Source organism: Helcococcus massiliensis (assembly GCF_900258485.1).
GTDB classification, from domain to species: domain Bacteria; phylum Bacillota; class Clostridia; order Tissierellales; family Peptoniphilaceae; genus Helcococcus; species Helcococcus massiliensis.
Genome location: NZ_OGVE01000004.1, coordinates 115,344 through 173,014, shown reverse-complemented (window position 1 = coordinate 173,014; position 57,671 = coordinate 115,344). Strand labels below are relative to the sequence as shown.

Annotated in this window: 49 protein-coding genes (1 of these 49 only partly in view); 6 read left to right on the top strand and 43 right to left on the bottom strand. The window is 32.2% G+C overall.

Translation table 11 applies throughout. The features are described from left to right. The 5 genes from C4Q29_RS05555 to deoC form a co-directional block, all read right to left on the bottom strand. The coding region annotated (locus C4Q29_RS05555; protein ID WP_159459225.1) for a SpaA isopeptide-forming pilin-related protein crosses the window boundary (this coding region is incomplete at its 3' end): on the bottom strand, window positions 1-1,572 show 1,572 of its 1,831 nt. 259 nt of the annotated region lie to the left of the window's left edge. A gap of 8 nt (window positions 1,573-1,580) precedes the next feature. Then, entirely contained in the window at window positions 1,581-8,363 is a 6,783-nt protein-coding gene (locus C4Q29_RS05550; protein WP_103981825.1) for a leucine-rich repeat protein, read from the bottom strand. Between the two features lie 126 nt (window positions 8,364-8,489). Beyond that, window positions 8,490-9,815 carry a pyrimidine-nucleoside phosphorylase gene (locus C4Q29_RS05545; RefSeq protein ID WP_103981824.1) on the bottom strand — a complete coding sequence of 442 codons (1,326 nt, stop codon included), beginning with the start codon at window positions 9,813-9,815 and terminating at the stop codon, window positions 8,490-8,492. A gap of 3 nt (window positions 9,816-9,818) precedes the next feature. Further along, a complete protein-coding gene (locus tag C4Q29_RS05540; RefSeq protein ID WP_103981823.1) occupies window positions 9,819-10,229 on the bottom strand; it encodes a cytidine deaminase family protein in 411 nt (136 codons plus the stop codon). 12 nt (window positions 10,230-10,241) lie between these two features. Beyond that, a complete protein-coding gene (gene deoC / locus C4Q29_RS05535; RefSeq protein WP_103981822.1) occupies window positions 10,242-10,898 on the bottom strand; it encodes a deoxyribose-phosphate aldolase in 657 nt (218 codons plus the stop codon). A gap of 331 nt (window positions 10,899-11,229) precedes the next feature. On the opposite strand from deoC, the gene C4Q29_RS05530 reads away from it, so the two are divergent. Beyond that, entirely contained in the window at window positions 11,230-11,628 is a 399-nt protein-coding gene (locus tag C4Q29_RS05530) for a hypothetical protein (RefSeq protein ID WP_103981821.1), read from the top strand. A 53-nt stretch (window positions 11,629-11,681) separates the two neighbouring features. Here the strand turns inward: C4Q29_RS05530 and rbsK are convergent, their stop codons facing one another. The 11 genes from rbsK to C4Q29_RS05475 all read right to left on the bottom strand — a co-directional run bounded on the left by rbsK (window position 11,682) and on the right by C4Q29_RS05475 (window position 22,877). After that, the gene (gene rbsK, locus C4Q29_RS05525) at window positions 11,682-12,593 is read right to left on the bottom strand and encodes a ribokinase (protein WP_159459224.1); all 912 of its coding nucleotides are present in this window, start codon (window positions 12,591-12,593) and stop codon (window positions 11,682-11,684) included. 10 nt (window positions 12,594-12,603) lie between these two features. Beyond that, window positions 12,604-13,611, bottom strand: coding sequence for a BMP family ABC transporter substrate-binding protein (locus tag C4Q29_RS05520; protein ID WP_103981819.1), 1,008 nt, complete (start codon window positions 13,609-13,611; stop codon window positions 12,604-12,606). Continuing rightward, complete coding sequence (gene abc-f / locus C4Q29_RS05515) at window positions 13,601-15,538, bottom strand: ribosomal protection-like ABC-F family protein (protein ID WP_103981818.1); 1,938 nt, start codon at window positions 15,536-15,538, stop codon at window positions 13,601-13,603. The genes C4Q29_RS05520 and abc-f overlap by 11 nt, the downstream gene beginning before the upstream one ends. Before the next feature lie 70 nt (window positions 15,539-15,608). Next, window positions 15,609-16,235 (bottom strand): redox-sensing transcriptional repressor Rex, encoded by a 627-nt coding sequence (locus C4Q29_RS05510; RefSeq protein WP_103981817.1) that lies wholly within the window; start codon window positions 16,233-16,235, stop codon window positions 15,609-15,611. Window positions 16,236-16,367: 132 nt separating this feature from the next. Then, a complete protein-coding gene (locus tag C4Q29_RS05505) occupies window positions 16,368-17,423 on the bottom strand; it encodes a sensor histidine kinase (RefSeq protein WP_103981816.1) in 1,056 nt (351 codons plus the stop codon). Between the two features lies 1 nt (window position 17,424). After that, window positions 17,425-18,102 (bottom strand): response regulator transcription factor, encoded by a 678-nt coding sequence (locus tag C4Q29_RS05500; protein WP_103981815.1) that lies wholly within the window; start codon window positions 18,100-18,102, stop codon window positions 17,425-17,427. 8 nt (window positions 18,103-18,110) lie between these two features. Further along, window positions 18,111-18,761, bottom strand: coding sequence for a phosphate signaling complex protein PhoU (gene phoU, locus C4Q29_RS05495; RefSeq protein ID WP_159459223.1), 651 nt, complete (start codon window positions 18,759-18,761; stop codon window positions 18,111-18,113). Between the two features lie 10 nt (window positions 18,762-18,771). After that, window positions 18,772-19,551: a phosphate ABC transporter ATP-binding protein PstB gene (gene pstB, locus C4Q29_RS05490; protein WP_103981813.1), complete on the bottom strand. Its 780-nt coding sequence runs from the start codon at window positions 19,549-19,551 to the stop codon at window positions 18,772-18,774. Window positions 19,552-19,553: 2 nt separating this feature from the next. Further along, entirely contained in the window at window positions 19,554-20,828 is a 1,275-nt protein-coding gene (gene pstA / locus C4Q29_RS05485; protein ID WP_234994052.1) for a phosphate ABC transporter permease PstA, read from the bottom strand. Continuing rightward, a complete protein-coding gene (pstC, locus tag C4Q29_RS05480) occupies window positions 20,821-21,807 on the bottom strand; it encodes a phosphate ABC transporter permease subunit PstC (protein WP_103981812.1) in 987 nt (328 codons plus the stop codon). The genes pstA and pstC overlap by 8 nt, the downstream gene beginning before the upstream one ends. 89 nt (window positions 21,808-21,896) lie before the next feature. Continuing rightward, window positions 21,897-22,877: a substrate-binding domain-containing protein gene (locus C4Q29_RS05475; protein ID WP_103981811.1), complete on the bottom strand. Its 981-nt coding sequence runs from the start codon at window positions 22,875-22,877 to the stop codon at window positions 21,897-21,899. 189 nt (window positions 22,878-23,066) lie between these two features. On the opposite strand from C4Q29_RS05475, the gene C4Q29_RS05470 reads away from it, so the two are divergent. Next, window positions 23,067-24,545 carry an LTA synthase family protein gene (locus tag C4Q29_RS05470; protein WP_103981810.1) on the top strand — a complete coding sequence of 493 codons (1,479 nt, stop codon included), beginning with the start codon at window positions 23,067-23,069 and terminating at the stop codon, window positions 24,543-24,545. A 46-nt stretch (window positions 24,546-24,591) separates the two neighbouring features. On the opposite strand, the gene typA is transcribed toward C4Q29_RS05470, so the two are convergent. After that, window positions 24,592-26,409, bottom strand: coding sequence for a translational GTPase TypA (gene typA, locus C4Q29_RS05465; RefSeq protein WP_103981809.1), 1,818 nt, complete (start codon window positions 26,407-26,409; stop codon window positions 24,592-24,594). A 66-nt stretch (window positions 26,410-26,475) separates the two neighbouring features. Next, window positions 26,476-26,946: an ATP-binding protein gene (locus C4Q29_RS05460; protein WP_103981808.1), complete on the bottom strand. Its 471-nt coding sequence runs from the start codon at window positions 26,944-26,946 to the stop codon at window positions 26,476-26,478. 51 nt (window positions 26,947-26,997) lie between these two features. Between C4Q29_RS05460 and C4Q29_RS05455 the strand changes: the two genes are divergently transcribed. Further along, window positions 26,998-27,882, top strand: a complete 885-nt coding sequence (locus tag C4Q29_RS05455; protein WP_103981807.1) for a GerMN domain-containing protein — start codon at window positions 26,998-27,000, stop codon at window positions 27,880-27,882. 49 nt (window positions 27,883-27,931) lie between these two features. On the opposite strand, the gene yihA is transcribed toward C4Q29_RS05455, so the two are convergent. The 12 genes from yihA to C4Q29_RS05395 form a co-directional block, all read right to left on the bottom strand. After that, window positions 27,932-28,516 carry a ribosome biogenesis GTP-binding protein YihA/YsxC gene (gene yihA / locus C4Q29_RS05450; protein ID WP_103981806.1) on the bottom strand — a complete coding sequence of 195 codons (585 nt, stop codon included), beginning with the start codon at window positions 28,514-28,516 and terminating at the stop codon, window positions 27,932-27,934. Beyond that, the gene (lon, locus tag C4Q29_RS05445) at window positions 28,506-30,851 is read right to left on the bottom strand and encodes an endopeptidase La (protein ID WP_103981805.1); all 2,346 of its coding nucleotides are present in this window, start codon (window positions 30,849-30,851) and stop codon (window positions 28,506-28,508) included. Before lon ends, yihA begins: the two co-directional genes overlap by 11 nt. 43 nt (window positions 30,852-30,894) lie before the next feature. Further along, window positions 30,895-32,112, bottom strand: a complete 1,218-nt coding sequence (gene clpX / locus C4Q29_RS05440) for an ATP-dependent Clp protease ATP-binding subunit ClpX (protein ID WP_103981804.1) — start codon at window positions 32,110-32,112, stop codon at window positions 30,895-30,897. Next, window positions 32,112-32,702: an ATP-dependent Clp endopeptidase proteolytic subunit ClpP gene (gene clpP, locus C4Q29_RS05435; RefSeq protein WP_103981803.1), complete on the bottom strand. Its 591-nt coding sequence runs from the start codon at window positions 32,700-32,702 to the stop codon at window positions 32,112-32,114. Before clpP ends, clpX begins: the two co-directional genes overlap by 1 nt. A 65-nt stretch (window positions 32,703-32,767) precedes the next feature. Continuing rightward, window positions 32,768-34,090 carry a trigger factor gene (gene tig / locus C4Q29_RS05430; protein ID WP_103981802.1) on the bottom strand — a complete coding sequence of 441 codons (1,323 nt, stop codon included), beginning with the start codon at window positions 34,088-34,090 and terminating at the stop codon, window positions 32,768-32,770. A gap of 44 nt (window positions 34,091-34,134) precedes the next feature. Beyond that, window positions 34,135-35,799, bottom strand: a complete 1,665-nt coding sequence (locus C4Q29_RS05425; protein WP_103981801.1) for an ABC transporter substrate-binding protein — start codon at window positions 35,797-35,799, stop codon at window positions 34,135-34,137. 20 nt (window positions 35,800-35,819) lie between these two features. Beyond that, window positions 35,820-37,163 carry a phosphoglucosamine mutase gene (gene glmM, locus C4Q29_RS05420; RefSeq protein ID WP_103981800.1) on the bottom strand — a complete coding sequence of 448 codons (1,344 nt, stop codon included), beginning with the start codon at window positions 37,161-37,163 and terminating at the stop codon, window positions 35,820-35,822. A 65-nt stretch (window positions 37,164-37,228) separates the two neighbouring features. Continuing rightward, window positions 37,229-38,035, bottom strand: a complete 807-nt coding sequence (gene rsmI, locus C4Q29_RS05415) for a 16S rRNA (cytidine(1402)-2'-O)-methyltransferase (protein ID WP_103981799.1) — start codon at window positions 38,033-38,035, stop codon at window positions 37,229-37,231. Beyond that, a complete protein-coding gene (locus C4Q29_RS05410) occupies window positions 38,032-38,844 on the bottom strand; it encodes a DNA polymerase III delta subunit-related protein (protein WP_103981798.1) in 813 nt (270 codons plus the stop codon). Before C4Q29_RS05410 ends, rsmI begins: the two co-directional genes overlap by 4 nt. Then, entirely contained in the window at window positions 38,844-39,170 is a 327-nt protein-coding gene (locus C4Q29_RS05405; RefSeq protein WP_103981797.1) for a cyclic-di-AMP receptor, read from the bottom strand. Before C4Q29_RS05405 ends, C4Q29_RS05410 begins: the two co-directional genes overlap by 1 nt. Continuing rightward, the gene (gene tmk, locus C4Q29_RS05400; protein WP_103981796.1) at window positions 39,167-39,787 is read right to left on the bottom strand and encodes a dTMP kinase; all 621 of its coding nucleotides are present in this window, start codon (window positions 39,785-39,787) and stop codon (window positions 39,167-39,169) included. Before tmk ends, C4Q29_RS05405 begins: the two co-directional genes overlap by 4 nt. A gap of 137 nt (window positions 39,788-39,924) precedes the next feature. Next, window positions 39,925-41,961, bottom strand: a complete 2,037-nt coding sequence (locus C4Q29_RS05395) for an N-acetylmuramoyl-L-alanine amidase family protein (RefSeq protein ID WP_103981795.1) — start codon at window positions 41,959-41,961, stop codon at window positions 39,925-39,927. A 154-nt stretch (window positions 41,962-42,115) separates the two neighbouring features. Here C4Q29_RS05395 and cbpB point away from each other — a divergent pair, with 154 nt between their 5' ends. Continuing rightward, entirely contained in the window at window positions 42,116-42,565 is a 450-nt protein-coding gene (gene cbpB / locus C4Q29_RS05390; RefSeq protein ID WP_103981794.1) for a cyclic-di-AMP-binding protein CbpB, read from the top strand. Between the two features lie 36 nt (window positions 42,566-42,601). Here cbpB and C4Q29_RS05385 read toward each other — a convergent pair whose 3' ends face one another. From C4Q29_RS05385 to rpsF, 8 genes are all read right to left on the bottom strand, one after another. Beyond that, window positions 42,602-43,657, bottom strand: a complete 1,056-nt coding sequence (locus C4Q29_RS05385; RefSeq protein WP_103981793.1) for an FAD:protein FMN transferase — start codon at window positions 43,655-43,657, stop codon at window positions 42,602-42,604. 104 nt (window positions 43,658-43,761) lie between these two features. Further along, a complete protein-coding gene (locus tag C4Q29_RS05380; protein ID WP_103981792.1) occupies window positions 43,762-44,862 on the bottom strand; it encodes a hypothetical protein in 1,101 nt (366 codons plus the stop codon). A 107-nt stretch (window positions 44,863-44,969) separates the two neighbouring features. Further along, window positions 44,970-45,572, bottom strand: coding sequence for a recombination mediator RecR (gene recR / locus C4Q29_RS05375; protein ID WP_103981791.1), 603 nt, complete (start codon window positions 45,570-45,572; stop codon window positions 44,970-44,972). Between the two features lie 18 nt (window positions 45,573-45,590). Next, window positions 45,591-45,920 carry a YbaB/EbfC family nucleoid-associated protein gene (locus C4Q29_RS05370; protein ID WP_103981790.1) on the bottom strand — a complete coding sequence of 110 codons (330 nt, stop codon included), beginning with the start codon at window positions 45,918-45,920 and terminating at the stop codon, window positions 45,591-45,593. Window positions 45,921-45,930: 10 nt separating this feature from the next. Next, window positions 45,931-47,577 carry a DNA polymerase III subunit gamma/tau gene (gene dnaX, locus C4Q29_RS05365; RefSeq protein WP_103981789.1) on the bottom strand — a complete coding sequence of 549 codons (1,647 nt, stop codon included), beginning with the start codon at window positions 47,575-47,577 and terminating at the stop codon, window positions 45,931-45,933. Between the two features lie 83 nt (window positions 47,578-47,660). Beyond that, window positions 47,661-47,885, bottom strand: a complete 225-nt coding sequence (rpsR, locus tag C4Q29_RS05360; RefSeq protein ID WP_103981788.1) for a 30S ribosomal protein S18 — start codon at window positions 47,883-47,885, stop codon at window positions 47,661-47,663. Between the two features lie 17 nt (window positions 47,886-47,902). Then, window positions 47,903-48,379: a single-stranded DNA-binding protein gene (locus C4Q29_RS05355; protein WP_103981787.1), complete on the bottom strand. Its 477-nt coding sequence runs from the start codon at window positions 48,377-48,379 to the stop codon at window positions 47,903-47,905. Window positions 48,380-48,401: 22 nt separating this feature from the next. Next, on the bottom strand, window positions 48,402-48,680 hold the full coding sequence (rpsF, locus tag C4Q29_RS05350; protein WP_103981786.1) for a 30S ribosomal protein S6: 279 nt from the start codon (window positions 48,678-48,680) through the stop codon (window positions 48,402-48,404). A gap of 278 nt (window positions 48,681-48,958) precedes the next feature. Here rpsF and C4Q29_RS05345 point away from each other — a divergent pair, with 278 nt between their 5' ends. Beyond that, window positions 48,959-51,820 (top strand): insulinase family protein, encoded by a 2,862-nt coding sequence (locus C4Q29_RS05345; RefSeq protein WP_103981785.1) that lies wholly within the window; start codon window positions 48,959-48,961, stop codon window positions 51,818-51,820. A 49-nt stretch (window positions 51,821-51,869) separates the two neighbouring features. On the opposite strand, the gene upp is transcribed toward C4Q29_RS05345, so the two are convergent. The 5 genes from upp to C4Q29_RS05320 are packed head-to-tail and all read right to left on the bottom strand — an operon-like array spanning window position 51,870 to window position 55,901. Beyond that, the gene (gene upp / locus C4Q29_RS05340) at window positions 51,870-52,499 is read right to left on the bottom strand and encodes a uracil phosphoribosyltransferase (RefSeq protein ID WP_103981784.1); all 630 of its coding nucleotides are present in this window, start codon (window positions 52,497-52,499) and stop codon (window positions 51,870-51,872) included. Window positions 52,500-52,514: 15 nt separating this feature from the next. Beyond that, window positions 52,515-53,537: an L-threonylcarbamoyladenylate synthase gene (locus tag C4Q29_RS05335; protein ID WP_103981783.1), complete on the bottom strand. Its 1,023-nt coding sequence runs from the start codon at window positions 53,535-53,537 to the stop codon at window positions 52,515-52,517. Window positions 53,538-53,543: 6 nt separating this feature from the next. After that, window positions 53,544-54,521 (bottom strand): cation diffusion facilitator family transporter, encoded by a 978-nt coding sequence (locus tag C4Q29_RS05330; protein ID WP_103981782.1) that lies wholly within the window; start codon window positions 54,519-54,521, stop codon window positions 53,544-53,546. A 1-nt stretch (window position 54,522) separates the two neighbouring features. Beyond that, a complete protein-coding gene (locus C4Q29_RS05325; RefSeq protein ID WP_103981781.1) occupies window positions 54,523-55,194 on the bottom strand; it encodes an HAD family hydrolase in 672 nt (223 codons plus the stop codon). After that, window positions 55,191-55,901, bottom strand: a complete 711-nt coding sequence (locus C4Q29_RS05320) for a TrmH family RNA methyltransferase (RefSeq protein WP_103981780.1) — start codon at window positions 55,899-55,901, stop codon at window positions 55,191-55,193. Before C4Q29_RS05320 ends, C4Q29_RS05325 begins: the two co-directional genes overlap by 4 nt. Before the next feature lie 95 nt (window positions 55,902-55,996). On the opposite strand from C4Q29_RS05320, the gene C4Q29_RS05315 reads away from it, so the two are divergent. Next, complete coding sequence (locus tag C4Q29_RS05315) at window positions 55,997-57,445, top strand: nicotinate phosphoribosyltransferase (RefSeq protein WP_103981779.1); 1,449 nt, start codon at window positions 55,997-55,999, stop codon at window positions 57,443-57,445. Window positions 57,446-57,671: the final 226 nt, after the last annotated feature.

Here is a 57,671-nt window from a genome sequence, read left to right as displayed (position 1 = left end):
TATAGTATAAACTATTTCTTGACCATCTTTAGTTTTTGGTAAATTAGTAAATTCATCGGACCAGTCATTTGATTGGTCTAAAACAAGTTTTTGATCAGTTTCTTGGCCATCAGCTAATAATTTAACGGTTACAGAGTCTGTTCTCTTACCATCTTGATTGTTATTATCAAGCCATACCTTATTAACTGGTATATCGATGCTATTCAATGGGTTATTTACAACAATACTTTGTGAAGAATTTTCACTAGTTAGATCAAATTCATATTCTTTGTCTACTAGTAAGTATCCCTTAGGTGCCTTGGTTTCTTTAAGTATATATTTACCTAATTCTAGGTCTCTAAATTCAATGAAACCTTTGTCATCTGTTTTAGCTACTTTGAGTGGTTCTTCAAATTTATTTCCATCTGCATCTAATTTGTACAATGCAAATTCTGCACCAGCTAAGATCTCTTTCTTGTCTTCACTATATTTAGAAACTATTATTCTAGCTTTTATAGGTTCATTTTCCTTATAAGCGGAAATTATACCGTTGAAATTTTCTTTCTTAGCTTCATCTTTTAGGTAAATTCTAATAGCTTTTTGATCAAGTCTATAATTTTCTATAGCCTTTGTTTCTACTAGTTCATAGTTGTAGTTTTCATCAAACTTGAAGTCTTCGAAATCTACCTTACCTTCTTCATTAGATTTAAATACACCTTTCTCTACTCTTTGACCATCTTCTAGTGCGTAAAGGGTGAACTCTACACCTGATAATGGTTTGTAGACTGTGTATAGGTCTTTGCCGACTTCTTTATATTTATAGCCTGGATTTTCCTTGATATAGGCTTCAGCTTTTTCTAGGTCTACATTTTCTAAAATAGTATCCCCTTTAACTACATCTATTTCAAAAGGATTGTTGGTGTAGCTAAATGAGTACTTGTGAACAATTTTTTCACTTTCAATATCAAAGGCTGAACTTGTCAACATACTTTCATTTGGTATTTCTTTGATTTCAAAATGGTGTTCTGCATTTGACTTGTAATATCCCTTAGGAGCTTGGTCTTCTTTCAAGATATATAATCCGCTTGGTAAGTTATCAAATATAGACTTAGCCTTGCCATCAACTAATTTTGTTTTAGCTGCTAAGAATGGTTTATATTCTTCACTTTCCCTGTCATATTTTTCAAGATTAAAGACTGCACCTTCCAGAGGATTGCCATTATCATCTAGCTTTTCAACTTCAACCCTACCTAGAATTGGTTTTTCTGGGTTTGGTATGTTTAGAGCATTTTGTAAGAAGGCCTTGCCGTTTTCGTCTGTTACTTCACCCTTATCATTAAGTTTGAATTTATAGGTATTTGCATTGTGTAAGTATAGACTATTGTCTTTCTTAACTTCTGTAATTTGGTAAAGTGTATTGACCTTCAATCCAGAAGCAATAGTGTATCCTTCTTTTCCAGTTGGATTAGTTTTTATTACATTTTCTGGATTTTCTACTTCTGTGATTTCAAATTCGAAACCTTCAAGTTTTACCTTACCATAATCTGTTAGTTTGTCTATGGAGTCAATATCAAATTTATTTGATACTTTCAACTTGTTGATTACAATTTGTAGACCTTATTTACAATAGCCTTATCACCGGTAAAATCAATATTTCTATTGGTTGAATCTATAGTAAATTCGATTGGTTCTACAGCCTTATAACCAGATTTTCCTTCTTCAACAATTTCTGTCAATAGGTATTTACCTTCTAAGAGATTATCTACACTTATGTTACCACTAGTATCTGTTAGGAAGTTTCTATTGTAGTCTTTGTTCCATTCGCTCATACCTCTTAAGTTAAATCTGATATAGCTCAAAGCCACCTTGTCTTCATTGATCTTATTCAACTTCAATGATCCATAAACAGGTTTAACGTTAAGGAATTTGTCTTTACTGTCCTTATCTGTAATTTTTACATCAAAGCTATTATCAGCTTTATTATAAACAGCTTTGAAGTCTTCATATCCAATTTCAATTGACTTCTCGGATACTTTATATCCTTCTGGAGCTTCAATTTCAGTGATTGTGTATTTTTCTAAGATAGGTAGGTCTGTGAACATAACTAGACCATTTTCATCTGATGTCGCAAAGTAGAAGTTGCCTTTACTATCTTTTGCTTGGAATTTAACTCCTGCTAATGGCTTAGACTCTAGATTTGGATTGTTTTCTACCAAACCTTCTTGTCCAAACTTAGTCAAGGTAACTGTACCTATTGGTGGTGTAAGTGAGTTCCAAACTTTGTTAGGCTCAACAAATCTAATTGTCTGATCATCATCTCTTACAAATGAGTTCCAAGCTCTTTTTCCAGTTAGCTCATAATTATTTGATATATCATTTTTTGGAGCTATCATTGGTATTTCAACATCTAACCTACTATTACCAGCTAGTTTTGTACCATCAAGAGCAGTAATTCTAATTGCTCTAGTATTTGCAGCTGGACTATCTGACCAAGTCAATTCTTCGATAATAGAGTCGGCGGATTTACCCTTGTAATCAATAGGAGTATCTGAGTTCCAGTATGTGACCTTGTATCCTTTTGGAACCTTAACCTCTTTAGAAAGGTCAAATCTATTTTCAAATTCAGTACCTCTAGGAGGTCTTTTGCCATTACCAATATTTTCTTCTTGAATGCTTAGGTCATTTAAGTATGGTAAGAAATCAACAACATCTATATTTGTTCTTTCAGAATCAAGGTTATTGATTAATGAAAGTTTGTAATCAAATTTACCTTCAGATTCTGTGTATATACCATCCATTGACCATGCCAAGTCTTTTTCTTTTTTGATATATTTTCTTGCTGACATTTCTCTGACTTTTTGCATTCTGAAGCTGACTTCATCATGTAGCCATTCACGACCAGAATTATCACCAACTGGAGATTCTTTCACTCCCATCTTAGTGATTTTATCATTATCGAAGGTTACATAAACTTCGTTTGTTACATATCCTTCTGGGGTCTCATAGTCAACCATAGTCTTGATTGTAGCTATATCATAAACTTTAGCTTTCAAAGTCTCTGCGGTGAATTTGATAGCAGTTCTACCTGTGCCATTATAGTCGTTTATGATTTCGTATTTACCACCACTTTGGGCAAATCCATCTGACATAACTATTCCGTCATTTTGGATAGCTATACCTTTTGGTAGTAGGTCTATCATTTCAAAATTATCTAGTGGTTGGTTTACAACATCACCATCAAAATCTGTTCCCTTAACTCCTGGGGATAATCTTAAACTATAGTCTCCAGTTTCTAGTGGATATACTGCTCTGTGACTAGTTTTTGGATAAGTCTGAGTTTTAACTACACTGATATAACCTTCATAGTCTCTAACTTGGGTTTCTGATTTATCTCCCCAAATGAAACTACCTGGTATATTATCCCATTCCTCTTTATATTCACTTACAAGTCTGCCCTTATCATCTTTAATGTCACCACGTCTTGAGACTATTTGGTCAGTACCTTTTTTGTAGAGGTTACCTGCCATAACAGCATTATTTTCAAATATGTTCTTATTAGAATTTGCAGTCGGATCATAAACGCTATTTTCCGGATTTCTCAACTTAGTATTTATATCAACTTCTAGAGCAGCAAATAGTACGTGATCTTCAGGCAAGATTATGTGGATATAATCAATATCTTTAGCATGTGTACTATCAAATACAATTGAGTTCTTTGTATCTGCAGTTATTTTATGTTCTTCGAGAACTGTGTCATTTGCTGGGTCCAACTTCTCGCCATTTTGTTTCATGGCTAAAACTGTTAGCTCAACACCACCAGCAGTGTGATCATTTCTTGGGAATGATATTCCATAGTAATATAGTCTCTCATCTAGATCATAGTCTGTTGCTGTAAGATCTTTAAAGTCAGTCAATCTAGCTCCAGATGAAATTCTTAATCTATAAGGTATAACTTTTGCCCTATCTTCTGGTGTGTCGTAGAAGTAAGCATTGATACCATTGGATCTAGGACCCTTACTCATCTTATCTAATCTAGGATCACCATCTTCCTGTATAGGTTCATAGTAACCTGTATACATACTTAGGTCATCAGAAGATGTCATATTTTCTTCTTTATTACCTTTGTCATAAGGTACAAGTTCCACTTCTGCCTTATTATATACATTGTATCCAGATTTCAGATCTGGGAAGCTTAGGTAAAGTGGTTCAAAGAAAGCACCTGGATTTAGAGTTTTACCAAAGTGTTTGTTTTGACTTACTTTATTCCCATTCAAACTCCAAGCTGGGTTTAACTCTGGATCAAACACAGCAGTTCTTTCACTTTCAACACCATTTTCATCAACAGCTATATAAGTTGGTAGGGTGTCAGTGATTGTTCCACTTTCTACATATCTTTCTAGACTTGATATTGTGAAGTAGTACTTGACTGGTCTAGCTTCACTTACATGATAGCCTCTTCTACCTGATTCCTCTACATACTCATCCAATACACCCATGAATCTAGGTCCATTGTCATAGTCTCTTAAACCACCATAGTTATAGTCTGGCAAGTTTAATGGACTAGCCTTAACTAGACTTGGTTTGTTGTAGTAACCTTCTAGATAAATAGGTTTAGCAACGGAGTAAACTTCACCATCATTTTCAAAGAGATAATTTATCTCTTCTCTATGTTTATCTGGAGTTACATACTTCTTAAATTTCCAGGTAATAGGTATATCCAATTGATCACCACCAGAAATTTGATTTAAATTAATTTCTATAAGGCCATCTTTTACTTCATAATTTTTGATAGTATTTGCAGGTGGGATACTAATAGAATCTTTTTCTATAAATTTAGGGTCAAAGAACACCTTTAGTTTACCTTTATTGTATGAGGTATCTATACCAGTTAAATCAAGATATACTCTGGTAGTCATAACCTCACCAATATAGTATTGTTCTTTGGCTGAACCTGTATTCTTATCAATTTCGTTAGTTTGGAATATTTCTATACCCTTAGTTTGTTTATTCTCATATCCTAATTTGGTATAAGTAAATTTAACGTGGTTGATTTGTCTGTTGTCAGGAACTGTAATCTCTTCCTTATCAACCTTGTAGTTGAACTTATGGATTGCTTTATAAGTTTTTTCTTCTAGGATATATTCATTTATAGTTTCAGCTATCTTGTTTCCTTCAGTATCGACATAATCGACTGTTACCTTGGTTGGGTTAACAATATGTTGACGTTGACCATTGACAATACCATCTTTTAGGTCATGAGGATTCTTGTAATCGTCTATGAAGATTCTAGTTTCTTGTGCAATTGAGTTTTTAGATCTATTACCATTGAATGCATTGTTTGCTAGTTCAGTTAACTTATCACTTACATAGACTTCACTAATCTTGTTATTTGCAAATGCACTTGAATCAATTTTTACTAAATTCTTTTGGCTCAAGCTAGTCAAGCTGTTGCCAGCTAGTCCTCTATATCCAACTTCTTCTAACGCTGTTGAATTTATCTCTGGAATTTTATTTCCATCGAGGGCACGTCTTTTTACCACTCTGAGTTTAGGGGCGTTTAGATCTTCTATCTTACTTCCTGCAAAAGCTAGGTCTTCTAAGGAATCTAGATTAGGAGCATCTAACTTCTTTAAAACTTTATCTTGATATCCATTTATAGTTCCCTCTGGATAGCCTCTGTTTGATGCATTCGCACTAGATTTTCTAATTCTAGCAAATGCTGCAAGCCCAATATTTTTAACTTCAGGAAGGGAAAGTTCTGTTAAAGAATTATCCGCAAAAGCTTCTTTACCTATGTTCTCAACTTTAGGTAATTCTAATGAACTTACAGAGTTAAACTCAAAAGCTTTCTCTTCAATATTTTTAACACTAGGTAAATTTACGCTTGTTATTTTATTGCTTGCAAAAGCTTCTTGAGCAATACTTTCTACTCGATCTAATTTAAGATCTGTTAAGTTGTTTCTTTCAAATGCATATTTACCAGATATCTTCTTCAAATTAGGGAAGCTATTATTAATATCTGTTAGTTGATTATTATAAAATCCTGCCCACTCTATATCTTCAACATTTGGTCCATAAACAGACTTAATTCTCTTAGCTTGGAAAGCACCTGGACCTACTATTTTTGCTCTAGCTGGTAAAACTAATTCAGAATTATTCTCTGCTAATCTTAAGGTACCAGTATTAGTTAAACCTGTTACTCTTTCAGGATTATTAGGATCCCAAGTAAAGTCATCTTCAGTCCAAGCTCCGTTTTCAAATTTTTTTGGATTAACTATATAAGTGCTTCCACTCTTTATTGAATTGTCAGCCCAAACTACAACCTTATTGTCCCATTCTTCTAAACCAGGATTACCACTGAAGGCATCGCCTGCTATTTCTTTAATCTTTGGTAAATTTATTTCTTTTATATCTCTTTTTGCCAAAGCTTGGCTTCCCAATTGCTCTAATTTAGGGAAATTTAAATCCATATCATTATCTGGATTACCAGCAAAAGCAGCCTCTAATACCACTACATTTGGTATTTCAATTTTTCTTATCTTGTTGTTATTGAAAGCTCTTTCATCAATATATTTCAAATTAGGGAAGTTATTTTGGCTAACTTCTGTAATTTTATTGGATAAAAATGCTCCATTTCCAACTTTTTCTAACATAGGGAAATTAGCATCTGCTATTTGGTTTTCCCAGAATGATACATATTCAGCCTCTTTAAGTTTAGGCATATTAACTTTACTTAGTTTATTATCTACAAATCCTAATTGACCCACATATTCAACATTAGGTAAGTCAGTAGATTCAATTTTTTCTATCTGGTTACCTTGGAAAGCATGGTGTCCAATATATTTAAGTTTTTCCAACTTAAGTTCTGTAATTTTATTATTTTGGAAAGCATAAGAACCTATGTGTTCTACATTTTTCAAATCAATAGTAGAAATGCTATTGCCCTTAAATGTACCTTGAGATCTATAACCTGAAATCCAGTTAGCACCTTCACCTTCTATTACTTTAATATTGGATTGATAATCACTTACTGAAGTTAAGGCTCTACTTCTAAAGGAATTGCCCTCATTGTTGTCAGCAACTGTATCAATAACAGTACTACCATCATTTGGATTTATATGAGGTAAAACGAGTTCCTTTTGGGTTTCAACTTTTTTCAAACCTGATTCGGAGAAACCGATAACTTTATTTTCATCATAAGTGAAGTCACCTAGAACCCAGCCTTTACCGATAGGGAACTCAAACCAGTCTCTACCAATACTGAAGGTAATTTCTCTTTGGCCTACATTTCCATAATCATCTTTAACACTATAAACAACTTTATACTCAGCACCATCAACACTAGTATCAATATTTTCTGTATTGATTGTGATTCTATCACTGATGTCCTTGCCATCTAAATCAGTTGCTTTAACAAATGTTAAAAGATTTTCTTTTGTACCATCACCATCTTTTTCAATATATGGTCTCTTTGCAACTTCAATCTTTGGTTCTTGTTTAACATTTTTATATTCTACTGTGATTTCATAGTCGGTCTTGTCAGGTGTGAATTTAATTTCTTCTTCAAGAGCTACATAGCCAGATATTTTATCTGGTATATAAGTATTTTCTTTACCTAAGAAAATTATTCCATCTAACTTGTCATAGTCGTCACCTATCACTGTATCTGTTATTATTTTTTCTTTTGTATCTTTATCTACATGGTGAACTGTAACAAGTACAGGATTTACAACTTGTCCGAAAGCATTTTCTATAGCTTCTGTTTTAATAAGTGGATTTTCTGTTTTTACTAGTACATATCTGTTGTTGTTAGCAAAAACTCCTGTTCCATAGGATGTTACACCTTCACCAACATTTACACTAGTTAAGTTATTATAGCTAAAGGCATAATCTCCTACACTTTTAACATATGTAAGATCAACATTATTAATTTTGTTGTTTGCAAAAGCATAGTTGCCAATTTCTTCAACTGCTCTTGTTTTTAAATCTATGATCTGGTTATCCTTAAATGCTGATTCATCAATCTTCTTTAAGCTATCACTGAAATTTAAATATGTAATCTTATTTCCAGAAAACGCTGACTTCCCTATTTCTAATACACCTTCACCAATTTGAACTGATTCTAGTTCTTTTTGGAAAAAGGCCTTATCTAAAACCTTTGTAACGGGTAGGTTTTCTAGATTAGAAGGAATTGTGATTTCTTTCCTTTCTTTTCCTTCTTTAAATCCTTTTATATGAATCTCTCCATTAACATTTTCATAGTCGAAAATATCTATAGGATTTTCAATATCATTAGCAGCTTTTACTGCATGAATTGGAATGATATTTAAAACTATTAAAAAAGCTAATATTAAAGATATTATTCTATTTCTATCTCGTTTCATATCATACACCCTCCATGTATTTAATTAAACAATTTATTCACAACTCTATTATATACCTTTAAAAAATAAATGGAAGAAAAGTTCCTAAATTCTCTTCTTCCATTTACATTTTATATATTCTATTTTCTAATATTTTGTCACACCATCTTTTGTAACTCTAGCTAATACTAGAGGTTCCATTTCAGGTTTTTCATCTGATAGACTATAAGCTTCTAATACTAAGTCTTCTGCTGATTTTACTGCAGATTCATCATCTGTATAAAGAATAGCTATTGTATCACCTTTTTTAATTGCATCGCCTGTCTTTTTAACAAGTTTGATACCTGCTGCAAAATCTAATTCATCATCTTTGGTTTCTCTACCGGCACCAAGGATTACTGAAGCATTGCCTACTTTTTCAGTATCCATTTCATAAACATAGCCATCTCTGTCTACCTTTACCTCATGGTGAATTGCAGCCTTGTCAAACTTATCAAAGTCTTCAATATATGACTTGTCTCCACCTTGGGCTTCAACAAATTCTAAGAACTTATTGTAGGCTGAACCGTCTGCTATGGCACCTTTAACCATTTTTCTAGCCTCATCTATATCTTTAGCAATTTTCGCCATAAAAACTAGGTTTGCTGCTAATTCTAATGAAACTTCTTCTAAGTCTTTTGGTCCATGGCCTTTAAGTGTTTCAACAGCTTCTTCAACTTCTAAAATATTACCAATATTATGTCCTAGAGGTATGTCCATTTCTGTTATCAAGGCAATTGTAGATTTTCCAGCATTTTCACCTATGGAAACCATTTCTGTTGCTAATTCAATGGCATCATCTAAGGTCTTCATAAAGGCACCAGAACCTGTCTTAACATCTAGTACTATAGCATCAGAACCGGCTGCAAGTTTTTTAGACATGATTGAGCAAGCTATAAGTGGTATTGAGTTTACAGTAGATGTAACATCTCTTAAAGCATACAATTTTTTGTCTGCTGGAGCCAAGTTACCTGTTTGTCCAATAACTGATATACCAATTTCATTTACTTGGTCTATGAATTTTTGGGTTTCTAAGGATGTTTCCATACCAGGTATTGATTCCATCTTGTCTACTGTACCACCAGTATGACCTAGGCCCCTACCTGACATTTTTGCAACCTTTGCTCCCAAAGCAGCTACTATTGGAGTTAAAACCAAAGTTGTTTTATCACCTACCCCACCTGTAGAATGCTTGTCTACCTTGATACCTTCAATTTTTGATAAGTCAACTACATCTCCACTATCTCTTACTAGTAAAGTGAATTGTGTTGTTTCTTTTTCTGTCATTCCATTAAAGTATATAGCCATCAATAAAGCTGATACTTGATAATCAGGAATTTCATCTTTTATATAGCCATTAACAAAAAATTCAAGTTCTTCCTTGCTTAATTCAAGTCCTCTCTTTTTTTTGTCTATAATATCTATCATTCTCATTTTCTAATCCTCTAATCTATCCGGACCAAATCCCATTGGAACTAGGTCTTTTAGTTTAAATACCTTATAATCTTCCTCATTTATCGCAACTACTATTTCAAAAGTTTCTGGATCGCAAGTGTCCATAAGAGCTTGTCTACATACACAACATGGCGGAGTTAACTGAGTAACTTCTCCATGAAGTCCACCTACTACAACAATCCTTTTATATTTTTTTGAACCTTCAGCAATTGCATGATACAAAGCATTTCTTTCTGCACATATACCATTGGTAAGTGAAGGAAGTTCTACATTTACACCAACAAATTTATTACCATCTACATCTGTAAGGACAGATGCTACACTGAAATCTGAATATATCGGGCTAGAATTTTTCAAATAATCCAAGGCCAAGCTAATATCTTCTTTAATCATTTAAGACTCCTTTTATTTTTCAGCTTCCTTTGCAAGGTTAATAAGTCTTGATGTTCCTAATCTTGTTGCTCCTAAATCAATAAATTTTTGTGCATCATCTAAGCTTGAGATACCACCAGCAGCTTTAATTTCTACATGGTCTGCTACGTGGTCTGCAAATAGTTTAACATCTTCAAATGTTGCTCCGCCTGAAGCAAATCCTGTTGATGTCTTAATGAATTCAGCTCCTGATTCAGAAACTAATTCACACATTTTAATTTTTTCTTCTTCTGTCAATAAAGCTGTTTCAATGATTACCTTTAAGATTTTATCTCCACATGCTTTTTTGATTTCTTTCATTTCTTCTAAAACATAGTCATAGTTTTTATTTTTCAATTCGTTTATATTTATAACCATGTCGATTTCATCTGCACCATTTTTAACAGCATCTTCTGTTTCAAATACTTTTACTTCTTTTGTTGAATAACCATTTGGGAAACCGATTACTGTACAAATTGCTACCCTATCTCCAGCATATTCTTTTGCTCTTTTTACATATGAAGCAGGTATACATACTGAAGCAGTTTTAGCCTCTGCAGCTTCATCTATTAATCTTTTTATATCTTCCCATGTAGCTGTTTGAGCTAATTGTGTATGGTCTGCGTATGATAATATTTTTTTAATGTCCATTTCTTTTCCTTTCTTGGGGATAATATCCCAATTTAAAATTATTATCTTATATAGTAAATATACCACAATAAAGAAGGATTAAGCAAAATTTTTGAAAAGGTTTATCATTTGTTTTTTGATTGATATTATCAATTCATTTACATCTTTGTTTTATAATTCTAAAAAATGTATATTATGCCATCTTTTATTGACAAATGATATAGAATATGCTTATATATATATAACAACATTATATTGATTATTGTTATTGTAAGACAGGAATGTAAACCTGAATAATTATTTTCTATTATACTTATAGAAAGGATAATTATTCATTTTATAGGAGGTCTAAATGAAAAAGAAATTATACCTATTTTTACTTTTATTAGCAATTTTTCTTGTAGCTTGTACACCGCAGAAAAATTCACTAAAAGACTTTGTTATTCATTATAAATTTAGCTTAGCTACAAAGCCTCAAGAAGGTGAGGATGAACCATCAGACAAAAATCATTATGTCAATTTTATAGTTCAAAATATGACCCAATTTGAAAAGAAAGATGTTTATGTCACTATGAAGGCTAAAAGAAAAGATACCGGTAAGGAAGAAGATATATTAAACTTCAAAATTGATAAGATGAAAGCCAAGGAACAATATAAATATAATAGAAAACTTGAAGATTTTGAAATGAAAAAACTTAACAACTCAGAAGGCTTCCCAAGAAACTTTAGGCCTATATTTGAGATTAAATAGAAATAAGCGGAATATAATCTCTAGCATAGATTACATTCCGCTTAAATTATTTTCTATTCTTCTATTTCATCAATATAAGGTATGGCTTCCATAGCTCCTTTTCTGGATATGGTGATAGCTGCGACCTTAGACGCAAACTTCATTGAATCCTGTAAAGATTTATCTATAGACAAGGAATATACTAAACTACCTATATAGCTATCCCCCGCAGCTGTTGAGTCTACCGCTTTTACCTTATTAGCTTCAACTAAAAAGCTTTCATTTTCTCCATAATATAAGGATCCTAGACTTCCTAATGTGATTATAAGGTCGGTCCTATATTTATCATAAAACTCTTTTGCTTCCATTTTGAACCAGTCAATATCATGGTTATCTTTAGTATCTTTACCCATAAGTTCCAAAAATTCTGTTTCGTTCGGGATAAATAAGTCTACTTTTTTCAAGAATTCTTTGTTGAAATCTTGACTGTATGGAGCGGGGTTTAATATTATATATTTTCCTTTTTCACTAGCTTTTTCTATTACATATTCAATAGTTTCCATAGTGATTTCAAACTGCATTAGTATAAAGTCAGATTCATCTATTAAGTTATCTATGTCATCAATATCTTCTTTTGTAATACTGTAATTCGCTCCTGGATAAACAATTATATTGTTGTCAGAATTTTCATCAACCGTAATCAAGGCAGTACCTGTAGGAAGCTTTGACCTTTTAATCGCAGAGGTATCTACCCCCTCTTTTTTCATAAAACTGATTATTTCTTCTCCTACAAGGTCATCACCAACCGCACCTGCAAAACTAACATCACCATTCATTTTAGCTATAGTCATAGCTTGGTTGGCACCCTTGCCACCAAAACTTTCTTTCATATTGTTGGCTAGAATTGTTTCTCCCAAGGAAGGTAGGTTTTTGACATAAAGAGAAATATCTTTGTTGATACTTCCAATGACTAATATTTTTTTCATTTTGCTTCCTTTATTTTTCCAACAAGTTCTTATAAGACTCCTCATTAAAAGCTATCTTCGCCTTACCAGCTTTGATTTCTTCTATCTTAGATAATATCTTGTTATAAGTCTCTTGGTCTAGATAACTTTCTTCAATGTAAGGATTCAAGCTTAGTGAATTTTCAGCAAATCCATATGCCGCTTTTCTTTTTGCATCTTTATTTGTAACATCTCTTAGGGCTTGGTCTGTAGACATTTTATAATCTGGGCTTATCGACATCATGATATGAGGACTATCCTTGCTGGTTTCATTTAATCCATAGCTTATAGAAAACCTAGACATATCTTCAGCTGCTTCATCTACCCCAAGACCGCTTTCGCCTCCAGTATGGTAGATAATATCTATGCCAATTTCATATAAGTCTTTAGCCTTAGCTTGTCCTTGACTAAAATCTGAATATTTTTCAAGGTATTCTGTTTTCAAGGCTATTTGCTTATTTAATTCTTCAGCCGCAGCTAGGATACCACTCTTAAAACCATATTCATGGTAATCATTAAGTAGATCAGATTTTACCCCAATAAAACCGACCATATTGGACTTAGTTTTTAATCCAGCTGCATAACCTGCTATAAAGGCAGCTTCTTCACTTTTAAATCTTACTGATAATAGATTTTCTCTTTCTGGATCTATGACACTATCCAAGACTATAAAGTTTACTTGTTCATTTTGGTCGGCCATATTTTCAAAAGCTGTATTGTGGATGAATGAGCTACCGATGATTGTCCTATAGTCTTTTTTTATAAGTCTTTCAATTATGGACATATAATCCCTGTCCTTGTTCCCCTTATGAGTTGTATAAGAATAAGAATCCCCCAAAGCTTCAATACTTTGACTGATTTGTCCAATCCTTGGATCATTGTCAATCCTGTTATCAGAAAGCACACCTATCTTGTGACTTGCCTTATCTCCAAAACTGCAAGCTGTCAATAAAAGAGAAAGACTTAATAGTACTGCCAAGTATTTTATTTTATTTTTCATATTCTTTCTCCTTTTCTTCCAACTCTTCGTTTAATTCAAGCCATTCTAAGCTTAGGTCTTCTTTTTCTTGGTTTAAATCATTAATTTTAGAGCTTAGTTCATCAGCTTTAGCAAAATCTTCATAAACTTCAGGTTTAACTAAGTCTAGGTTTATAGTTTCAACTTCTTGGTCAATTTCATCAATCCTTTTTTCAGCTCTTTTTATTTTATTTCTAATATTTCTAAGGATTTTTTGTTCTTCTCTTTCCTGTTTCATGGACTTTCTTTTCTGAGTCTTATTGATTTCTTCATCCACTTTAGCAATTTCCGGTTCTTGTTTACTTAAGTAATAATCGTAGTTTCCGTTATAGATATGAACTTGTTTATCCTTTATTTCAATTATTTTGTTGCATACCTTATTCAAAAAGTACCTGTCGTGGCTGATTATAAAAGCTGTTGCCTCATAATTGTTTAAAGCATCTTCTAAAACTTCTTTAGAATCAATATCCAGGTGATTGGTCGGTTCGTCCATTAGCAAGAAGTTTGCATCAGAAAGCATAAGCTCTAAAAGGCTTATTCTTGATCTTTCTCCCCCACTTAAATCTTCTATAATCTTGAATATATCATCACCTATAAATAAAAATCTAGCCAAATAAGACCTGAGGTCATAGTGGGTTAAATATGGATACTTATCCCAGACCTCATCCAAAATAGTTTTATCAAGGTCCAAGTTTTTTTGCTCCTGGTCAAAGTATTCGGGATAAACACTTACTCCAAGGTCAATTTGTCCTGAGTCTGGTCTTTCCTTATTTAAGACCATTCTAAATAAGCTGGTTTTACCAGATCCATTGGCACCTATAAGACCAACTTTTTCACCCCTGTAAATACTGAATGAAATATCCTCATACAAGGAATTACTTCCAAAAGCCTTGCTTATATTTCTAATTTCTAAGACATCTTCTCCTGATACCATTTTGGGATGAAATTCTAAGGCCATGGTCTCATCATAATTGTCAGGCTTTTTAAGGACTTTCATCTTATCTAAAAGCTTTTGTCTTGACCTTGATTGGGCGATTCCTCTTTTTCTCAAGGATCCACCCTGGCTGGCAAACCTTTGTATAATTTCCTCTTGCCTTTCTATCTCTCTTTGCTGGTTTTCATATTGTCTTTTTTCTATTTCAATTTCTTTTTTTCTTCTCTCAATGAAGTTTGTGTAATTGGTATTGTAGACCTTCAAGCTACCATTTTCTAATAAAAATATTTTCTTGGCTACCTGGTCTAAAAAATACCTATCATGAGATATGAACACCACTATTTTTTTTGATTCTTTTATAAAGTTCTCAACAAAACTTATAGTACTTAGATCTAAATGGTTGGTAGGCTCGTCCAACAATAAGACATCAGCATCTGAAATTAATAATTTAGCTAATTCAATTCTTGATTTCTCTCCACCAGACAAGTGGTCTATTTTGTCATCAAACCTATCCTTAGAAAAACCCATTCCAACTAGGACTGATTCTATTTTGTTTTCAAAATATTGACCCCCAAGATCAGTATACTTGTCAAGTTTTTCAGTATATTTAATTGTATTAGCCTCTAAATTTTCTAGGTCACTATGGTCATTTAGTTTTTCTTCCAAGTCTTTTAACTCTTTTTCTAAATCATGGATATATGAAAAAACTTCTAGCATTTCTTCAAATATAGTTTTGCTACTTGAAAGACTGATATTTTGAAGCATATAACCTATTTTTAAGCCATTTTTTATGTAAATATTCCCTTGGTAGTCATCATCTTTTTCAGAAAGCATGTTAAATAAGCTGGTTTTACCCGCTCCATTTGGACCGACTATACCAACTTTATCATTTTTATCAATGTGAAAACTTACATCTGAAAAGATTTCATTAGCCCCAAAGGACTTTCCTAGTTTACTAACTGTAATTTCTGCCATAAATACCTCTTTGATATTATAACATTTAAAAGCAAAAAGAGTGCAGTCTATAAACAGCACTCTCTTATTCTTATCCTTCGTATTGGTCTGGGTTTCCCATATAGTAAATCAAGGTATATAAGGAATCACTTATTTGAATATTTTCAATTGGAATATTAGATTTAATATCTAAACTTTGCGGTACAAAATTCCAAATTCCTTTAATATTTTTTCCTTCAACCATATCTACCACGTCTTGAGCAGCTTCTTTTGGAACTGTCAAGACTAGGATATCAACTTCATTACTTTCAAGGAAATCTTCAAGTTTATCAACGCTTTTTACCTTAACGCCGTCAATGTCTTTTTCTTTTAAGTCAAATACTCCGATTATGTTAAATTCATTTGTTTCAAAACCTGAATAGTTATATAAGGCCTGACCTATTCTACCGTAACCAACGATAACTACATTGAATGAATTGTTTAATCCAATTATTTCATATATAGAGTTTTTTAATTCACTAACTCTATAACCATACCCTTGTTGTCCAAAACCGCCAAAATGATTTAAATCTTGTCTAATCTGTGAAGCTGTAAAACCTGTAATTTCACTCAATTGCTTTGACGAAATCTTTTCTACACCATCTTTTTCTAAAGTTTGTAAATAATAGAAATATTTTGGTAGTCTTCTAACAACTGCAGGGGAGACTTTATTTTTCATTGGCTCCTCCTTATTCTAAATTTTATATGATAAAAAATAAACTTTCATTGTATCTATTTTAACATATATTAATTAACTTTGCCTAGTTTTTCACAAATTTTTGCTGTGTAAACTTTAGTCTAATCCAATTTATTATTCTTTATCAAGAGGAGAATTGCTTTTGTATTCGGGAAATATTAAGGTAAATTCTGATCCTTTACCCAATTCACTGGTTAACAAAATCCTTCCATCATGTAGGTTTACCACATTTTTTACAATTGAAAGACCTAGCCCTGTGCCAGTCTTGTTTCCTCTTGACTTATCAGCGACATAAAATCTTTCAAATATTCTTTCTTGGTCTTCTTCTGAAATACCTATACCATTATCTTTAAATACAAGGTAAATTTCATCGTCCTTTGTGTAAGTGTTAATTCTTAATTCCGGATTTTCATCTGATGAATATTTAATAGCATTTGACACTAAATTCCTAATCAAATCATAGATAAGTCTTTCATGACCATAGAAATCTATTTTTTTATAGTTATATATTATAGTGAAATCTTTTTTATCAACATAATGATCCACTGAATCTATAACTTCAGATATCAATTCACCTAGGTCAAAATTTATAAAACTCTCGGCTTTTATTTGATTGCTATCCATTTTTGAAAGTTGGATGGTTTGGTCGATAAGTTCTAACAACCTATTTCCCTCTTTCAAAATCCTCCCTGCAAAGACTTCTACCTGGTCATCTTGGACCATTCCTGAAGCTATAAGTTCTGCATAGCCATTTATGGAAGTAAGCGGACTTTTTAACTCATGACTCACATTAGCAGTGAAATCTTTTCTAAGCTCTGTTTTTTCTGATAATTTTTTCATTGCCAACTTGATTTCATCTGCACTATAGCCATAGTTTCTAAGCAGGTCATAAACTTCAAGCTTTTGCCTATCCTCTACTGACCTGGGCACATCTTTTTCTAAAACCTTATTGGCAACATATTCAGTAAAGCTATTTAATGGCTTTATTGCTACTTTAACAATGGCATTTCTCGCTAAAAATGATAAGGAAACTATAGCTAAGATAATTATAAGGCTAGTTGTAAATGTATTTAGTCCACTAAAATACGGATAATAATTTTTTAATATAAAAAGAAATAGAAAAAATATAGTAAGTGTAGATGCTATTATCCAATAAACTCTTTTTTTCATACTATTCTCCTAATTTATAGCCTACATTTCTTACAGTTTTTATTAATTTTCCTTTTTTACCAAGTTTTTGTCTAAGAGTCCTTACATGAACATCTATGGTCCTTGTTTCTCCTGCATAGTCAAAACCCCATACCTGTTCCATTAATTTATTTCTACTTATAACAATGTTTTTATTTTCCATTAGGTAATAAAGCATTTCAAATTCCTTATAAGTAAGAATAATCTCTTCACCTTCTACAAAAACTTTTCTTTTTTTATAGTCAATTAAAACACCTTCATAATCTATAACAGATACACTAGTGTCATTTTGAGGAACTCTTCTTAGGAGAGCCTTTATCCTAGAAATAGTTTCTAAAACACCAAAAGGCTTTGTAATATAGTCATCAGCTCCCATGTCAAGACCCTTAACCTTGTCAAACTCATTATCTTTAGCTGTAATAATAATAACTGGGATATCCTTGTAATCTTCACTTTCTCGCAATTCTTTTAATATTTGATAACCATCTTTGCCATCTAGCATAAGATCTAAAAGTATCAAGGATGGGTTTACTTCTTTTATATTTGCGAAAAAAGATTCATAGCCAGGATAACCAAATCCCCTATATCCATTATTATTAAGTGCATAAACTAATAGGTCTCTTATATTTTGATCATCTTCAACTACTACTATATTACGCATGTCTTCTCCTATTTTTTGTAATTTTTTGCTGTTATTGAATAATAAACCTCTTCCGCTATATTTTCAGCGTGGTCTCCAATTCTTTCTAAATATTTAGCAATTAAGAAAATATCTAGAGAATTTTTGGTTGCAAATCTTTCTTCTTTGATATCTTTTATAACTTCTTCTCTAACCTTATGGAAATATTCATCAACTTGGTCATCCCTTGTCAATACTTGCTCTGTCAAGTCTAGGTCTCCAGATAGGTAGGCTGTCAAAGTATCTTCTAGCATTTTTACAGTGATTGCTGCCATACCCTTGATAGAACCTAAGTCGCTAGGCTCATATGACCTATTGTTTAGCTTAAGTATCAAGTAAGAAATATCTGCTGCTTGGTCACCTATTCTTTCTAGATCATTAATCATTTTCATTGTTGTAGTTACAAACCTAAAGTCTGATGCTACAGGTTTTTCAGTAAGTAATATGGTAAGGGCTAAAGATTCAATTTCATCTTCCATCTTATTTATTTCAGCGTCAGATTCATAAACTTCCTTAGCTAATTCCACATTTTTTTCTTCAAGGGCTCTTACAGCATTTTCAATAGATCCTGTAACTAATTTACCCATTTCTATCAACAAATCATCTAACCTGTTTAGTTTTTCTTCAAATCTAAGTCTCATTTGCCCTCCATTAACCAAATCTACCTGAAATATAGTTTTCTGTTCTTTCTTCTTTTGGATTGTTGAATATGTTTTGAGTTGTGTCATATTCAATTAATTCTCCCAAGTAGAAGAAGGCTGTCCTATCTGAAATTCTAGCAGCCTGACTCATAGAGTGGGTTACTATAATAATAGTATAATCTTTTTTCAACTCTTCCATCAAGTCTTCTATCTTAGAAGTTGCTATTGGGTCTAGAGCAGATGTTGGTTCGTCCATCAATATTACGCTTGGTTGCAAGGCTATAGCCCTTGCTATACATAGTCTTTGTTGCTGACCACCTGAAAGATTTGTACCTAATTTATTTAGATCATCCTTTACTTCATCCCATAGGGCTGCTTTTTTCAAGGAATCTTCAACAACCCTGTCTAAGATTTTTTTATCTTTTATCCCTTGGACTCTTAAACCATAGACTACATTGTCATAAATACTCATTGGGAATGGGTTAGCTTGTTGGAATACCATTCCTACTTCTGTTCTAAGCTCAACCACATCCATATCAGAAGCCTTTATATCTTTATCACCCTCTAAAAGAATTTTACCTTCTACCCTACATCCTTCAATTAAGTCATTCATCCTATTTAAACATCTTAATAAGGTGGATTTTCCACAACCTGAAGGTCCTATAAAGGCTGTAACCTGGTTGGCAGGTATGTCCATAGTAATCCCTTTTAGAGCTTGGAAATCATTGTAGTAAAGATCTAAATCTTCTATTCTAAACATTACATTATTGTCTTTTATCTTTTCTACCATTTTTATTCCTTCCATTTTTTATTTAATCTACTTGTAATTATCTTAACTGAAATATTTAATACAAGTGTTATAGCCAATACGATTATCGAAATAGCAGATGCTAGTTCAAAGTTTGGTTGCTCACCACTCATGACTGACCAGATTTGAACAGCTAATGATGTTGCTCTTCCGGTAATTTGTGGTTGGTCTGATACAAAGGTACCCATTGTAAATAGCAAGGCTGCTGATTCCCCTATTATACGAGAAACTGATAATAGGACAGCTGTAAGTATACCTGCTAAGGCATTTGGCAATACAACCTTAAATACTGTTTGAGTTTCTGTTGCACCTAGGGCCAAAGATCCCATCCTTAATTTATTTGGAACTGCTATAAGTGCCTCTTCTGTTTGCCTTATAATAACTGGTAAAATAACAACTACCATGGTCAAGGCACCCAGTAAGATATTTGGTGTAGTCGCTCCAAAAAGGGCTGTGAATGGGAAGAATACAACCATACCCATTAACCCAAATACTATAGAAGGAACCGCATTAAGCATTTCTATACATGATCTCATAAATTGTGTAAGTTTATTGTCTGGAGCTAATTCATTTAAGTAAATAGCTGCAAATATTCCTATAGGTAAGGCAAATAAAAGAGTTAGCCCTATCAACATAAGGGTTGCTTGAAGTGATCCCCTTATACCTCCTGCCTGGTTTTGGTAATTCATAGATACTAGGGTCGCTCCGTTAGCATCTAGACTTTCAACCATGGATTGGGCATTTTGCTTAGCCTTTATACCTGCTGACTGAACTTTATCATCAGTTGTTCTAAAGCTAATCCTATCAACATTTACCCTGCCTATTTCTTGCTTTTGTCCTTTTGTTTCTCCGGCTATAGCATTTACTGCAGTATTTAAAGGAGAATTTTCATCTATATAACTTACAAGGATTAAACTTGTTTTGGAAGAATCTACAGCATCCTCAACTGCAAAACCAAATTTTTCAGAAAAATATTCATTTTCAGATAAATTGTCCGGTTTCGTAAAACTTCCTGCCTTACCATCTTCAAAGTTAACCATGTAATTTGTTTTATGGTAGTTTCCTTTGATTAAATCCCAAGACAAGCTATCCCATCCTCTATTGAATACATAAACAAATACTGAACCTAAGACAAATATGGCTATAGCTATAGATAAGTAGGTCATAAAGTTTCTTATTCCATCACTTATCTTTCTTTTCTTAGTCATTCCCCTATGGGTGCTTATTGAGGTTAATTGTATATTATCTTGATTATTCATTAGCTATACCTCCTATCTTTCTTTTTACTAGTTGAATAGATAGGTTTGTAATCAATACAATTATCATCAATACAATACCTACTGAAAATCTTATATCATAGTCTATACCTGATGTTTCGTGCAAGCCAGATAGCATAGTTGAGGTAAGGGTTCTGGTAGTGTCAAATAGGTTAAAACTTGGTCCAACCATGGCATTACCAGCTACCATTGAAACAGCAGTAGCTTCACCAAAGGCCCTACCTAATCCTAATATTAAACCTGCAAAAATACCGGATTTAGCGGCGGTTAAAACTAATTTAAAATTAGTTTGAGTTTTAGATGCTCCCAAGGCTAAAGATCCTAATTCTATATTTTTATCTACTGCGGCTATGGCATTGATTGCTATAGATGTAATAGTTGGATATATCATGATTGCCAATAGCAAGGCTACTGTCAAGGTTGATAGTCCCCCGTGGGTACTTTGTCCAAATAGACCAGCTATATTATCTACTAAACTACTTATATTTGCAGCAGCAAAAACCCCGTAAACTACTGAAGGGATAGCTGCCAATAGTTCAACAACACTGGTAAAAAACATTCTTAATTTCTTAGGTGCAACTTTTACTATAAATAAGGCACTTAGAACTGAAATTGGAAAAGCTAAAATAGCTGCCAAAAATGCAGATACAAGTGTATTGATTATAATAAAGCCTACTCCATAAACAGCTGGGTTTTGGTCAGGCCTCCAAGTCATTCCTGTTAAAAAACTAAAGATGTTTTGCTGTTGACTTGCTCCTCCCGCTTGTCCATAGCTTGGTAAAAATGGTCCTATCCCTTTTTTACCAACAAAGAAAAATATAAGGATTATCATTATGGCAGAAATAATAGCAGCCAATAAAAATGAATACCTAAAAAACTTATCTGTATTTTCCCTTCTTTTTCTTGAGGATGCACTAATTTCATCTCGTATATTTACGAAACTACTATCTTTTTCTTTCATGTGGTCTCCTTCAACTTTTTGTAATATTGGAAAAATAGGGGTAGACCCTAAGACCTAGCCCCTATTTATTCAGTACTTATTTTAACTTATTATTTTACTTCTTCCCATGTATTTACAGCACCTGTAAAGATGTCAAATATTTGTTGTTTTGTTAAGTTTGTTAGTGGGTTTGATTCTGCTACAGCTACAACAACTGCATCTTGGGCAAATACTCCTGTATGCATACCCTTTGCTACATCTTCTTCGGTCTTAAATTCTCTTGATGCAAATCCGATGTCTGCTGCGTTTGCTCCATCTTTTTCATCACCTAAAACTCTCTTGTATCCATCACTTGAACCTGTATGTGCTGTAACAAATTGTACATTACCTGCTAATGGTTGGAATGCTTCAATAGCTGCCTTAAGAGCTTTTTCTACTGATGTTGATCCACCTGTTCTGATACTTAAAGCTGAGTTATCTTGGTCTACAACTGGGTGGTTAGCCTTTAATTCTTCCCATGGTTTTCCAGCTTTTACGTCAACAATACCACCAGCTGATGCTACAGCTTCTAGACCTTCTGTTGATTCAGTCATAAATACCATAAATGCATCTACTAATTTTTTCACATTTTCATCTGCATAATCATCTGCAGCTCTTGTTACATATGAGAATGGTCTCTTTAATGCGTATGAACCATTTAATACATTTTCTTCTGTTGCTTCTACGCCTTCATATTGAAGAGCTTTAATTTTGTTTGCTTGGAAGTCTGTTGTTAATGAAACATAACCTATAGCATTGGCATCTTGGCCAACTTTTGTTGCCATATCACCATTACCTGAAGTTTCAGCTGCCTTGTCAGTTAACTTACCTTCAAAGTCGATTAATTCTTCGAAAGCACCTCTTGTACCTGATGAAGCATCACGTGTATAAACGTTGATTGAACCTGTTGCGCTGCCGCCTTCTGTTCCAGTATTCCCTTCTGTTTTTGTTTCTGTTGGTTTTTCAGCCTCTGTTTCTTTGGTATTATTTGAACATGCCACCAAAGATAAGGTTAAAACTAATGCTAACAATATTGATATTATTTTTTTCATATTTACTCCTTTTAATTTTGAGATAAAGTAGTTCTTTATCCTCGTTAAGTAAATAGTATTACCCGATTGTTAAATTGATATATGCCTAATGTTAAATATATGTAAAATCACTTGGCCTTTATTTACTATTTTTTTAATCAATTTTCAGCTATGTGATATAATAGATTAAGTTTTAGAAAAGGATGAATAATGAAAAAGAAAAATTTAGGAAACTTATTACTAGTCATAATATTTTCATTACTAGTAACAACTTCAATTTATTATAGTTTAACTTATACAATTACAAACTTTGAGAATATTTTTGCAACAATCTTTGCTAACAATAAGGGAACCTCCTTGAAGGTGGTATTTGACATTATAAAGTCAGCCCTACCAATATTTCTATTGGTCTTTTTTATTTCATACTTGCTTTTAAGGAAATCCGACAAGATAAATGGTAAATTTGAAAATATTTTTGGTACAGATTCTAAGCTTTATAAAGTAAGAATGTTTTTATATAAGAATGCTAATAAAATACTTGCTATCTTGATAATAATAGCTATTGTAGTATTGGGCTTTGTTTTTAATTTTTATTCTTACTTATATAACAATATTTTTGATACAGAAATATATGAGGATGAATATGTTAACCCTGCTTCAGTTGAAATTACATTCCCTGAAAAAAAGAAAAATCTTATCCATATCTACTTAGAATCTATGGAAACATCTGTTTTTTCTAAAGAAAACGGTGGAGATTTCGATAAGACTATAACTCCAGAACTTGAAGAATTAGCTAAGGAGGGCATTAACTTTTCAGCAAGTGAAACTTTAGGTGGTTTTATGCAAACACCGGGAGCAACCTGGACCCAAGGGGCTATGATAACCCAGGAAAGTGGCATGCATTTCAAAACTATTTATACATCTCATAAAGACTTTGATCCTGCCCTACCTAATCTTGTTACTATGGGAGATATATTAAAGGATAATGGCTACAATCTAGAAATATTGATGGGATCTGACGGAGACTTCCATGATAGGAAGGTCTTTTATGAAAAGCACGGCTATGAAGTTTATGATTATTATAAGGCTATAGAAAATGAAATCATCGATGAAGATTACAAGGTCTTTTGGGGCTTTGAAGATGAGAAGCTATTTTCTATAGCAAAAGATGAAATTACAAAATTAGCTAAAAAAGATGAACCTTTTGCTTTTAAATTGTTGACAGTTGACACCCATTTTATAGATGGTTATACAGATGATTCATGTGAGTTACCTTATGACAAGGCCTACTACAACTCTTACCACTGTTCTTCAAAAAAAGTTGGAGAATTTGTAAAATGGATAAAAACCCAAGATTTTTATGAGGATACTGTAATAGTCATCACCGGCGACCATATTTCAATGCAGGAAGCTGCCTTTGATGAAAATAATAGACATGTTTACAACACCTTTATCAATACTGATAAAACAGATGAACATTCTAAAAATAGACAGGCTACCACCTTTGATATTTTCCCAAGCATTTTATCATCCATGGATGTAGAAATCGAAGGAAATAGGCTAGGACTTGGAGTAGATTTATTTTCTGGACAAAAGACCCTAGCAGAAACTTATGGTTATGATAAATTTACTATTGAATTAGAAAGAAAATCGAAAGATTATTTAGACCTTACTCAAATAAATAGATAGCAAAAAATCTAAGCTAGCTATTTTAGCTAACTTAGATTTTCTTTTTTTAATCTTTTTTATTTTTTGATTTCAATCTCAATTGAGTATTTAAAATCTTCTTTCTCATCCTTAAGTTTTTTGGAGTTACTTCTACATATTCATCACTTTCGATAAATTCAAGCATTTCTTCCAAACTTAAGTCTACCACTGGAGGTAATAGTGGAGCGTCATCTGACCCAGCTGCCCTTATATTGGTTTTTGCTTTTCTTTTAATTACATTTATTTCAATTTCTAGACCCTTAGGATTTTCCCCAATGATCATTCCTTCATAAACTTCATCACCTGGTTCTATAAAGATATTTCCTCTTTTCCAAGCACTATCAAGGGCATAGGCTGTTGCAACACCTTGTTCAAAGGCAACCAAGGAACCAACTTGTCTTCTTGGTATATCTCCCTTGTATCTTTCATAAGAATCAAATTCGGTATTAATAATTCCTGTTCCCTTGGTATCAGAAATAAATTCTTGCCTATAACCAATTAGACCTCTTGATGGCATTTTAAATACTATCCTAGAAAAACCTGTTGAGGTTGTTTCCATGCTTTGCATTTTAGCCTTTCTTGATCCTAATTTATTTATAATAGTACCTACATAAGTTTCTTCCACGTCTATAGTAACTATTTCCATAGGTTCATAGGTCTTACCATCTATCTCTTTAAATAGAACTTCTGGTTTGGAAACTTGGAATTCATAACCTTCTCTTCTCATATTTTCAATCAATACTGACAAGTGAAGCTCACCTCTTCCTGAAACCTTAAATGCATCAGTACTTTCAGTATCTTCAACCCTCAAGCTCACATCAGTTTCTTTTTCTTTATTTAGCCTATTTCTCAAATGTCTAGAAGTTACATATTCTCCATCTAGGCCTGCAAAAGGCGAGTCATTGATTAAAAATCTCATGGCCAAGGTTGGTTCTGATATTTTAACAAATTCAATAGGATCCATATTTGCATTTTCAAGCAAACTATCTCCAATATGAATGCCTTCAACACCAGAAAGAGCCACAATAGAACCCGCTGAGGCTTGGTCTACCTCTACTCTTTTAAGACCTTCAAATTCATATAACTTGGTAATTTTAGCCTTAAGTAATTTATCCGAATCATTGTGGTTTTTAATTATAACTTCTTGGCCAGTTTTTATAGTACCATCACCTATCTTACCTATACCTATCCTACCCAAATATTCTGAATAGTCTGTTGTAGATATAAGCATTTGTAAAGGTGCATTTTCATCTCCACTAGGTTCTGGTATATAGTCTATGATGGTATCCATCAAGTCATCCAGGTTATCTTTTTCTTCACCAAATTCTTTACTTGCAAAACCGGCCTTACCTGATGCGTAAAGGATAGGTGAATCAATATAAGAATCTGGTGCTTCTAGCTTGATAAACAGGTCTAAAATCTCATCAACTACTTCTTCCACCCTAATATTCGCCTTATCAATTTTGTTAAGCACTATAATTGCTGGCAAATTCAACTCTATAGCCTTTTTAATAACAAATTTAGTTTGAGGCATAACACCCTCAAAGGCATCAACTAAAAGTAAAACTCCATCAACCATTTTTAATACACGTTCTACTTCTCCACCAAAGTCGGAGTGGCCTGGTGTGTCAACTATATTTATCTTTGTATCTTTATATTTAACTGCAGTATTTTTTGAGAGAATAGTGATTCCTCTTTCTTTTTCAATATCATCACTATCCATTACTCTTTCTTCTACCTTTTGATTAGCCCTAAAAATACCACTTTGTTTCAACATTGAGTCAACTAAAGTGGTTTTACCATGGTCTACATGGGCTATAATTGCTATATTTCTTATATTTTTCATAAAAACTCCTTGCTTATGCTATTTTATCACACTTAAGCCTTATATAAAATAAAAAACTCCAAAAAATTAATTATTTGGAGTAAGTTTGATTTTGCATCTTATTTTATTGTTATCATAGTTTATATCATCTACTAGGGACTCTACTATGATGAGTCCTCTGCCATCTGGTCTTTTTTCTTCTACATTATATTTTCGCCTACAGGCTACACCAGATCCCTCATCTTGAACTAAAATTTTTATCTCTTTATTATCAATTTTTAATTTTAATAAAATCTTCTTATCACAATCACACTTGTTGCCATGCTCATAGCAATTTATCAAAAGTTCATTTAACACAAGCCTAAAATCGAAGAAAAGATCTTCTTCAAGCATACGCCTTGTATCGAGCAATATATTTTTTACTGCACTATTTATTAAATTTAAATCACTTAAAATTATATCATCATAAATATATTGCATGATCTCATCTCCCTTTCTTTTTATCTCTATTGTATGATTACCCGGTATAGCAAGATATAAACATTTTTCTATCAACATGATATAATTTTTATATAAAGATGAACTGTTCGAAAAAATAAAGGAGATAATATGAAAAAGAAATTATCTGTACTCTTTGCTATTCTTTTAATTTTAACTGCTTGTGGTAAAACTGATGATGAAAGTAGCAAGGAATCAGTCAAAGAAACTAGTTTAGAGACAGGCAAGGAAACTACTAAAGAGAGCATAAATGAAACAGAGTCTGAAGAGGAAATGATGGACCTTGCCCTTTACTATATTTTAGATATGGACAACGAATTTACTTTAGTAAGAGAAATCCACCAATTAAAGAAAACAGACCAGGTTGCTAAGGCTGCTATGGAAGAACTTATATCTGGTAAAATCTTAACTGATAAAGCTATAAGGCCTCTTCCAGAGCATACAAAAATTCATTCTATAAATATTAAAGATGGAAAAGCAATTATTGATTTTGATAAAAATGTTTTAGACCATGCAGCTGGATCATCTGTTGAAGCTGAATCTATCCAAGCTATAGTCAATACTATAACTGAATTCGATAATGTAAAAGAAGTTGAATTTTGGGTAGATGGATCAAAAGAAAAGGCTGATAACTGGTGGGGCCATGTAGGTTTACATGACCTAAAATTAACCAGAAATTTGGATAGGGTCTGGACTCCAGCTATTTGGTTAACCCATCCTAAGAACGGAGACCAAGTTTCTAATAAACTAAGAATGGTTGGTTCTTCTATGACATTTGAATCTACAGTTGGTTATACTGTAAAAGATAAGAACGGAAATATCTTAGCAGAAGATACCTTCACAGCTACAGGTGGAGATGGTATGAGAAGATTATTTGATATATCAATAGACTTAAAAGATCCAAGTCATGAAGAAGGTACTTTAGAAGTTTATGGTATAAGTGGAAAAGATGGAAGTCCTACAGATAAAGTGACAGTAAATATAAGATTTAAATAGCTATATAAGGAAAAGAGTCCCTCAGTAATAAAACTGGTGGACTCTTATTTTATCCTAGTATTTCACTCATTAACTTATATATATAATCCCTGTTTTCCTTAGTTTCTGCAGAATAATAGATTATTTTTTTTCTATCCTCTATTCCAAGTTTTTGAGCAATAACTTTAATATATTGTTGCAGTTTTGATTTTCCAACTTTATCTAGCTTAGTAGCTATTACATAGCCTGAAAAGCCCATGTCTTTTATCCAATTATACATCATCAAGTCATTATCAGTTGGCTCATGCCTTATATCTACAAGTAAAAATACTTCTTTTAAGTTTTCCCTGTCGTATAGGTAACCTTCTATAATTTGACCCCAATCATCTTTTTCTGATTTTGAAACCGCAGCATAACCATAACCAGGAAGGTCTACTAGTCTAAACTTATCATCAATATTGTAAAAGTTAATAGTCCTTGTCTTCCCTGGTTTTGATGATGTTCTAGCAAGATTTTTTCTGTTTACTAGTGAATTGATCAAAGATGACTTCCCTACATTTGACCTTCCTGCTAGGGCAATCTCACTTAAATTCGGATGAGGATATTGTTCTTTTTTTACTGCTATTTTTTCAAGGCTTGGATTTTTAATCTTCATGGTCTTCTCCTTCTAAAAGGGCTAGTTCTAATACCTCTTCTACTTCTTTTACTGGGTAAAATATGATTTCTTTTCTTGCTTCTTCAGGTATATCTTCTAAGTCTTTTTCATTTTGCTTAGGAATGATTATATTTTTTATGCCATATCTCAAGGCGGCTAATGCTTTTTCCTTTAGACCACCTATAGGCAATACCTTACCTCTAATTGTAACTTCACCAGTCATTGCTATATCTTGTCTTATCTTTTTATTGGTAAGGGCTGATACAATTCCTGTAGTCATGGTAATACCTGCTGAAGGACCATCCTTAGGAGTAGCACCTTCAGGTACATGAACATGGATATCTCTTTCTTCAAAGACTTTACTATCTAAAGAAAACTTTTCTTGGTTTGCCCTTATATATGACAAGGCCGCCATAGCAGACTCTTTCATGACATCACCTAGGGATCCTGTTAATTGTAACTTACCTTTACCCTTCATGGTGTTTACCTCTATTTGAAGTAATTCCCCACCAACCTGGGTCCAAGCTAGACCTGTAACAACTCCAACTTCTGGTGATTTTACAATTTCATCATCTAGATATTTTTCTCTACCTAAAAAATCCTTATAGTTTCTCATTGAGATATTTACTTTTTCTTCACCTTTTATGATTTCCATGGCTGCTTTTCTAGATAGTTTGGCTAATTGTCTTTCTAGATTACGTACACCAGATTCTCTAGTATAGTTTTTAATTACAACTTTTAATACAGAATCTGAAACTTTAACCTGGCTACTTTCTAAACCATGAGCTTCTAATTGCTTAGGAAGTAAGAATTTTTTAGCTATTTTAAACTTGTCATATTCACTATAGCCACTTAGTTCAATGATTTCCATTCTATCCAATAAAGGTCTTGGAATAGTTGAAACATCATTAGCCGTTGTTACAAACATGACCTTTGATAAGTCTACAGGTATTTCAATATACCTATCCAAAAACATGTCATTTTGGTTCGGATCTAAAACTTCCAACAAGGCAGATGATGGATCAGCCCTATAATCGCTAGATAATTTATCTATTTCATCAAGTAAAAATACCGGATTTAAAGTACTTATCCTTTGTAGGGAACTTATTATCCTACCAGGCATAGCTCCAATATAGGTTTTTCTATGCCCCCTTATTTCACTCTCATCTGAAACTCCACCAAGTCTCATAGACACATATTCTCTATTCATTGATTCGGCTACAGCCTTTACAATAGAAGTCTTACCAACTCCTGGAGGTCCTACAAGGCAAAGAATCGAACCTTTCATATCGCCTTTTAGTTTTCTTACAGCTAAAAACTCCAGGATTCTTTCCTTTACATCTTCCATACCATAGTGGTCTTTGTCCAAAATTTCTCTTGATTTATTAATATCTATTTCATCTTCAGAATACTTACCAAAGGGTATTTCAAAAATATTTTCTAGATAAGTCCTTATAAGGTTAGATTCTGGAGACGCTCCACTTATATAGTCTAGCCTATCTAATTCTTTTAGAAGATGAGTCTTATATTCCTTTTCTATAGGGAGATTTTCAATATCTTCCTTATATTTTTCTTGGTAGGTCTTACCACCAGCTTCTGTCTCTTCTAATTCTTCTTTTATGACATTTAATTGCTCTCTTAAGAAATACTCTCTTTGCGACTTATTTAGCCTGATATTTACCTGGCTATTAAGGTCAGCTTTCAAAGTTAAAATATCAATTTCTTTTGATAAAACATTTAAAACTTTGATAAGTCTTTTTTTTACATCTAATTCTTCAAGTACTTCTTGGACTAGTTCAGGATTTGGATCAAGGTAAGAAATCAGACTATCAGCTAACTTAGAATAATCTTGTTCAAACTTTATATTTAATAATAACTCTTGAGGTATGTCTTTTTTGAAGGACATATATTTTTCAAAGTATTCTATAGCAGTTCTTTTTAGTGCTTCTAAGTCGTTATTATCTTCATCTGCTTCATATAAGTATCTGTCTATTTCAACTTCTATATATCCATTTTCTTCCTTACTATTTTTAATTTGTCCCCTGTCTAGACCTTCAATAATAACCCTGTAGGAATCGTCTGGTAGTTTTACAGATTCGTTAATCTTGCAGACAACCCCCATAGAATAAATATTCTCTATATCTACATCCTCTTCCATAGGATCTCTTTGGCTGGATACAAAGACTAAAGAATTTCTTTCAAAAGCTGATTCTAAGGCTTTTTTAGTAAATTCTCTTCCTATATCAAAACTCATAGTCATGCCAGGTAATAACCATATCCCCCTAAGAGCTATCAAGGGTAAGCTTTCTTCCCTTAGCATATATTTTTCTTTCATCTATCCTCCTAGCTTACTAGTAAAAAGTATAAGAGCCAAGCTCCTATACTAAGATAGGAGGCTTGTTATCTCTAATGGTTTCTACTGTAACCTTGACTTGTTTGATTTCATCTTGACTTGGAATATCAAACATAATCTCTAACAACCTATCTTCAAGTATGGCTCTTAGCCCTCTTGCACCTGTATTTCTTTCAATAGCTAACTTAGCTATTTCCTCAATTGAACCTTCCTCGAAAATTAACTCTACACCATCTAATCTAAATAGCTCCTGATATTGCTTAATAAGAGCATTTTTTGGTTCTGTAAGTATTTTTACGAGTGCTTGTTCATTTAATTCATTTAAAGTAACTATTATTGGAATTCTTCCTATAAACTCTGGAATTAAACCAAATTTAACTAGGTCCTTTGGTAAGATTTTATCCATAACTCCAGACCTATCTCTTGATTTTTTATCTATTTTTGCACCAAAGCCAATTGAAGATGTGTCAGTCCTGGTTTCAATTACTTTTTCTAAACCTTCAAAGGCCCCACCAACTATAAATAAAATGTCGGTAGTATCTACCTGGATATATTCTTGGTTTGGATGTTTTCTTCCGCCTTTTGGTGGAACATTAGCAGTGCTCCCTTCAATCAATTTTAATAGGGCTTGTTGAACACCTTCACCAGATACATCTCTGGTAATAGACATATTTTCAGCTTTTCTAGTGATTTTGTCTATTTCGTCTATATATATGATTCCTCTTTGAGCCTTTTCAATATCATAATTGGCAGCTTGGACAAGTTTAAGGATGACATTTTCAACATCTTCCCCAACATAGCCAGCTTCAGTCAATGATGTCGCATCAGCTATAGCAAAAGGAACATCTAATATCTTAGCCATAGTTTGAGCCAATAAGGTTTTACCTGAACCTGTTGGTCCCACTAATAATATATTTGATTTTTGTATTTCTGTATCAGTATTGTTCTTGTTTTTAATTCTCTTATAGTGGTTATAGACTGCAACAGCCAAGGTCTTTTTAGCCTTGTCCTGGTCAATAACATATTGGTCTAACTGGTCTTTTATTTCCCTAGGAGTAGGTAGATTTTCAAATTCAGCCTCAAATAAGACTTCATCTTCTTCATCTATTATGTCCTTACATAGGTCTATACATTCATTACAAATATATATATTTCCAGGACCTGCTATCAACCTTTTTACATCTTTGTCCGTCTTACCACAAAAAGAACAATGTATTCTTTCGAAATCATTGTAGTCTGACATTAAATCTCCTTGTGACTTACAATTACCTTGTCTACTAAACCGTAGTCTTTAGCCTCTTCAGCTGTAAGGTACTTATCTCTTTCAGTATCTATTCTAACTTGTTCTATATCTTTTCCTGTTGTATCGGAAATAATCTTATTTAACTTTTCTCTAATCTTTAATATTTGTTCAGCTACTATGCCAATGTCTGTTGCTTGACCTTGGGCTCCACCTAAAGGTTGGTGAATCATAACTGAAGAATTTGGCAAGGCAAATCTCTTACCTTTTGCACCTGATGTCAATAGTAAAGCTCCCATACTTGCAGCTTGTCCTATAACTATGGTTGAAACATCTGGTTTAATATATTGCATAGTGTCATATATAGCCATACCAGCAGTTACAGATCCTCCTGGTGAATTTATATAAAATTGTATATCCTTGTCTGGATCTTCAAATTCTAAAAGTAGTAATTGAGCAACTATTGTATTAGCTACTTGATCATTAACTTCACCTGTTAGAAATACTATTCTTTCTCTTAATAATCTTGAATAAATATCAAAGGCTCTTTCACCCTTGCTACTTGATTCAACAACTGTAGGTACTAATGTCATAATTACCTCCTATTTTAGAATTTCCCAGAATTATACAACTCTGGGAAAATCAATAATTTTTTATCTTATTCTTCTTCTGCTTCTTTTTCTTCTTTAGCTTCTACGAAAACAACATTTGATTTTAAGTCTTCTACAGCTTTTCTTCTTTGAAGAATGGACTTAATTTGGTCTTCACCAACTTGTGCTTTCATCATCTTCTTGAATTCTTCGTCATCTTTTCTGCCATATTGTTCTAAAGCATCATCGTATTCAGCTTCGATTTCTTCAGAGCTAACTTCGTAGTCATTTTCTTCAACTAACTTGTCTAAAAGTACTTGTACTCTTACCTTGTCTTCAGCTCTTTCTTTTAATTGTTCACGAATATCATCTAAGTCTTGGCCTGTAATACTTAGGTAGGTATTTAAGTCTAACCCCATATGACTTAGTTGGTGTTCATATTCACGCATTTCATCTTCTAATTGTAAGTCTATCATTGCTTCTGGTAAGTCAAATGGAGTTCTTTCTAAAGCTTCTTCTAAAACTCTATTTTCTACTACAATTTCATTGTTTTTCTTAACTTGTTCTTCAAGTTCTTTTCTAATTGAAGCCTTATATTCATCAAGGGTATCAAATTCAGAAACATCCATTACAAAGTCATCATCAACTTCTGGTAAGATTTCTTCTGTAATATCATTTATTTTTACTTTGAAAACAACTTCTTGACCAGCTAAGTCTTCAGCTTGGTAATCTTCTGGGAAAGTTACTTCTAAATCAACTTCTTGTCCCTTTTCTTTGCCTACTAGCCCTTCTTCAAATCCTGGTATAAATGTCTTAGAACCAATTTTTAATTCTTGTCCTTCAGCCTTACCACCTTCAAAGGCAACACCATCTTTGAAACCTTCAAAGTCTATGTTTACAATGTCTCCTTCTTCAACTGGTCTTTCAACAGGTTTTAGAACCTTATTTTTTTGAACTTCTTCTTGAATTCTAGCTTCTACTAATTCTTCATCAACTGAATCATCTAATTCTTCTACTTCAATCTTTGAATAGTCTGCTAATTCAATTTCTGGATAAGTTTCAACTTCAAAAGTAACTACTATATCCTTACCTTCTTCAATTTCATCTTCTATGTGAATGTCTGGATTTGATACAGGTTGTAGTTCTAATTCTTCAATAGCTTTTGGATAGATTTCTGGTAATGACATATCTATAGCTTCATTCCAAAATACACCCTTACCAAAGTTAGCTTCTATAATTTTTTTAGGTACCTTACCTTTTCTAAAACCAGGTACACTATATTTACTTTTTTCTTTTTGATAAGCAGCTTTTTCATTTTTCTTAAATTCATCATAAGAAATTACATCTGTAAATACTGCCTTATTATTTTCATGTGAAATTAATTTTGCCATTTTTCCTCCAATAAAATCTTCTTAACTAAGTAAGTATATCATATTTACTCAGTCTTGACCTCTATATTTTCTAAATTTTTAATATAATCAAGGCCTATAAACTCGTTTAGATATATACCCTTAATTCTATTATTTATAACTGTTGTCATTTTTTCTGTTGCTAAAACTACGTAAGGGCTTATTTCATCAAAGTTATCTTTCCAGATTTCTTTGATTTTAATCACCTCTGGATCATTCACATTGTTCTTTATTTGTTCTAGATAATAATGGAAACCCTTGTCAGCTAGATTTAGCAAACTATAGTAACCTTCTACAGGATACCTATCTTCTAATACCTGGTTTGGTATATCTGTCATATATCTTTGACTTATGAAAAAGTCAAAGTCAACTTCACCATTTAAGGCCTTATACATTTCTTGACTAGTTAGGTAGGCTACTTCTATATCTATATATTCATTTTCTAAATTTTGAACAAATCTATCTTCTATAGATCTAAAAAAATCATTATTTTCAGATACTATTAATTTAAGTTTTATTTTTCCGTCTAAATTTAATTTTCCTTTTGCTATGTTTTCTTCTATAAGTTTTTTTAGACTCTTACCTTGTTCATGTATTTTTGTTCCCTGATAAAACCAGGAGTTTTTATAAACAGGTATATGTGGATGGTCATAAATTCCTTGCCCAAAAATACTTTCAACTATTTCTTCTATATTTATAGAATCTCTTAGAGCCTTCCTATATTCTGTTTCAGCAAAAAATTTACTTTCTTCATTAAATCCTAAGAAATGGTAGACTTCAGATTCATGATCTATACTATATGAATAATCTTTTATCCTATCATTTATGAATAAACTTTTGTTAAAAGTGTTAGTCTTATGATACTTGTATACTATATCTACTTGACCTTTTTTATAGTTTTCCAAAGCCTCTAATGGGAAAAGATTTAATATTTCTAATTCTTTTAACTTTATGTTTTTATTTCTGTCTTCTTCCTTTAGTTCCAATTTTACTTTTGCATTACTAAAATCAACAACTTGATATCTTCCTCCACCATTTACAAAGTCTTTTTCAAGAAGAGCGCTTATATCACCATACTTGAAATCATCATCTTCAATATCTAATATTGGAAAGGTCAAAGTGTTTATATTTGAAAAATCTGTAACATTGAAATGAAATCTTATAAAGTTATCATCAACAATTTCAATAGCTTCTAAATAGCTATCTTGACCTAATTTATAAGGATAATATCCCTTTAAGTTATCTACATATGATGAATATGTTCCACTATATTGTGGATCAGCTAAAGCCCTATAAGTATTTTTAACATGGTGGGCCTTTATCTCCTTACCATTTGCAAACTTGTGGTCTTTTTTCAATATCATAGATATTATGCTACCACCTTCATCATACCAGTATTTATCAACAAGGTCTGTTTTCATTTCAGTGTCTTCTGATTGTTTAAATAAAGATGTGTTAATTAATCTGGATAATAAAGAAATCTTTTCTCCACCATCATTTAATGGGTTGAGCGGTTTATCAGTTTTCATTGTAGCTATCTTTATAATATCTGATTCTACTAAAGTATGTGGGTTTTTAATCAATCCATCAGAATTTGATTTACTTAATTGCTGGATAGGTAAAAAGTAAAAAACTAAAGAAAACATTAGTAATAAAATTATGGTTAATATTCCTAAATTAATTTTTTTCATTTTACCACCAGTCTTTATTTTTAAGCTATATAACCCTTATCCTTTATCACTTGTACAACCCTATCTGCAAACATATGACATTCTTCATCTGTTTCAGCTTCAACCATAACTCTAATGATTGGTTCTGTACCTGATACTCTGACTAAGAGTCTTCCCTTGTCTTCTATATCTTTTTCTACTTCTTTTATAGCTGCTTGAACATCTTCATCGCCCAATACTACATTTTTATCCTTTACCCTAACATTTTCTAATACTTGTGGGTATGTTTTTAAGTCTTTAACTAGTAGTGAAAGAGGCATTTTTTGTTTTACCATGATTTCAATCAACTTAAGCGAGGTTAAAATTCCATCACCTGTTGTTGCATATTTTGAATAAATTATATGGCCAGATTGCTCCCCACCGATACTATAACCATGTTCTTTTATTTCTTCTGAAACATATTTATCACCAACTTGTGTTGTTACATAATCAATACCTACTTCTTCTAAAGATTTAAATAATCCTAGGTTTGACATAACAGTTGTAACTAAAACATTTTTGCTTAATTCATCAATTTGTTTTAAGTATTTGGCGAAAACGTACATGATAGCATCACCATCAACAATATTACCATTTTCATCTACAGCTAAACATCTATCAGCATCACCATCATAGGCTATACCTATATCATAGTTTCCTTCTTTTACCTTTTCGGCTAAGACTTCTATATGGGTGGAACCAGCATTTAAGTTAATATTATAACCATCTGGTTTATTATTCATCATTTCTACATCTGCGCCTAAGATATCAAAAACATTATTTGATATTTGGTAAGCTGCACCATTTGAAGCGTCAACTAAAACTTTTACCCCCTTAAAGGATTTACTTACAACAGTTGCTAGGTAGGCTATATATCTATTTCTACCAACAACGTGGTCTACAGTCCTACCAATTTCATCTTTAACAGCATATCCTATATAGTCTTCTTCACTATCTATATATTTTTCAAGTTCTTCTAAAATACTATCTTCTAGCTTGTAACCCTTGCTATCTAACAACTTTATACCATTGTCATAATATGGGTTGTGACTTGCAGAAATCATGATACCTGCATCAAATTCTTCTGTCCTTGTAATATAAGAAACGCTTGGTGTTGTGGTAACGTGTAGTAAATAGGCATCTGCACCACTTGAAGTAATACCTGCAGCTAAGGCAGACTCAAGCATATAAGATGACCTACGTGTATCTTTACCTATAACAATTCTTGCCTGTGGATTTTCTTTTTTAAAATAATATCCTAGAAACCTGCCTATCTTAAAGGCGTGTTTTACTGTAAGGCCAATATTTGCTTCTCCTCTAAATCCATCTGTTCCAAAATATTTCATTTTTACTCCTTTTTAAGTCTATATATTTAGACTAATATATAAATATATAATAAATGTGTAATACCCTATAATTCTAAAGAAATATCATATAATTTATTTTTATTAATATTTAATTCTTTTTGTAAAATTTTTATTGCTGATTTTTTTGTTAAGCCTTCAGATAATAAATTTATCATTTTATTTTTAATAAGTTCATCATCTAAAAGTTCAACTTCATTATACTTATCTATCAATAAAACTATCTCACCTTTTTCAACTATATCCACTTGTCCGTAGTCTCTAGCCTTGAATAACTTAATGTCTTCATGAATTTTAGAAATTTCTCTTATTACTCCTATTTTGTAATCACTTATGTTTTCTGATAAAAACTCTAAAGTTTTTAAAATCCTGTGGGGACTTTCGTAGAATATCCTAGTACAAGGATCCTTTTTAATATTTTCTATTAAATCTTTTTTATCTTTTTCTTTGCTTGGAAAAAATCCAGAAAACTTAAATTCACTATTATCAAACCCACTTAGGACTAAGGCTGTAGTAAAGGCGCTAGGTCCTGGTAAGACTGTGTAGTCTATATTATTTTCTATTAAGCTATTTATAAGAATATTTCCAGGATCAGATATAGCCGGCATACCAGCATCTGATATTATTGAGATAGTTAGTCCATCTAAAGCCTTACCGACAATTTCATCTACTCTTTCTTTTTCATTAAATTTATGATAGGAAGATAGTTTAACTTTGATATCATAAGCATCCAAAAGTTTTTTTGATGTCCTAGTATCTTCGCAATATATTATATCAGAGTTTTCTAAGGTTTTTATCGCCCTAATCGTTATATCTTCCAAGTTTCCTATTGGTGTAGATACAAAATAAATCATTTAATGCTCTTTCTTTTTTCTACTTTTTTATTTATTTTTATAATAGTTAAAAATAGGTCTTCTATTGCCAATTGAAAGTTAATTTTAATATCTAAGAGTCTTCTAATTTTCTCTATTTTAATGAGAACTTCTTCTATTTCACTAATCAAGAAGTTATCCAATCTCTTTAATAGATTTTTATATTCAATATTTTCAATAGTATTATTGTCTGTAAATTTCGCATCAATGAAAATCTTACTCAATAGATTTAAAAAATCACTTTTATTATTTGAAAGCTCTTTTAATAGGTTTTTTTCTTTATTTATAAAGTAATATTTGTTTGAAAGTGCTTCCTTTAATAAGTGAATTGTGTTTTTGCTTAATTCACTATTTAAATCTATACCACTTTGACCTTCTAAAGTAATCAATTGACACCTAGAAATAATGGTATCTAGTAATTTATACCTATTATTAGTTAATAAGATAATAATACTATAAGAAGGAAGGTCTTCTAATGTTTTTAACATGGCATTTTGTGCTTCTGTTCGCATAAAATGTGCATCTTTTATAACATATAAATTATATTTCAGCTTAGATGGTTTGTTGAAAACTTTCCTATTTAAATCTCTAATTTGTTCTATAGATATATTTTCATTTTCAGCTTCTATTAATTCAACCAAATTATTTATATCAATATTGGTTTCTTTTCCGTAAAGTTCTTTGGCAAACTCTTTATATTGATCTTGAACCAAACTATTGGCACCTTCAAATATATAGGCATGAAAAATCTTATTTTCATCTATTTGCTTTTTTAATATTTTATCTAACATTATAATTTAATAAATTGTTCAACATCTAAAATAAATATGGTTGCTCCACCTATTTCTATTTCTACAGGTAAAGAATTAAATAAGGCAGCTTGGCCTGATGCATTAATTATTGAAGTTGTTGTTTTTCTTCTTTTACTATTAGCTTCAATAACTTCTAAACATTTGTCTAACCTATCTTCTTCAACCCCTAAAAGTAATGTTGTATTTCCTTCTTTTAAAAATCCTCCACTTGTAGATAGTTTAGTAACTGAAAATTTATTATCTACTAAATCATCCATTAACATGTTTACATCATTATCTTGAACAATCGCTAAAACTAATTTCATTTTTCCTCCAAAATTTCATCCAATTTTTCTATTACATTATTTACAACTTCATCAACTGTCTTTGAGGCGTCAATTACAATAAAGTCTTCATCATCCATCAATTGTTTGTAGCCTTCATATACTCTTTCATGGAAGAGATTAGTTTCTTTTTCTAACCTATCTGGATCTTCACTAGCTTTTTTTCTATTTAAAACTGTAATTGGATCAACATCTAAGAAGAATGTATAATCAGGTTTTAAACTATCTGTTGCAAAATCATTTATCGCCTTTACCTGGTCAACTCCTACTTGTCTTGCATAACCTTGATAAGCTAAAGAGGATAAAACATACCTATCCGAAATAACTAACTTTCCAGCTTCAATATTAGGTTTTACTTTTTCTTCTACCGATTGAGCCCTAGCCGCGGCAAACAATAGAACCTCTGTCCTATCGTGCATCTTATGGCTATCTACATTTAATAAGATTTCCCTTATTTGTTCCCCTATAGATGTACCACCTGGTTCTCTTGTTAATACATAATCTATATTCTTTCGGTCTAAATAGCTTTTTACCCTTTCAAGTACTGTTGACTTTCCTGAACCATCTGAACCTTCGAATACAATAAATTTACCATTCATCATACTCCTCCTTATATTAAATTATATATTTTTTATACATATTTTTCCACTATTCAAGATAAACTTGATATTTTGGTAAAAATAAAAGGAACATTCTTTTGAATGCTCCTTTGTCTTATTTATTTTACTTAAGTTTTTTATTTTAACCTCAAATTATAATGTCTTGCTACTACTTTCATAAACATTTCAGCAAGAGCTTCTTGTTTTTCAAGGTAAACTTTTGAATCTTGGTAATTTGTATGGAAAACAGTTTCTACTATATATTTTTCCTTAGAACCATTTCCTCTTAAAACTCCATAATAGTCTTTACCACTAGCAGGTTTTGTTTTTGTAATATTTCCTGAGTCATAGTCTCTATATCTAACACCTCTGTTTGGTGTGGATAGCATCTTTGAGATTTCCTTTGTTAAGTCGTCAGCAAATGCTTGGGATTTGTTATCTACAGATCCGTACATTTCAACACCTCTAGTAGAACTACTTGATGAAGCATTAGAGTGTACAGATAGGTATAAGTCAGAATTGTTACCTGCTTTTGCCCTATCACTTAAACTAGGATCTTCATTTATATTTCTCCTAGTAATTTGTGTAGTAACATTTTGGTATTTACTTGCTGCTTTTTGAATTTCTAAAGCAAATTTATAGTTTTGATCACCTTCATTAAATAATAGGCCACCTCTATTGTGAGCTGCACCACCACCATGACCTGGATCTAATACCATCACAAAACTAGAATTATTTCCATTTTCTGGTTTCACATCTACAGAATTATCACCTGGTTTTTCTATATCTGACGCTTTTGGTGCTATTGTTGCACTTATCCATCCTCCAGGTACACCCTTAACTTTTGTTATATTTACAGCATTACCATTTGTATTAAACACATAATATTGTCCTGCTTTAAATGTACCTACATTACCTACACCTTTTAATGCATTGTAAGATGTTCTATATACAGGAACATCATATGGTAGATTGACCATACCATTAACTATTGTTAAAGAGTTTGTGTTTACCTCTGGTGAATCTACTGGTTTAGATGGTGTTGGTGTTGGTGTTGGTGCTGATTCTGTATTTAAGTTTTTTATATTAATCCATGCGCCTGGGCTGTTTTTTGTTTTAGATATATTTATAGCATCTTTAGTAGTGTTAAAGATGTAATATGTGCCCGCTGCATAAGTTTTTACTGAATTTCTTTCTAGTTTAGCATTATCAGCATTTAAATATACTTTAGTTGTTGATTTTAAGGTTACTGCTGAACCTTTAGCTAAAGACTTATTGTTAGATTCTTTTGGTACAGATGGACTTGGCTTAGATTCTTCTGGTTTAGGTGCTGGTTTAGTTGGTTTTGGTGTTTCAACCTTTGAATCATTTATAGATTCTAGGTTTACCCAAGCTCCAGCTTGTCCTTTAACTCTTGAAACATTAACCGCTCCACTTACTCTGTTAAATACATAATATGTGCCTGATGGATATGTTTTAACAGGATTTTTCTTGTTTTTTGCATCTTGCCCATTCATATAAACATCAACTGTTTTTGATAATACTACTTTTTCATCGTTTTTTGTATTATCTGAAGGATTTGGACTTGGTTTATTTTCTTCTACTTCTAAGTTTCTTGCATCTATCCATCCACCGCTAGTTCCAGCTTTCTTAGCTATGTTTATCGCATTACCACTTCTTTTGTAGATATAGTATGTACCTGCTTGATAGCTTTTTGTAGCTGATTTTGCTTCTAAGGCATTTTTCGCAGTTGTATAAACCTTAATATCATTATTGATTGTTACTTTATCACCGGAAATAACTCCCTGAGCCTTTGTATCAGCTTTAGCTAAATCATCAACATTTATCCATGAACCCGCTTGTCCTTGCTTTTTGGATAAGTTTGCAGCCTTCCCTGATAACTTATATACATAATATGATCCTGCAGTGTATCTAGTTTTTGGATTTTGCTTCTTTTCTGCATTCTCTGCTGTTATATATCCATTTACTGTATTTTCTAATTTAACAGTAGAATTAGATGTATCTACAGCATACCCATATTTATTTGCATGATTTTCTAGTTCTGTCCTACCAATATTGGCATAAGCTCCAGAAACAGTAGCAAATAATGGTAATAAAATTGCTAATAATAAAATAACTACTATTAATTTTATATTTGCTTTACTTGTATTCATTCTCCTTCTCCCTAATTTATTTATTCGATAGTTAAATTATAACATAGTTTGTAATTAAAATGTAACTTTTACAAGTATATTATTAGTATTTCTTCATTTTATTTTCACATTAACTTGATATATAATTATTAATATACTTCATTAGGAGGAATCCATGATAGAAAAAAAGATTAGTGATTACTTTTTAAACAATACATCTAGTATCGTCACAAAAAATAATAATATATCTATGGTGTTTTATAATAACAGCCTAGCTCACGCCATTTTAGTTTTAAAAGAATCAAATTATATGTCTATTCCCGTTTTAAATTATGACAAAAAATTCATAGGTTTAATTTCCATTAATAAAATTTACAAGTCTTTAGACTTAGATAATTTTACTATGGAAGTTTTGGAAACAGAAATTGTTGGAGATCATTTAGATACTCATTATGCAATTGTTAGAGAAGATTTTGATCTTGAAGAGATATTTAAGTTGTTAATAAATTATAATTTTATAAATGTAGTAGATGATAACGGGATTTATAAGGGGATGATTACAAGATCAGCTGTATTAAAGTTGACTAATAACCTTTTACACAATTACAAAGATTTTTTAGATTAAAAAAAGCGAAGAATAAATCTTCGCTTTTCAATCTATTTATCTACTTTTAGCACCCTTTGATGCCATTATTTCATTCATATTATCTGTGTTCTTTTCAATTGTCTCGTTAGCCCAAATTAATCCAATATCTTGGTCTTTATAGTTTTCGATTAATTGGTCGTACTCTTCTGGTTTTGCTAGGAAGAATGCTGTAGATAGTAAATCTGCTAGGCCTGAATCTTTTGTAACTACTGTTACAGCCCTATAATTTTCTGTAGGTTCTAATTCATATGGATTTATTAAATGGTGGTAATTTTTACCTTTGTAAGTAAAAAATCTTTGATAGTCACCACTTGTAACTACAGACTTGCTACCTTCTATATATAAAACATCTAAAAATCCTTTTGCTTCCAAATTTGGATTTTGTAAGGCCACTCCCCAAGTTTCTCTTCCATCACCTGGCTTTCCAATAGTTCTGACATTTCCACCAGCATTTATAGAGCCATTTTCAACACCCTTTTCCTCAAGTTTTTGAGCTATAAGTTCAACTGCATAACCCTTGGCTACAGCACCTAAGTCTATTTGAGTCTTTGGGTCTTTTATATAAATTGATGAATCCTCTTCATTTAAAACTATATTATTTATATCTGAATGCTTATTGGCTTCATCTAAGTCTGCTCTATTTGGTAATGTTCTTTCAGATTCTTCAAGCTCTTTATTTTTTTCTCTTACATCATGCCAGATATCAAGCACAGACCCCATGGCTATATTGGTATAACCTAAACTTTTTTCATAGTTATTAATAGCAAACTTAACAAGGTTGAATAGGTCTTTATCAACCACTACAGCTTCTTTTCCAGCTTGTTCATTTACTGTGCTTATATTGGTCACACCCTCATATTTTCTGTAATTATCGTATAGTTTATGAAGTCTTGTAAATTCATCTTTTACAAAATTATAATTTTCTTCATACTCTTTTTCTGTTTTTGTATATTCTAAATAAATTATTTGTGTATCAAAAGTATCGTAAAAAGTATTAGTATGTTTTTCTTTTTTACTTGAACATCCTGTAAAAACAAAAACTAAACTTAAGAATAATAATATTTTTTTCATAGCTACTCCTATCTTTCTGTAACTATAACATTATACTATAAAAAATAAATTACACAAAAAGAAGAGCTCATTGAGCCCTTCTTGGAATTTTTTATTCAATAAAATTATTTTACATTATCAAATGATTTTACTGTTGCTTCTTGTAAGTCTGTAATTGTAATTGTTGTTGTTGCAACTAGGTCTGTACCTTCTGCTGGTTTACCTTCTGCTAATTCAATGCTTGAAATTTCATCTTTAGTTTTTCCAACTAAGTGGTTTTCTAGACCTTCAACTTGTTCGAACCATTCTCCACCATCTTTAATCTTACCGATCTTAGCTGATGTTTCTTTCATTCCATATTCTGCACCAAGTTTTTTCTTTGTTGTACCTTCAGCTTTTAATTCTGAAGAAACTTTGTGGTCTTCACCAAATGGTACTGAGTTTTGTGCTGTATCGATTAAAGCAGCAACTACTTTACCATCTTTATCTAAAGCTGTAACTGAAATGTTTGATTCAAATTGTACATTTGCACTCTTACCATCTTGAGCTGGAGTTGTGCCGTGACCTAAAGCTGTTTTAACAGCTAGACCTAATTTTTCTGCTCCCTTAGCTTCTTTTGTGTGGTTTGCTGCATCAGCAACTGCTTTTTGGAATGATCCAATGTCAATTGTTGTTGTAGCTAATAAGTCTGCTTCTGCTGGTACATTTGGATGCGATCCATCTTCTGAAGGTTTTGTTTCGATAGCAACTACTTCATCAATTGTCTTACCAATTATGTAATCTTCGAATCCTTTAGCTTGTTCAAACCATTCTTTTTCGATGCCTGAAGCTTTTTTCATACCATAGTCATCTTTTAATTCGTGTTTTGTTTTGAATTCTGCTGATTCTGGTGCTACTTCAAAAGTTCCATCTTCTTTAACTTTAAATTTACTTTGAGCAACATCAATATGTGCTTTTACAATTTTACCTTCAGCGTCTAAAGCTAAAGCTGCAATTGTAACGTCTTTTTGTGCAGTTGAGTCTTTACTACTTTTTAATGATACACTTGTACCTAAAGCAATTTTTTCAATAGCTGCACTTGTTTCTGCTTCTTTTGCAGTTTCTTTTCCTGCTTCGCCTGCAGTTTCAGTTTTTGTTTCACTCTTAGTTTCTGTTCCCTTATCTGAACATGCAACTAATGAAAATACTAAAACTAAAGCTAATAATAAACTTAATAATTTTTTCATTATTAATCCTCCTAATTATTTTGATTTGTATGTAAAACAAATCTTTAACAATATTATGATAACATATACTATTACTTTGTCAAGGTTTGCATAAGATAGCTACAAACCTATCCAAGGTCTCTCCTATCTTCTAAGGCCTTGCTTAATGTCAACTCGTCGAAGTATTCAAGGTTACCACCTATTGGTATTCCACTAGCTATTCTAGTGATTTTAACATCTTTGTTTTTTACCAATTCCCTTATAAACAACATGGTTGTTTCTCCTTCTAAAGTAGGTGAAATGGCAAAAATTAATTCTTTTATATCCTCATTTTTTATCCTATCAACCAACCTATCTATATCACTTGTATCGTTTGAGATGGCTGCACCAGGATTTATCAATCCATTTAAAACATGGTAGGTCCCGTTAAAAGAATTTGATTTTTCAATTGTTATAAGATTGGTAACATCTTCAACAACGCATATGGTTGACTTGTCCCTGTTACTATCTTTACATATTTGACATATGCTATCTTCAGTAAAATTGCCACATATTTGGCATTTTTTTATCTTATCTTTCACATCTTGGAAGGCTTTAATTATAGATTCAATATTATTTTTGTCCATATTTACTACATGTAAGGCCATCCTCTGAGCAGATTTTCTTCCCACTGAGGGTAATTTTCTAAGGTTTTCAATTAACTCTTCAATGGATTCAGGATATTCCTTCATTATTCCTCTTCCTATTTATTAGAATAAACCAGGCATACCGCCAGTGAATTTACCCATTTTGGATTCTGTTAATTCTTCAACTTGCTTGATAGCATCATTCACTGCTGTTAAAACCATATCCTCTAACATTTCCACATCTTCTGGATCGACTGCATCTTCATCAATTTTAATGGATAAAACTTCTTTTTTACCATTCATTTCAACTTCAACCATACCTCCACCTGAAGATGCATTTATGGTTGTTGCTTCTATTTCAGCTTGCGCCTTTTGCATGTCTGCTTGCATTTTTTGTACTTGTTTCATCATTTGGCCCATGTTTGCTCCGCCAAATCCACCTCTTCTTGCCATATAAATCTCCTTATTTTTTATTTATAATATTTATATTTCCATCAAAGAAATCACTTAATTCATCTATTTTTTTATCTTTTTCGACTGTTTCTTCTGGGGTTCCTTTGCTTAAAACAATATTTACCTTATATTCCTTACCCATTTCATTGGATAAGTCTCGACCTGCACTTTCAAAGAATATTTTCATTGCTGAAATCATCCTATATTCTTTTTGGTCTACCTGTAAATCTATTTGATTCTCTCTTAAATTAATTTTCTTTATCCCTTTTAGTAAAGGTTTAGTCTGTGGGTAGTTTCCAGACAAGATAAATAAATACCTTTCCCCTATATCTGATGAGTCTTCTACTGAAGAATCTGTTTGTTCATTAGAATGATCTAAAGCTTGTTCTTTTTGCTTTTCAATAGGAATTTCTTCCTCATCTTCACTAGCATCCAAGAAAGATCCTTCTTCATTTATTTGTATAGCTTCACTTTTCTCATGCTTAGGACTTCTCAAAGTATCTCTATTTTCAATATTGCTTCTATTACCGCCTAATGATCCATTTCCTTCTAAATAAGCTATTCTTTCTTCTAAGTTTTTAACTTTTTCTTCTAAACTTAGTCTTGGCATATAGTCTACCAACCTAACTGAGGCTAGCTTAAATAGCAAGTCCGGATTGTCTGATTTTTTCATCATGTCTTCATATTCTAAAAGAATATCTAAAGAATTGATAATTTGTTCTAAACTAATATTTTCAACTAAACCATTAAAATCATAGCTTTTAATATTTAATTTTACATAAATTAAGTCCTTAAAGAAGCTTATTATTTCCTTGATAAAGTTATTTGGATTTTTTCCCTTGTCTAATTCCTCATCTATTATCCTTAGTAAGGATTCAATATTTTTATTAAATATAGCTTGTGCATAATTTATCTTTACCTGGTCAGAAAATATTCCTAGAAGGTCATAAACATCAGATGCTAAAATTTCTTTTTTACCTATTGATATGACTTGGTCTAATATTGATAAACCATCCCTCATAGCTCCTGAAGCCGCATTTGCTATGATGTCAACGGCCCTATCTTCTAGCTTGACATCTTCTTGGTCTAAAACTAAATTTATTTGCTTGCTTATATCTCTTTCAGAAATAGATTTGAATTCAAACCTTTGTGTCCTAGATAGTATAGTGTCTGGAATCTTGTCAATTTCTGTAGTAGCTAAAATAAATATAAGGTGCTTTGGTGGCTCTTCCATAATTTTCAAAAGAGCGTTAAAACCTTCATTGGTAATCATGTGAGCTTCGTCGATTATATATACCTTGTATTTTAAATTGCTAGGTGGATATATAACCTGGTCTCTCAATTGCCTAATATCATCTATCCTTCTGTTAGAAGCAGCATCCATCTCAACTATATCCATGGTTCTTTCTTCTAAAATGGATAGGCAGTTTGCACATTCATTACATGGGTTTCCTTCAATAGGATTTAAGCAGTTAACAGCCTTTGAAAAAATTTTCGCTGTTGAAGTCTTCCCTGTACCACGACCACCTGAAAATATATAAGCATGTGATATATTTTTATTTTTAATTTGATTTTTTAATATGTTGACTATGTTATCTTGGCCTAAAACTTGGTCAAAGTCCTTAGGTCTATATTTTCTATACAATGCTTGACTCATATTCACCTCATATTAAATTATAGCATAGTAAAAATACATTTATAAAGAAAAGACGAGGAATAAACATCCTCGTCTTTGTTATACTAGTTTACTTGATATGGTAAAATAGCTATTTGTCTTGCTTTTTTGATTTCTCTAGCAACTTCTCTTTGGTGTTGTGCACATGTACCAGTCACTCTTCTTGGTAAGATTTTACCTCTTTCAGAAATGAATGATTTTAATGTGTTAACATCCTTGTAATCAATTTTTTTGTTTGAGTCTTTGCAAAAACTGCAAACTTTTTTTCTTTGTCTAAATCTTCTTGCCATTTAATTCTCCTTCGTAATTAAAATGGAATCCTTTCATCTTCTGTTGGATCAAAATCTGCTGAATACTCAAAATCATCATCAATTGGTGCTTGATAATTGTCTGCTGAAGATGCTTGTGAATTTGAATTGTTGAATGATCCATTGTTGTTTGAATCTTTCCAATCAATAATTTCAACACTTTGTGCAACTACTTCAGTTGTATATCTTCTTTCACCATCTTTTTCGTATGAACCGGTTTGAATCCTTCCATTTACAAGAAGTCTCAATCCCTTTCCTGAATATTTAGCAACAGTTTCTCCAAGTTTGCCCCAAGCTGTAACATTTATAAAGTCAGCTGTTGGTTGACCCTTTGATTCCATCTCTTGTCTTTTTTCTCTAGATAAATTTTTATCCACAGCTAGTGAAAATCTTGCCACTGCTGTATTACCGCCTGTTTGAACGTATCTTAACTCAGGATCTCTTGTTAATCTTCCCATTAATACTACGTTATTCATAAATCCTCCTTATTCTGTAGGATTATTTTTTAACTACTAAATATTTAATGATTGAGTCAGTGATTTGAGCTCTTCTTTCTAACTCTTTAACAAGTGAAGGATTTGCTTCAAAGTTTACTAAAACAAAATCACCTTCTTTTAAATGGTTTATTTCATAAGCTAATTTTCTAACGCCCCAATCGTCTACTTCACCAAGTTTACCATCAGATTCTACTGCATCGTATAATCTTTGTAAAGCAGCTTTCTTTGTTTCGTCTTCTAAATTAGGCTTTAAAATAACTATCATTTCATAATTGTTCATTTAATGCCTCCCTTCGGTTTCACCCCACTGTTTAATGGAGTAGAGATTTACTGAGATAGTATACCAAAGCAAGCAAGAAATATCAAGTTAAAGTTAATATTTAGCATAATCCTATTTTCTGTACCATTTAGACAAATACTTATATATTTATTATAACTTAAAAGCACCTAGAAAAACTGCCAATATTGTTAACTTTTATTTACATTTGCCTTAGATTTTAAAATATTGTATTTATAATAATTATCTACTAAAATATATATAATACCAGGGAGGATTTTATGAAGAATTATAAATTAATAGAAGAAACATACTTAGAAAACGAACAGTCTAAGGCCTTAGTTTTAGAACATAACAAGACTAAAGCTAAAGTTTTCATCATGCCAAATGAAGATGACAACAAAGTTTTTGGTATAGGTTTTAGAACTCCGCCAAAATCATCAAATGGTGTTTGCCATATTATTGAACACTCTGTTTTAAATGGTTCAAAGAAATATAGGACAAGGGAACCATTTATGGATATGATCAAGGGATCTTTAAATACTTTTTTAAATGCTATGACCTATCCAGACAAAACTATTTATCCGGTTGCTTCTAGAAATGACCAAGACTTTAGAAACCTAACAGACCTTTACCTAGATGCTGTTTTCAATCCTAAGGTAAAAGAAGATGAGAAAATCTTCAAGCAAGAAGGCTGGAGATACAATTTAGAAGATGACAAACTAAGCTATAAGGGCGTTGTATACAATGAAATGCGTGGTTCTATGTCTTCATTAGAATCTCAGGTTTATAGAAGTATTTATGATGAATTACAACCAGATACTTGCTATGCATTCAATTCTGGTGGTGACCCTTATCAAATCCCAAGCCTATCTTATGGTGAGTTTTTAGACTATTACAATGAATTTTACCACCCAACAAATTCTTATATTTTCTTATATGGAAATATGGATTATGAAGAATATTTAGACTATATTGACAGAGAGTACCTAACCAATTATGAATATAGGAATGTTGATTCCCACTTAGAAAAGCAAGAATACTTTGGTGAAACAAGATATTCAGTAAACTATTTAAATACTGCAAAAGAAATGAAAGCCAATGAAGCCTTTATTTCCTATACAACCCTACTTGGAGATGCGGAAGATTCAAAAATTAGGATCTTATCAAATTTAGTTTCTTCTATTTTAATAAATAACGAATCCTCACCCATTAAACAAAGGTTGATGGCATCTGGTCTTTTAGATGTGATTTTTTCAGCCTCTCAAAATACCAACCAATGCTCATTCTCACTAGTTGCTAAAAATATTAATCCAGAAAACAGGGATGAATTTGTGAATATTATAGAAGAAGAGCTTGGAAAAATAGTTGAAGAAGGTTTAGATAAAGATCTGGTTTTAGCTGAATTGAATAGCTACAAATTCGACTTGAAAGAAAAGGGGGGTTATCCTACCAAGGGTATTGCCTACTTTACAAATGCCTTTGAATCATGGTTGTATGACCAATCACCAATCGATGCTATAGATATAGAAAAGGACTTGCAATACATTGAAAATAACCTAGATTTGAATTTAATAGAAAACTTCATCAAGGATAATATTCTAAATTCTAAACACAAGTCAATTGTTAGCCATATTCCAAAACAAGGGCTAAATGCACAGAGAGACAAAGAAGTAGCAGACTTACTAGAAGAAAAGAAAAACAACTTGAGTCAAGTTGAGCGTGAAGACTTAGAAAAATCTAGAGAAGAAATGGAAGCCTTCCAAAATAGGGAAAATACAGAAGAAGAAAAGGCAACTATTCCAAGACTTGCAAAATCTGATGTAAATACTCATTTACCAAGGATTGATAGAACTGCTATTTCAAAAGATGCTTATACCATTTTAAGCCATGATTTACCAACAGCTGGTGTAGACTATATTGACCTAGTATTTGATATTGGACATATTGTTGATCCTGAAGAAATCATGTATACAAATCTTTTGACTAGTGTTCTAGGACAAATGGATACTGAAAACTATACTTATTCCGATTTATACAAGACTGTTTACCTGGAAACTGGTGGCGTATCAGCATCTATAAATACCTATAAAAACTATGAAAATGACAATTTCTATAAAAAAGTTAAGGTGTCAACAAAGATATTTACAGAAAACATCAAGAAAGCTAGTGACTTAATTAAAGAAATTTTAACTAAGACCAAATTTGACAACTTGAATAGGTTAAAAGAAATTATCTTAGAAATTAAGGCCTACCAAGAAATCGGCCTATACCAGTCAGCCCATGCTCTAATGATGACCAGGGCTTCATCAAACCACCTAGCATTTTTCAAATATAATGAATATGTAAATGGTATTGATTATATGTTATTTATAAAGGACTTGGCTGCTAAGGATCCTGCAGAAATTGCAGAAAGACTTGAAGAAGTCTACAATAAAATCTTTACAAGAAATAAATTACTTGTAAATGTGGCTTCAACCTTTGAAAATGAAGAATTATTAAAGGAATTAGAAGCTTTAGCTAAATCTTTTGAAAACAAGATTTATGAAGAAAAAGTATTTGAATTCACATCTAAGAAAAAATCTGAAGGATTCTCAACCTCTGCTGATGTAAACTATGTTTCTTATGGAAACAAATTAAATATGGACTTTGATTCTAAGTTGATAGTATTAAACAACCTGGTTTCAAACGAATATTTATATTCAGAAATCAGAGCCAAGGGTGGAGCCTACGGAGCAGGTATGGTTGCTAGAAATGTTGGTAATTTTGCTACCTTCTCCTATAGAGACCCAAACTTGGAAAGAACCTTAGGTATATACAAAAATATACCGACCTATATTGAAAATGTAAACTTAAGTGAAAAAGACTTACTTCCATATATAATAGGTGCTGTAGGTAGGATAGATCCACCACTTACAGAAAAGATGAAGTCTAACCTTGATATGTCCTTATATATTTCTAATGACTCTATTGAAAGAATAGAAAATGACATAGAAAATGCTTTAAATGCTGATATGGACTATATAAAAGTACAAGCAAATAAAATAAAAGATATTTTAGATAGCTCTTCCCTAGCTATTTTAGGTAATAAAAATACTATTGAAGAAAATAAAGACCTCTTTGATGAAATAATAGAATTATAGACAAAAAAAATCTGTTGGAAAATAAAATTTCCAACAGATTTTTGCTTTTTTACTTAGTTCCAAATAACCTATCACCAGCATCTCCTAAACCTGGGATAATATATGCATCTTCATTTAAGCCCTTATCTAAGGCAGCTACATAAATAGCTACATCAGGATGCGCATCTTGAACAGCCTTTACACCTTCAGGAGCTGCAACTATATTTATAAGTCTAATATCTTGGCAACCTTGTTTTTTCAATTCACTTATAGCATCGATGGCTGAACCACCTGTTGCTAACATTGGGTCTAAAACAAATATTTTTCTATCTTCTACATCAGAAGGTAATTTAGCATAATATGGTACAGGTTTTAGACTTTCTTCATCCCTATACATACCAATATGTCCTACTTTTGCAGATGGAATAAGAGATAACATACCATCAACCATACCAAGACCAGCACGTAAGATAGGCACTAGTCCCATTTTCTTCCCTGCTAACTTGTAGCCCACAGTTTTTTCTATAGGTGTTTCTATTTCATAGGTCTCTAATTCTAAATCTCTACAAACTTCATAGCACATTAGTTGAGAAATTTCAGTTACCACTTTTCTAAATTCGTTGGTACCTGTATTTTTATCTCTAATAATAGATAATTTGTGTTTGATTAAAGGATGATCTAATACTGTTAATTTTCCCATGCTCTACTCCTGATATTAAATTATGTATTTTATATTGTTACCGGCCGCCTTATTAAGTCGATTCATTATACTTAGTCCAAAGCCTTTTTCTTCAACTCCTTGGACTAGGATAGTCTCAACTTGTTTTTCATCCATATCTCTAAATGATTCAAAAAGCATATGTGCCATCTCACTTAAATCATCTTTACTTCCCATACTTATGACTTTTTCACTTTCTGGAAACTTATGGACTTGATCTTCAAAAACCATTATACCAATATTTTCCTGGTCTTGGCTAATTTTTTTTATTTCATTTACGACTTTATCATCATCCCCCATAAAAACTACAACTTTAGCCCTTGGTGAATAATGTTTATACTTCTGACCTGGTGACTTTGGAGTTTGGTCCTTATCTTTCAAAGCTAAGTCTAAATCAACCTGTCCAAAATATTCTTCCAAAATCTCTTGGGTATAATAACCCGGCCTTAAAATCTTTACAGGTGACACGCTTAAATCTAAAACCGTTGACTCTATCCCTATTTTAGAGTCTCCTCCATCTAATATAGCTTCTATCCTACCATTCATATCTGCTAAGACTGCCTTGGCACTTGTTGGTGACGGCCTGCCAGAAATATTAGCTGATGGAGCAGCTAAAGGAGATCCTGCTAGGCTTATAAGGTCTCTAGTAAGTTTTTTGTCCGGCATCCTTATGGCAACCGTGTCAAGGCCTGCACTCACTTCATCTGGTATTAGAGAGCTTTTTTTTAAGATAACTGTTAGAGGGCCCGGCCACAATTTAGATAAAATATCCGCATAAACTGGGTCAAGGTTTTCTACCAGGTCATAAATTTGATCTATTTCAAAAATATGTAAAATCAAAGGATTATCCATAGGCCTATTTTTAGCAGTGAATATTTTTTTTACAGCTTCTGGATTCAATCCATCTGCAGCTAGACCATAAACTGTTTCTGTAGGTATAGCTACCAGACCACCTGCCTTCAAAATTTCTGCTAATTCTTTTAAATTATCATCTTTTTGCTTGTAAACTTTAGTTTCCATATCTTCCTACTTATCAATATCATCTAAGACACTTTCATCTTCTATCTTTTTAAATTTAGCTTTTTCTAGTAAATAGCTAGGGTCAACATGGATACTCATATCTATTCCCAACTTTTCTCTTATTTCATTTTCAACTTCATCTACTATGCCGTGCATAGAGTAAACATCAATATTTGCTGGAACTTCCATATGGCAAGAACCAAACATTCTTCCTTTTCCATATTCATGGATGTCTATTTTATGCACCCCTCTGACATATTTTTTACTTAAAATAAGGTCTTCTATTTCTTCTATAATCTTGTCGTCAACCTTTTTCCCTAACAAGACATTTCCGATTTCTGTAAAAATTTCTATACCCGATTTTATGATTATCAAGGATATCAAGAGTCCCACTATACCATCTAGGTTGATTTTTAACATAGGGGTCAATAGGCTAGAAATAAGGACTATGGATGTGGCTAGGACATCATTGATGGAGTCTTTGGCTACCGACTTATTAAGCAGTGAATCACTTAATTTATAAACCTTATTATTAAATAGGTACATATAAAATTTCAGACCAATAGATATAATAAGAATGATTATTGTAAAAATACTTGTGTTTATATCCTTAGGATTTATTACATTTTTTACAGAATTTATTAATAATTCAAAACCTACAAGTAAAACAAACATGCCAATAATCATCGAGGCTATATACTCACTCCTTCCATGGCCGTATGGGTGGTCATGGTCTGCAGGCTTCGCTGCAAATTTCGCACCCAAAATAGTCACAACTGAGCTCAAGCTATCAGTCAAGTTATTGATAGCATCAGAAATGATGGCTATAGAAGAGGCTAGCAATCCTATACTAATTTTCATAAAAAATAGGACTATGTTAATGGCCAATGACAGGTATCCCGATATCTTTATTAAATTATCTCTATTTCTTTTTTTCGAGAAATCTCTTGAGCCAATTAACTTATCTATTAGCAAATTTAACATCTTAGCCTCTTAATTTATCAATTACTTCCCTTGCTTCTTCTGCTGTATCTACCAAATAATCAGGACTTAAATTTTCTAAAAATTCACGACTTCTAAAGCCCCAGCTTACTGCTAAGGAAACTACTCCAGCATTTTTGGCAGTTTCTACGTCGACATCACTATCTCCCACATAAACAACCTGGTCCTTGTCCATTTCAAACATTTCAACTATGGTGTTTAATACTTGTGGATGAGGTTTTGAAGGAACGCCAACTTTTTGCCCTTCTATATAGTCAAAAAGACCTTCTTCAAAGATATCTACCATCAAAGGTTTTAATACCTTGTCAGGCTTGTTGGAATATGCAGCAACTAGATAGTCATTTTCCTTTAGGTATCTTACAAGGTCTTCTAAACCTGGATAGATCTTTGTAAGATATGAAGGATTTGCATTATATCTTTTTGTGTATTCTTGTAAGACTTCTTCAATCTTTTCCTTGTTGTCATAGTCTTTTTCATGATATTGGATAGATTTTTCAATTAAATAATATGAACCATATCCCAATATACTCAACATATATTTCGCATCATTTACTTCTTTGAAACCATAGTCAACCAAGGTATCATTAACATGATAGTTTATAGTATCCAAGGTATCTAACAGGGTTCCATCTACATCAAAAGCTATTAATTTCATCTTTTCCTCCTAAATTCATAAAGTCCTATAGAAGTTGCTATAGGTAAATTTAAACTGTCAACATCCTCACTTTGAGGGATAAAAACTTTTTCTCCATATTTTTCAAAACCACTTGGTAGGCCTGAGGCCTCATTGCCCATAACAAGGGCAAATGGTTCTTCCACTTCTTTGTGGTATATACTATCTTTTTCATCCAAAGATAGCATAAATAAATACATCTTATTGTTATGGTCTTTCAAATATTCTTCCATACTTTCATAATGACTGATCCTCAATTTGAAGAATGCTCCCATAGAAGCCCTTATGACCTTGGGATTAAAATAATCAGCAACATTACCCACTAAAACTAAATCTTTCACATCAAAGGCCAACATAGACCTCATGATGGTACCAAGATTTCCCATATCTGAAATCTCATGCAAGACCACATGGTTTTTGTTTTTCATAACTGGTTGGCTTTCTTTTTTGAAAGCTCCAATTACCAAAGTCTTTTCCTTGTTGGTGATCCTTCTAATAGTTTTACCCGAAATTTCATAATAAATATTTTTTTCATTTAAAATATCTATCAACTTTTCCTTGTCCTTATAGTTTTCATCTATAAAAACTGCTTCAACTTCCTTGTCACTATGCAGAAGTTCAATAGTTGGAAAAGCACCTAGGGTATAGGAATATTCACTTTTTTTATTATATCTTTTATATTTTCTCATAAAATCTCCTAAGCTACATTATAACACTATCACATTCTTTATTAAAATAATGGTATAATAAAGCTGTAACTTTTAAATAAAAGATTGGAGATTAAATGGATAATAAAAATAGAAAGCTTAGCCTATTAATGGACTTTTACGAATTAACAATGGCTAATGGCTATTTCAAAAATGGTCACAAGGACACCATAGCCCACTACGACCTTTACTACAGAAGCGCTCCAGATGGGGCAGTTTTCTCAATAGCTGGTGGTTTGGGTTCCGTGATTGAATATGTAGAAAACCTTAGATTCGATGAAGAAGAATTAGAATTTTTATCAAACAAGGGAATCTTTGAAGAAGAATTTATAGAATATTTAAGAAACTTTAAATTTGAATGTGATATCAGAGCAGTTAGAGAAGGATCTATCATCTTTCCTAACCAACCTATCCTAACTGTTAGAGGACCCTTTGTACAGGCTCAACTTTTAGAAACCATGCTATTAATATTGATTAACCACCAATCCTTGATAGCTACCAAGGCTTCTAGGATAGTAAGAGCTGCCCAAGGCAGAACAGTCCTAGAATTTGGTTCAAGAAGAGCCCAAGGTCCAGATGCTGCTAACCTAGGTGCAAAGGCTGCCTATATAGCTGGAGCTAAAGGGTCAGCAAATACTCTATCAGACTTTGAATATGGAGTACCTGCCTTAGGAACAATGGCTCATTCATGGGTCCAATCCTTTGACAGCGAATACGAAGCCTTCAAAACCTATACACAAACATATCCAAACAATGCCATTTTATTAGTTGATACCTACAACACCCTAAAATCAGGCATTCCAAATGCTATAAAAGTATTTGATGAAGTATTAAAACCTTTAGGAATAGAAAATCCTGGTATCAGGTTGGACTCTGGTGACTTAGCCTACCTATCCAAAGAAGCAAGAAAAATGCTTGATGAAGCCGGTTGGCCAAAGGCAAGTATAGCTGCCTCAAATTCATTAGATGAATTTAAAATTAGAGATATTATAAGCCAAGGTGGAAAAATAGACACCTTCGGTGTTGGTGAAAGACTTATTACATCAAAATCACAACCTGTATTTGGTGGAGTTTACAAGCTCGTAGCTGTAGAAAAAGATGGTGTAGTTACACCAAAAATCAAGGTTTCAGAAAATGTAGAAAAGATTACTACACCTGGCCTAAAACAAACCTACAGAATCTATGATAAAGATACCAACAAGGCGAAGGCTGACTTGATTACACTTATAGATGAAGAAATAGATGAAAGTAAGCCCCTTACAATCTTCCATCCAATTCATACCTGGAAGAGGACTACCCTTGAAAACTTTTATGTAAAGCCACAATTAGTAGATATCTATAAGAATGGTAAACTTGTCTATGAAAATCCTAGCATAGATGAAGTGAGAGCCTATGCTAAGGAAGAATTAGACACCCTATGGGACGAATACAAGAGATTTGATTCCCCTCAAATCTACAAGATGGACCTTTCAGAAAAATTGTGGACCTTGAAAAATGACTTGTTGAATGAGGCTAGGGATAAATAGGACTTATATATATTTTCTGATCTCGTATTTTATGACTTGAGAGCTGGAAGTTTGCACAGATTTTAGGGTCGAGAAAGTTGAATTTTTTGTAAAAAAAGGATTATAAGTTTTAAAATTGATTTTAGTGATTTATACTTACTGAAATCAAAAAATTGTAAGTGTTAAATTTGATTTTGGATTTTAAAACTTATTTGAGAACCCGGCCATAAGTATAAATTTCATTTTT

What these genes read in the sequence shown, in the direction of transcription:
- C4Q29_RS05550 (WP_103981825.1), bottom strand. Translation starts at nt 8,363, where the DNA reads ATGAAACGAGATAGAAATAGAATAATATCTTTAATATTAGCTTTTTTA.
- C4Q29_RS05545 (WP_103981824.1), bottom strand. Translation starts at nt 9,815, where the DNA reads ATGAGAATGATAGATATTATAGACAAAAAAAAGAGAGGACTTGAATTA.
- C4Q29_RS05540 (WP_103981823.1), bottom strand. Translation starts at nt 10,229, where the DNA reads ATGATTAAAGAAGATATTAGCTTGGCCTTGGATTATTTGAAAAATTCT.
- deoC (WP_103981822.1), bottom strand. Translation starts at nt 10,898, where the DNA reads ATGGACATTAAAAAAATATTATCATACGCAGACCATACACAATTAGCT.
- C4Q29_RS05530 (WP_103981821.1), top strand. Translation starts at nt 11,230, where the DNA reads ATGAAAAAGAAATTATACCTATTTTTACTTTTATTAGCAATTTTTCTT.
- rbsK (WP_159459224.1), bottom strand. Translation starts at nt 12,593, where the DNA reads ATGAAAAAAATATTAGTCATTGGAAGTATCAACAAAGATATTTCTCTT.
- C4Q29_RS05520 (WP_103981819.1), bottom strand. Translation starts at nt 13,611, where the DNA reads ATGAAAAATAAAATAAAATACTTGGCAGTACTATTAAGTCTTTCTCTT.
- abc-f (WP_103981818.1), bottom strand. Translation starts at nt 15,538, where the DNA reads ATGGCAGAAATTACAGTTAGTAAACTAGGAAAGTCCTTTGGGGCTAAT.
- C4Q29_RS05510 (WP_103981817.1), bottom strand. Translation starts at nt 16,235, where the DNA reads ATGAAAAATAAAGTCTCCCCTGCAGTTGTTAGAAGACTACCAAAATAT.
- C4Q29_RS05505 (WP_103981816.1), bottom strand. Translation starts at nt 17,423, where the DNA reads ATGAAAAAAAGAGTTTATTGGATAATAGCATCTACACTTACTATATTT.
- C4Q29_RS05500 (WP_103981815.1), bottom strand. Translation starts at nt 18,102, where the DNA reads ATGCGTAATATAGTAGTAGTTGAAGATGATCAAAATATAAGAGACCTA.
- phoU (WP_159459223.1), bottom strand. Translation starts at nt 18,761, where the DNA reads ATGAGACTTAGATTTGAAGAAAAACTAAACAGGTTAGATGATTTGTTG.
- pstB (WP_103981813.1), bottom strand. Translation starts at nt 19,551, where the DNA reads ATGGTAGAAAAGATAAAAGACAATAATGTAATGTTTAGAATAGAAGAT.
- pstA (WP_234994052.1), bottom strand. Translation starts at nt 20,828, where the DNA reads ATGAATAATCAAGATAATATACAATTAACCTCAATAAGCACCCATAGG.
- pstC (WP_103981812.1), bottom strand. Translation starts at nt 21,807, where the DNA reads ATGAAAGAAAAAGATAGTAGTTTCGTAAATATACGAGATGAAATTAGT.
- C4Q29_RS05475 (WP_103981811.1), bottom strand. Translation starts at nt 22,877, where the DNA reads ATGAAAAAAATAATATCAATATTGTTAGCATTAGTTTTAACCTTATCT.
- C4Q29_RS05470 (WP_103981810.1), top strand. Translation starts at nt 23,067, where the DNA reads ATGAAAAAGAAAAATTTAGGAAACTTATTACTAGTCATAATATTTTCA.
- typA (WP_103981809.1), bottom strand. Translation starts at nt 26,409, where the DNA reads ATGAAAAATATAAGAAATATAGCAATTATAGCCCATGTAGACCATGGT.
- C4Q29_RS05460 (WP_103981808.1), bottom strand. Translation starts at nt 26,946, where the DNA reads ATGTTGATAGAAAAATGTTTATATCTTGCTATACCGGGTAATCATACA.
- C4Q29_RS05455 (WP_103981807.1), top strand. Translation starts at nt 26,998, where the DNA reads ATGAAAAAGAAATTATCTGTACTCTTTGCTATTCTTTTAATTTTAACT.
- yihA (WP_103981806.1), bottom strand. Translation starts at nt 28,516, where the DNA reads ATGAAGATTAAAAATCCAAGCCTTGAAAAAATAGCAGTAAAAAAAGAA.
- lon (WP_103981805.1), bottom strand. Translation starts at nt 30,851, where the DNA reads ATGAAAGAAAAATATATGCTAAGGGAAGAAAGCTTACCCTTGATAGCT.
- clpX (WP_103981804.1), bottom strand. Translation starts at nt 32,112, where the DNA reads ATGTCAGACTACAATGATTTCGAAAGAATACATTGTTCTTTTTGTGGT.
- clpP (WP_103981803.1), bottom strand. Translation starts at nt 32,702, where the DNA reads ATGACATTAGTACCTACAGTTGTTGAATCAAGTAGCAAGGGTGAAAGA.
- tig (WP_103981802.1), bottom strand. Translation starts at nt 34,090, where the DNA reads ATGGCAAAATTAATTTCACATGAAAATAATAAGGCAGTATTTACAGAT.
- C4Q29_RS05425 (WP_103981801.1), bottom strand. Translation starts at nt 35,799, where the DNA reads ATGAAAAAAATTAATTTAGGAATATTAACCATAATTTTATTACTAATG.
- glmM (WP_103981800.1), bottom strand. Translation starts at nt 37,163, where the DNA reads ATGAAATATTTTGGAACAGATGGATTTAGAGGAGAAGCAAATATTGGC.
- rsmI (WP_103981799.1), bottom strand. Translation starts at nt 38,035, where the DNA reads ATGATTTATTTTGTATCTACACCAATAGGAAACTTGGAAGATATAACG.
- C4Q29_RS05410 (WP_103981798.1), bottom strand. Translation starts at nt 38,844, where the DNA reads ATGTTAGATAAAATATTAAAAAAGCAAATAGATGAAAATAAGATTTTT.
- C4Q29_RS05405 (WP_103981797.1), bottom strand. Translation starts at nt 39,170, where the DNA reads ATGAAATTAGTTTTAGCGATTGTTCAAGATAATGATGTAAACATGTTA.
- tmk (WP_103981796.1), bottom strand. Translation starts at nt 39,787, where the DNA reads ATGAATGGTAAATTTATTGTATTCGAAGGTTCAGATGGTTCAGGAAAG.
- C4Q29_RS05395 (WP_103981795.1), bottom strand. Translation starts at nt 41,961, where the DNA reads ATGAATACAAGTAAAGCAAATATAAAATTAATAGTAGTTATTTTATTA.
- cbpB (WP_103981794.1), top strand. Translation starts at nt 42,116, where the DNA reads ATGATAGAAAAAAAGATTAGTGATTACTTTTTAAACAATACATCTAGT.
- C4Q29_RS05385 (WP_103981793.1), bottom strand. Translation starts at nt 43,657, where the DNA reads ATGAAAAAAATATTATTATTCTTAAGTTTAGTTTTTGTTTTTACAGGA.
- C4Q29_RS05380 (WP_103981792.1), bottom strand. Translation starts at nt 44,862, where the DNA reads ATGAAAAAATTATTAAGTTTATTATTAGCTTTAGTTTTAGTATTTTCA.
- recR (WP_103981791.1), bottom strand. Translation starts at nt 45,572, where the DNA reads ATGAAGGAATATCCTGAATCCATTGAAGAGTTAATTGAAAACCTTAGA.
- C4Q29_RS05370 (WP_103981790.1), bottom strand. Translation starts at nt 45,920, where the DNA reads ATGGCAAGAAGAGGTGGATTTGGCGGAGCAAACATGGGCCAAATGATG.
- dnaX (WP_103981789.1), bottom strand. Translation starts at nt 47,577, where the DNA reads ATGAGTCAAGCATTGTATAGAAAATATAGACCTAAGGACTTTGACCAA.
- rpsR (WP_103981788.1), bottom strand. Translation starts at nt 47,885, where the DNA reads ATGGCAAGAAGATTTAGACAAAGAAAAAAAGTTTGCAGTTTTTGCAAA.
- C4Q29_RS05355 (WP_103981787.1), bottom strand. Translation starts at nt 48,379, where the DNA reads ATGAATAACGTAGTATTAATGGGAAGATTAACAAGAGATCCTGAGTTA.
- rpsF (WP_103981786.1), bottom strand. Translation starts at nt 48,680, where the DNA reads ATGAACAATTATGAAATGATAGTTATTTTAAAGCCTAATTTAGAAGAC.
- C4Q29_RS05345 (WP_103981785.1), top strand. Translation starts at nt 48,959, where the DNA reads ATGAAGAATTATAAATTAATAGAAGAAACATACTTAGAAAACGAACAG.
- upp (WP_103981784.1), bottom strand. Translation starts at nt 52,499, where the DNA reads ATGGGAAAATTAACAGTATTAGATCATCCTTTAATCAAACACAAATTA.
- C4Q29_RS05335 (WP_103981783.1), bottom strand. Translation starts at nt 53,537, where the DNA reads ATGGAAACTAAAGTTTACAAGCAAAAAGATGATAATTTAAAAGAATTA.
- C4Q29_RS05330 (WP_103981782.1), bottom strand. Translation starts at nt 54,521, where the DNA reads ATGTTAAATTTGCTAATAGATAAGTTAATTGGCTCAAGAGATTTCTCG.
- C4Q29_RS05325 (WP_103981781.1), bottom strand. Translation starts at nt 55,194, where the DNA reads ATGAAATTAATAGCTTTTGATGTAGATGGAACCCTGTTAGATACCTTG.
- C4Q29_RS05320 (WP_103981780.1), bottom strand. Translation starts at nt 55,901, where the DNA reads ATGAGAAAATATAAAAGATATAATAAAAAAAGTGAATATTCCTATACC.
- C4Q29_RS05315 (WP_103981779.1), top strand. Translation starts at nt 55,997, where the DNA reads ATGGATAATAAAAATAGAAAGCTTAGCCTATTAATGGACTTTTACGAA.